At 63.4% G+C, this 57316-nt stretch carries 54 protein-coding genes, 2 tRNA genes and 1 other RNA gene (1 of these 57 cut by a window edge); 32 read left to right on the forward strand and 25 right to left on the reverse strand.

The window, feature by feature from the left end; all coding sequences use genetic code 11:
- The coding region (locus DU490_RS12020) for a pyruvate kinase (RefSeq protein ID WP_147270460.1) at positions 1-149 on the reverse strand (149 nt) is incomplete at its 3' end.
- Positions 150-431: 282 nt separating this feature from the next.
- Between DU490_RS12020 and gap the strand changes: the two genes are divergently transcribed.
- Positions 432-1454: a type I glyceraldehyde-3-phosphate dehydrogenase gene (gap, locus tag DU490_RS12025; RefSeq protein ID WP_114574533.1), complete on the forward strand. Its 1023-nt coding sequence runs from the start codon at positions 432-434 to the stop codon at positions 1452-1454.
- Positions 1455-1574: 120 nt separating this feature from the next.
- On the opposite strand, the gene DU490_RS12030 is transcribed toward gap, so the two are convergent.
- From DU490_RS12030 to smpB, 5 genes are all read right to left on the reverse strand, one after another.
- Positions 1575-2873 (reverse strand): aspartate kinase, encoded by a 1299-nt coding sequence (locus DU490_RS12030; RefSeq protein ID WP_114574534.1) that lies wholly within the window; start codon positions 2871-2873, stop codon positions 1575-1577.
- Between the two features lie 155 nt (positions 2874-3028).
- Positions 3029-4201: a carboxynorspermidine decarboxylase gene (nspC, locus tag DU490_RS12035; RefSeq protein WP_258801650.1), complete on the reverse strand. Its 1173-nt coding sequence runs from the start codon at positions 4199-4201 to the stop codon at positions 3029-3031.
- A 6-nt stretch (positions 4202-4207) separates the two neighbouring features.
- Positions 4208-5407, reverse strand: a complete 1200-nt coding sequence (locus DU490_RS12040) for a saccharopine dehydrogenase family protein (protein ID WP_114574535.1) — start codon at positions 5405-5407, stop codon at positions 4208-4210.
- 479 nt (positions 5408-5886) lie between these two features.
- Positions 5887-6266, reverse strand: a transfer-messenger RNA (tmRNA) gene (gene ssrA / locus DU490_RS12045).
- An 87-nt stretch (positions 6267-6353) separates the two neighbouring features.
- Positions 6354-6845, reverse strand: coding sequence for an SsrA-binding protein SmpB (gene smpB, locus DU490_RS12050; protein WP_114574536.1), 492 nt, complete (start codon positions 6843-6845; stop codon positions 6354-6356).
- Positions 6846-6972: 127 nt separating this feature from the next.
- On the opposite strand from smpB, the gene DU490_RS12055 reads away from it, so the two are divergent.
- Both DU490_RS12055 and DU490_RS12060 read left to right on the forward strand, forming a co-directional pair.
- Positions 6973-7407 (forward strand): type II toxin-antitoxin system RatA family toxin, encoded by a 435-nt coding sequence (locus tag DU490_RS12055; protein ID WP_114574537.1) that lies wholly within the window; start codon positions 6973-6975, stop codon positions 7405-7407.
- On the forward strand, positions 7397-7720 hold the full coding sequence (locus DU490_RS12060; RefSeq protein ID WP_114574538.1) for an RnfH family protein: 324 nt from the start codon (positions 7397-7399) through the stop codon (positions 7718-7720). Before DU490_RS12055 ends, DU490_RS12060 begins: the two co-directional genes overlap by 11 nt.
- 50 nt (positions 7721-7770) lie before the next feature.
- Here the strand turns inward: DU490_RS12060 and DU490_RS12065 are convergent, their stop codons facing one another.
- Positions 7771-8256 carry an outer membrane protein assembly factor BamE gene (locus DU490_RS12065; RefSeq protein ID WP_114574587.1) on the reverse strand — a complete coding sequence of 162 codons (486 nt, stop codon included), beginning with the start codon at positions 8254-8256 and terminating at the stop codon, positions 7771-7773.
- A 72-nt stretch (positions 8257-8328) separates the two neighbouring features.
- Between DU490_RS12065 and fur the strand changes: the two genes are divergently transcribed.
- Positions 8329-8745 carry a ferric iron uptake transcriptional regulator gene (gene fur, locus DU490_RS12070; RefSeq protein ID WP_114574539.1) on the forward strand — a complete coding sequence of 139 codons (417 nt, stop codon included), beginning with the start codon at positions 8329-8331 and terminating at the stop codon, positions 8743-8745.
- Positions 8746-8832: 87 nt separating this feature from the next.
- Here the strand turns inward: fur and recN are convergent, their stop codons facing one another.
- Positions 8833-10509: a DNA repair protein RecN gene (recN, locus tag DU490_RS12075; protein WP_114574540.1), complete on the reverse strand. Its 1677-nt coding sequence runs from the start codon at positions 10507-10509 to the stop codon at positions 8833-8835.
- Between the two features lie 278 nt (positions 10510-10787).
- Between recN and grpE the strand changes: the two genes are divergently transcribed.
- The 11 genes from grpE (at position 10788) to greA (ending at position 23093) form a co-directional block, all read left to right on the forward strand.
- Entirely contained in the window at positions 10788-11417 is a 630-nt protein-coding gene (gene grpE, locus DU490_RS12080; protein ID WP_114574541.1) for a nucleotide exchange factor GrpE, read from the forward strand.
- A 120-nt stretch (positions 11418-11537) separates the two neighbouring features.
- Positions 11538-13469 (forward strand): molecular chaperone DnaK, encoded by a 1932-nt coding sequence (gene dnaK, locus DU490_RS12085; RefSeq protein WP_114574542.1) that lies wholly within the window; start codon positions 11538-11540, stop codon positions 13467-13469.
- A 106-nt stretch (positions 13470-13575) separates the two neighbouring features.
- Positions 13576-14730 carry a molecular chaperone DnaJ gene (gene dnaJ, locus DU490_RS12090; RefSeq protein WP_114574543.1) on the forward strand — a complete coding sequence of 385 codons (1155 nt, stop codon included), beginning with the start codon at positions 13576-13578 and terminating at the stop codon, positions 14728-14730.
- Between the two features lie 132 nt (positions 14731-14862).
- On the forward strand, positions 14863-15144 hold the full coding sequence (locus DU490_RS12095; protein ID WP_114574544.1) for a DUF2218 domain-containing protein: 282 nt from the start codon (positions 14863-14865) through the stop codon (positions 15142-15144).
- Entirely contained in the window at positions 15141-16052 is a 912-nt protein-coding gene (locus DU490_RS12100; RefSeq protein ID WP_258801651.1) for a DMT family transporter, read from the forward strand. The genes DU490_RS12095 and DU490_RS12100 overlap by 4 nt, the downstream gene beginning before the upstream one ends.
- A 105-nt stretch (positions 16053-16157) precedes the next feature.
- Positions 16158-16439, forward strand: a complete 282-nt coding sequence (locus tag DU490_RS12105) for a type II toxin-antitoxin system RelE/ParE family toxin (RefSeq protein ID WP_114574545.1) — start codon at positions 16158-16160, stop codon at positions 16437-16439.
- 25 nt (positions 16440-16464) lie between these two features.
- The gene (locus tag DU490_RS12110) at positions 16465-16767 is read left to right on the forward strand and encodes a HigA family addiction module antitoxin (protein WP_114574546.1); all 303 of its coding nucleotides are present in this window, start codon (positions 16465-16467) and stop codon (positions 16765-16767) included.
- A gap of 55 nt (positions 16768-16822) precedes the next feature.
- Positions 16823-17644 (forward strand): 4-hydroxy-tetrahydrodipicolinate reductase, encoded by an 822-nt coding sequence (gene dapB, locus DU490_RS12115; RefSeq protein ID WP_114574547.1) that lies wholly within the window; start codon positions 16823-16825, stop codon positions 17642-17644.
- Positions 17645-18125: 481 nt separating this feature from the next.
- Entirely contained in the window at positions 18126-19292 is a 1167-nt protein-coding gene (gene carA, locus DU490_RS12120; RefSeq protein WP_181870033.1) for a glutamine-hydrolyzing carbamoyl-phosphate synthase small subunit, read from the forward strand.
- A gap of 97 nt (positions 19293-19389) precedes the next feature.
- Positions 19390-22620 (forward strand): carbamoyl-phosphate synthase large subunit, encoded by a 3231-nt coding sequence (gene carB / locus DU490_RS12125; protein WP_114574549.1) that lies wholly within the window; start codon positions 19390-19392, stop codon positions 22618-22620.
- Positions 22617-23093: a transcription elongation factor GreA gene (greA, locus tag DU490_RS12130; RefSeq protein WP_114574550.1), complete on the forward strand. Its 477-nt coding sequence runs from the start codon at positions 22617-22619 to the stop codon at positions 23091-23093. The genes carB and greA overlap by 4 nt, the downstream gene beginning before the upstream one ends.
- Positions 23094-23239: 146 nt before the next feature.
- Here greA and yhbY read toward each other — a convergent pair whose 3' ends face one another.
- Complete coding sequence (gene yhbY, locus DU490_RS12135; protein ID WP_114574551.1) at positions 23240-23566, reverse strand: ribosome assembly RNA-binding protein YhbY; 327 nt, start codon at positions 23564-23566, stop codon at positions 23240-23242.
- Positions 23567-23742: 176 nt separating this feature from the next.
- Between yhbY and rlmE the strand changes: the two genes are divergently transcribed.
- The 15 genes from rlmE (at position 23743) to pnp (ending at position 39604) form a co-directional block, all read left to right on the forward strand.
- A complete protein-coding gene (rlmE, locus tag DU490_RS12140) occupies positions 23743-24453 on the forward strand; it encodes a 23S rRNA (uridine(2552)-2'-O)-methyltransferase RlmE (protein ID WP_258801652.1) in 711 nt (236 codons plus the stop codon).
- A gap of 158 nt (positions 24454-24611) precedes the next feature.
- Complete coding sequence (ftsH, locus tag DU490_RS12145; protein WP_114574553.1) at positions 24612-26642, forward strand: ATP-dependent zinc metalloprotease FtsH; 2031 nt, start codon at positions 24612-24614, stop codon at positions 26640-26642.
- Positions 26643-26805: 163 nt separating this feature from the next.
- Entirely contained in the window at positions 26806-27600 is a 795-nt protein-coding gene (gene folP, locus DU490_RS12150) for a dihydropteroate synthase (RefSeq protein ID WP_220270491.1), read from the forward strand.
- Entirely contained in the window at positions 27593-28942 is a 1350-nt protein-coding gene (glmM, locus tag DU490_RS12155) for a phosphoglucosamine mutase (RefSeq protein ID WP_114574555.1), read from the forward strand. The genes folP and glmM overlap by 8 nt, the downstream gene beginning before the upstream one ends.
- Positions 28943-29015: 73 nt before the next feature.
- Positions 29016-29765, forward strand: coding sequence for a triose-phosphate isomerase (gene tpiA / locus DU490_RS12160; protein ID WP_114574556.1), 750 nt, complete (start codon positions 29016-29018; stop codon positions 29763-29765).
- A 4-nt stretch (positions 29766-29769) separates the two neighbouring features.
- Positions 29770-30126 carry a preprotein translocase subunit SecG gene (secG, locus tag DU490_RS12165; RefSeq protein WP_114574557.1) on the forward strand — a complete coding sequence of 119 codons (357 nt, stop codon included), beginning with the start codon at positions 29770-29772 and terminating at the stop codon, positions 30124-30126.
- 25 nt (positions 30127-30151) lie between these two features.
- Positions 30152-30238: transfer RNA gene (locus DU490_RS12170), tRNA-Leu, on the forward strand.
- A 150-nt stretch (positions 30239-30388) separates the two neighbouring features.
- Positions 30389-30465, forward strand: a tRNA-Met gene (locus tag DU490_RS12175).
- Positions 30466-30679: 214 nt separating this feature from the next.
- Positions 30680-31141 carry a ribosome maturation factor RimP gene (gene rimP, locus DU490_RS12180; protein WP_114574558.1) on the forward strand — a complete coding sequence of 154 codons (462 nt, stop codon included), beginning with the start codon at positions 30680-30682 and terminating at the stop codon, positions 31139-31141.
- Positions 31142-31207: 66 nt separating this feature from the next.
- The gene (gene nusA, locus DU490_RS12185; RefSeq protein ID WP_114574559.1) at positions 31208-32701 is read left to right on the forward strand and encodes a transcription termination factor NusA; all 1494 of its coding nucleotides are present in this window, start codon (positions 31208-31210) and stop codon (positions 32699-32701) included.
- Positions 32702-32728: 27 nt separating this feature from the next.
- Positions 32729-35263: a translation initiation factor IF-2 gene (infB, locus tag DU490_RS12190; protein ID WP_114574560.1), complete on the forward strand. Its 2535-nt coding sequence runs from the start codon at positions 32729-32731 to the stop codon at positions 35261-35263.
- A gap of 18 nt (positions 35264-35281) precedes the next feature.
- A complete protein-coding gene (rbfA, locus tag DU490_RS12195; RefSeq protein WP_114574561.1) occupies positions 35282-35737 on the forward strand; it encodes a 30S ribosome-binding factor RbfA in 456 nt (151 codons plus the stop codon).
- A complete protein-coding gene (gene truB / locus DU490_RS12200) occupies positions 35737-36663 on the forward strand; it encodes a tRNA pseudouridine(55) synthase TruB (RefSeq protein WP_114574562.1) in 927 nt (308 codons plus the stop codon). Before rbfA ends, truB begins: the two co-directional genes overlap by 1 nt.
- Positions 36664-36754: 91 nt before the next feature.
- On the forward strand, positions 36755-37024 hold the full coding sequence (gene rpsO / locus DU490_RS12205) for a 30S ribosomal protein S15 (RefSeq protein WP_114574563.1): 270 nt from the start codon (positions 36755-36757) through the stop codon (positions 37022-37024).
- Between the two features lie 447 nt (positions 37025-37471).
- The gene (pnp, locus tag DU490_RS12210; RefSeq protein WP_181870032.1) at positions 37472-39604 is read left to right on the forward strand and encodes a polyribonucleotide nucleotidyltransferase; all 2133 of its coding nucleotides are present in this window, start codon (positions 37472-37474) and stop codon (positions 39602-39604) included.
- A 188-nt stretch (positions 39605-39792) separates the two neighbouring features.
- Here the strand turns inward: pnp and DU490_RS12215 are convergent, their stop codons facing one another.
- The 11 genes from DU490_RS12215 to dksA all read right to left on the reverse strand — a co-directional run bounded on the left by DU490_RS12215 (position 39793) and on the right by dksA (position 52183).
- Positions 39793-40968, reverse strand: coding sequence for an acetyl-CoA C-acetyltransferase (locus tag DU490_RS12215; protein WP_114574565.1), 1176 nt, complete (start codon positions 40966-40968; stop codon positions 39793-39795).
- Positions 40969-41105: 137 nt separating this feature from the next.
- Entirely contained in the window at positions 41106-41486 is a 381-nt protein-coding gene (gene panD, locus DU490_RS12220; RefSeq protein WP_114574566.1) for an aspartate 1-decarboxylase, read from the reverse strand.
- Between the two features lie 51 nt (positions 41487-41537).
- Positions 41538-42386: a pantoate--beta-alanine ligase gene (panC, locus tag DU490_RS12225; RefSeq protein WP_114574567.1), complete on the reverse strand. Its 849-nt coding sequence runs from the start codon at positions 42384-42386 to the stop codon at positions 41538-41540.
- A 170-nt stretch (positions 42387-42556) separates the two neighbouring features.
- Entirely contained in the window at positions 42557-43348 is a 792-nt protein-coding gene (gene panB, locus DU490_RS12230) for a 3-methyl-2-oxobutanoate hydroxymethyltransferase (RefSeq protein WP_114574568.1), read from the reverse strand.
- 115 nt (positions 43349-43463) lie between these two features.
- Positions 43464-43955 carry a 2-amino-4-hydroxy-6-hydroxymethyldihydropteridine diphosphokinase gene (folK, locus tag DU490_RS12235; RefSeq protein ID WP_404872847.1) on the reverse strand — a complete coding sequence of 164 codons (492 nt, stop codon included), beginning with the start codon at positions 43953-43955 and terminating at the stop codon, positions 43464-43466.
- Positions 43952-45355, reverse strand: coding sequence for a polynucleotide adenylyltransferase PcnB (pcnB, locus tag DU490_RS12240; RefSeq protein WP_114574569.1), 1404 nt, complete (start codon positions 45353-45355; stop codon positions 43952-43954). The genes folK and pcnB overlap by 4 nt, the downstream gene beginning before the upstream one ends.
- Positions 45356-46245: 890 nt before the next feature.
- The gene (locus tag DU490_RS12245) at positions 46246-47640 is read right to left on the reverse strand and encodes a sigma-54 dependent transcriptional regulator (protein WP_114574570.1); all 1395 of its coding nucleotides are present in this window, start codon (positions 47638-47640) and stop codon (positions 46246-46248) included.
- Positions 47618-50569: an ATP-binding protein gene (locus DU490_RS12250; RefSeq protein ID WP_114574571.1), complete on the reverse strand. Its 2952-nt coding sequence runs from the start codon at positions 50567-50569 to the stop codon at positions 47618-47620. Before DU490_RS12250 ends, DU490_RS12245 begins: the two co-directional genes overlap by 23 nt.
- Positions 50559-50735: a hypothetical protein gene (locus DU490_RS17215; protein ID WP_043517015.1), complete on the reverse strand. Its 177-nt coding sequence runs from the start codon at positions 50733-50735 to the stop codon at positions 50559-50561. Before DU490_RS17215 ends, DU490_RS12250 begins: the two co-directional genes overlap by 11 nt.
- A gap of 14 nt (positions 50736-50749) precedes the next feature.
- Positions 50750-51658 (reverse strand): tRNA glutamyl-Q(34) synthetase GluQRS, encoded by a 909-nt coding sequence (gene gluQRS, locus DU490_RS12255; RefSeq protein WP_114574572.1) that lies wholly within the window; start codon positions 51656-51658, stop codon positions 50750-50752.
- 87 nt (positions 51659-51745) lie between these two features.
- Positions 51746-52183 carry an RNA polymerase-binding protein DksA gene (dksA, locus tag DU490_RS12260; protein WP_114574573.1) on the reverse strand — a complete coding sequence of 146 codons (438 nt, stop codon included), beginning with the start codon at positions 52181-52183 and terminating at the stop codon, positions 51746-51748.
- Positions 52184-52424: 241 nt separating this feature from the next.
- Here dksA and DU490_RS12265 point away from each other — a divergent pair, with 241 nt between their 5' ends.
- Positions 52425-53588 carry a pyridoxal phosphate-dependent aminotransferase gene (locus tag DU490_RS12265; protein WP_114574574.1) on the forward strand — a complete coding sequence of 388 codons (1164 nt, stop codon included), beginning with the start codon at positions 52425-52427 and terminating at the stop codon, positions 53586-53588.
- 30 nt (positions 53589-53618) lie between these two features.
- Positions 53619-54395: a DNA/RNA nuclease SfsA gene (gene sfsA / locus DU490_RS12270; RefSeq protein ID WP_114574575.1), complete on the forward strand. Its 777-nt coding sequence runs from the start codon at positions 53619-53621 to the stop codon at positions 54393-54395.
- On the opposite strand, the gene DU490_RS12275 is transcribed toward sfsA, so the two are convergent.
- The 5 genes in view from DU490_RS12275 to DU490_RS12295 are tightly spaced (at most 56 nt apart) and all read right to left on the reverse strand, a layout consistent with a single transcriptional unit that may run on beyond the window.
- On the reverse strand, positions 54354-54686 hold the full coding sequence (locus tag DU490_RS12275) for a Rieske 2Fe-2S domain-containing protein (protein WP_114574576.1): 333 nt from the start codon (positions 54684-54686) through the stop codon (positions 54354-54356). The two genes, sfsA and DU490_RS12275, sit on opposite strands and share 42 nt — an antisense overlap.
- Positions 54683-55141 (reverse strand): DUF4426 domain-containing protein, encoded by a 459-nt coding sequence (locus tag DU490_RS12280; protein WP_114574577.1) that lies wholly within the window; start codon positions 55139-55141, stop codon positions 54683-54685. Before DU490_RS12280 ends, DU490_RS12275 begins: the two co-directional genes overlap by 4 nt.
- A gap of 56 nt (positions 55142-55197) precedes the next feature.
- Complete coding sequence (gene metW, locus DU490_RS12285) at positions 55198-55827, reverse strand: methionine biosynthesis protein MetW (RefSeq protein ID WP_114574590.1); 630 nt, start codon at positions 55825-55827, stop codon at positions 55198-55200.
- Positions 55827-56984, reverse strand: coding sequence for a homoserine O-acetyltransferase (locus DU490_RS12290; RefSeq protein ID WP_114574578.1), 1158 nt, complete (start codon positions 56982-56984; stop codon positions 55827-55829). The genes metW and DU490_RS12290 overlap by 1 nt, the downstream gene beginning before the upstream one ends.
- A gap of 49 nt (positions 56985-57033) precedes the next feature.
- Positions 57034-57316, reverse strand: the final stretch of a protein-coding gene (locus DU490_RS12295) for a YggT family protein (RefSeq protein ID WP_114574579.1). The gene runs 299 nt beyond the window's last position; only the last 283 of its 582 coding nucleotides appear in the window; the start codon falls outside the window, past its right edge; its stop codon occupies positions 57034-57036.

Below are 57316 nucleotides of genomic sequence, written 5' to 3' on the forward strand. Positions count from 1 at the left end.
TCCGGCGAACCGTGGGAGAAGTTGAGGCGTACCACATCGACACCGGCCTCGATCATGGCCTCAAGAACACCCATGCGGTCGCTGGCCGGCCCCAGGGTGGCGACGATCTTGGTGCGACGAAGGGGAAGGCGAGGTTGGTAGTGAGGCATGGAGAGTCCTCCTATTGGCGGCAGCCGGGTGATTTCTTGGGATGCCACTACCTTAGCGGCGAAGACGTAATATTACTACAGAATTCTTCCTCGGCGGAGATCCCCCGTTTGCGCCGGTCAGAGCCGAGTCTGACTGAGTAATATGCATATGTTGCGGCGCGATGAAGAGGCGGGAGAGGAAGGTTGCGCAAAATTTGTTGTAATATTACCAAAAAAACTTGAGACTCAGCCATAATTGCACCACATTAAAAAAATGCTGCCCACTCCCGGGAGGAAGATGCCATGACACTCAAGATTGCTATCAACGGTTTCGGTCGTATCGGTCGGAACGTGCTTCGCGCGCTCTTTGAAAACGGCTATCGCAACCGCGTTCAGGTGGTCGCCATCAACGACTTGGGGGCGCCCGCCCTCAACGCCCACCTGCTGCGTCACGACACCGTGCATGGTCATTTCCCCTTCTCCGTGGAGCACGACGAGGAGAGCCTGGCCGTGGATGGTGATCGCATTGCCATCCTGTCTGAGCGCGATCCGTCGGCCTTGCCCTGGAAAGCCCTTGGGGTCGACCTGGTGATGGAGTGCACCGGCCTGTTCACCAAGCGTGAGGCGGCGGCGATGCACCTGGCCGCCGGAGCCGGCCGCGTGCTGATCTCGGCGCCGAGTCCCGATGCCGATGCCACCATCGTCTTCGGCGTCAACGAGGACGTGCTCAAGCCCGAGCACAAGGTGGTCTCCAACGCTTCCTGCACCACCAACTGCCTGGCCCCGATCGCCCAGGCGCTCAACGAGTCGGTGGGCATCGAGAACGGACTGATGACCACGGTGCACGCCTACACCAATGACCAGAACCTCTCCGACGTCTATCACAGCGACCCCTACCGGGCTCGCAGCGCCACCCACTCGATGATCCCCACCAAGACCGGTGCCGCCGCCGCCGTGGGCCTGGTGCTGCCCGAGCTTGCTGGCAAGTTCGATGGCCTGGCGGTGCGCGTGCCGGTGATCAACGTCTCGCTGGTGGACCTGGTATTCACCGCCGGCCGTGACACCACCAAGGAAGAGATCAACGCCATCGTCGCCAAGGCGGCGGAGGCCTCACCGGTGCTGGCGGTGAACACACAGCCGCTGGTCTCCATCGACTTCAACCACGACGCCCACTCCTCCACCTTCGACGCCAACCACACCCGGGTGAATGGGCGCCTGGTCAAGGTAATGGCCTGGTACGACAACGAGTGGGGCTTTTCCAACCGCATGCTGGATACCGCCCTGGCGATGCAGGCGGCGAGCGACGCCAAGCGCGAAGCAGCTTGATGCGGTAAGCCAGTCATAGGGCGAATACAATGAACGCCGGGGCGATGAATCGCCCCGGTTTTGATGCCACCGGGGTCGCGGCCTTCCAATGGCAGGCTGGGCAACCATTCCGAGCCTCGCTCAGTCGGGGAGATGCCAGGTCTCGGGGCACTCCTCGGTGCGGAACAGTCGCTGGGTGGTTGTGGCATTACGGCGCTCAGCGAGGGTTTCGCGGCCTTCGCTCAGGGCATCCAGCATGCCTTGGCAAGGGTAGCGCACGGTGAGCAGCGTCAGTTCGTCCTGCCGAGTGACTTCGTAATCGTCTTTCAGAGATTCGATCAGGGACTCCAGCCGCTCGGGCTTGTTGTCGCAGCAGAGCGTGATCTGCATGGCGCCGCCGTCGATCAGGTTGGCATGAACGCCATTCTCTACAAGCCGGCCGAGGATGTCGTGCTGGCGCGGCTCGTCCATGAAGGAGAAGTCCTTCGGCTTCACCTCGAGCAAAACCTGGTCGTCGCGCAGGATGCAGGAGGGGTGCTCGGCATCGAACCGGGTATCCGCGTCGATGACGCTGGGGGGCGCCTCCGGTGTCTCGAAGGAGCGTACCGTCAGCGGAATCGCCTTCTGCTTCAGCGGCCCCAGGGTCTTGGGGTGGATGACCTTGGCCCCGTGCCAGGCGAGTTCGATGGTCTCGGCGTAGGAGAGCCGTTTCAGCTGCACGGCGTTGTCGAAGCGCCGGGGGTCGGCGTTGAACAGCCCCGGCACGTCCTTCCAGATCACCACCTCCGCGGCGTCGAGGCAGTGGGCGAAGATCGCCGCGCTGAAATCCGAGCCTTCCCGGCCGAGGGTGGTGGAGACGCCACCAGGGGTGCCGCCGATGAAGCCCTGGGTCAATAGTACCCGGTCGTCACCCCCCGCTCGTTTGCGGATGGCATCCGTGGTGGCTGACCAGTCCAGGTTGGCGTTCTGGTGCTGGCCGTCGGTGATGATCAGCTCGCGGGCATCGAGCCACTCCGTTTCCACGCCCTGGCGGTTCAGCCACTCGGCAACCAGGGTGGTGGATAGCAGCTCCCCATAGCAGACCGTCTGGTCGTAGTGCTCCGGGTAGGGGCTGTCGCGATGGCGCCGATGCTGTTCGTCCAGCTCGTCGAACAGGGTGTCGAGGCGTGCCTTCAACGAGTCGGCGTCGTCACCGAAGAGCGCGTCTGCCACCTCCCGATGGCTGGCCTTGAGCGACGCGAAGCGCTCACGGTAGTCCTCGCCGCGGCTGTCGTCACGGGCGTCGGCCAGCAGTGCCTCGAGGGCATTGGTCGTCTTGCCCATGGCGGAGATCACTACCACCAGTGGCCGCTCCTTGTGGGCCTCGATGAGAGGCGTCAGGTGGCGTATGGCGTCGGCATCCTTGACCGAGGCGCCGCCGAACTTGAAAACGGTGGTCATCGCTGCTCTCCCTGGCTGGTGATATCGCTGCTCCTACCATGCGCGAAATCAGAGCTGGGTAAAAGAGGGGTGGGGCGAGGAGAAAAACAGCGGTGCAGAAACGCAACAGATACCCGTCAGGTGCCTGTTGCGCAGCGACCGAAGCCGAAAGGCACCTAGCTCAGGCGCTGCTTGTAGTCCTCGTAGCCGAATCTCTTGACCGTGCGCAACTCGCGGCTCGCCTCGTCGATGCGGCAGATCGAGGGCAGCCGCATGCCGTTGAAAGTGGTGGTCTTGACCATGGTGTAGTGGGCCATGTCGGTGAACACCAGGCGGTCGCCGATGGCCAGCGGGGCATCGAAGCTGTAGTCGCCGATGACATCGCCGGCGAGACAGGTCAGGCCACCCAGGCGATATAGGTGGGCCTTCTCATCGGACTCACCGGCACCGATGATCTGCGGCCGGTAGGGCATCTCCAGCACATCGGGCATATGCGCGGTAGCGGAGGTGTCGAGGATGGCGATGGGGCCGTCATTCTCGACGATATCCAGCACCGAGCAGACCAGATAGCCGGTGTTGAGCGCGATGGCTTCGCCGGGCTCCAGGTAGACCGTCAGGTGCGGATGGCGCGCCTTGAAGTCGCGGATCACCTGCACCAGCCGCTCGACGTCGTAGTCCTCGCGGGTGATATGGTGACCACCGCCGAAATTGACCCACGCAAGGCTAGCCAGGTACTGGCCGAACTTGGCCTCGAAGGCGGCCAGGGTCTCCTCCAGGGCGTCGCTGTTCTGCTCGCAAAGGGTGTGGAAGTGCAACCCCTCGAGGCCTTGGAGATCCGCAGGCGACAGGTCCGCGGCCCGGGTGCCGAGCCGTGAGCCCGGCGCGCAGGGGTCGTAGAGCGGTACCGCGCCGGTGGAGTGTTCCGGGTTGACCCGCATGCCGCAGGAGACCCGGCGGGGTGCGGCCGCGACGGTATCGCGGAAGCGCCGCCACTGGCCCGGCGAGTTGAAGCTGAGGTGGTCCGCATAGCGCAGCACCACCTGCATCTCCTCCTCGGTGAAGGCCGGCGAGTAGCAGTGCACTTCGCCGCCGAAGGTCTCGGCGCCGAGGCGAGCCTCGTCCTGGCCGCTGGCGGTGGTGCCCACCAGGTACTCCCGGGCCATGGCGAAGGTATCCCACATGGCGAAGCCCTTCAGGGCCAGCAGGATACGCGCACCGCTCGCCTCCTGGACCTGCTTGAGCAGGACCAGGTTCTTGCGTAGCAGGGCGTCGTCGACCACGTAGGCGGGCGACGGGCAGGCCTGAACATCAAAGGGATAGACCGGCGTTTCCATGTTCTGCGATGCCATGCGCGATCAGGCCAGCGGGTCGGCTTCGGGGTCCAGCTCGACCACCTGCCAGGGCAGGCCCATCTCGCCGATGCGTTCCATGAAGGGGTCCGGGTCCAGCTGCTCGACGTTGAACACGCCGTTACCCTTCCAGAGGCCCTCGAGCATCAGCATGGCGCCGGTGACGGCGGGCACGCCGGTGGTATAGGAGATCGCCTGGGACTGGACTTCCCGGTAGCAGGCTTCGTGGTCGCAGATGTTGTAGATATGTACCTTGCGCCGCTTGCCGTCCTTGATGCCGTCGAGGATCACGCCGATGTTGGTCTTGCCCTTGGTGCGCGGGCCGAGCGACGCCGGGTCGGGCAGTACCGCCTTGAGGAACTGCAGCGGCGTGATCTGCTTGCCCTCGAACTCGATCGGCTCGATGCTGGTCATGCCGACGTTCTCGAGCACATTCAGGTGGGTGATGTATTTCTCTGAGAAGGTCATCCAGAAGCGAATCCGCTCCAGCCCCTTGATGTTCTGGCTGAGCGACTCGAGCTCCTCGTGGTAAAGCAGGTAGATGTCCTTCTCACCGATGCCGTCGAAGTCGAACTTGCGCTTCTCGGCCAGCGGCGGGGTCTCCACCCACTCACCCTTTTCCCAGTAGCGGCCATTCGCGGTGATCTCGCGAATGTTGATCTCCGGATTGAAGTTGGTAGCGAACGGGTAGCCGTGATCGCCGCCGTTAGCGTCCAGGATGTCGATCTGGTGGATCTCGTCGAATAGGTTCTTCTGGGCGTAGGCGCAGTAGATGTTGGTCATGCCCGGGTCGAAGCCGCAGCCCAAGGTGGCCATGACGCCGGCCTTGGCGTAGCGCTCCTGGAAGGCCCACTGCTCCTTGTACTCGAACTTGGCCTCGTCCGGGTGCTCGTAGTTGGCGGTGTCCAGGTAGGGCACGCCGGTGCGCAGGCAAGCCTCCATGATGGTCAGGTCCTGGTAGGGCAGCGCCACGTGAATCAGCAAGTCGGGCTTGAATGACTCGATCAGGGTAACCAGTGCCTCGACGTTGTCGGCGTCCACCTGGGCGGTCTGGATCTGGCGATCCAGCTGGGCCGCTATGGCGCGACACTTGTCTTCATTGCGACTGGCCAGGCAGATCTCCGAGAAGACCTCGGGATGCTGTGCACACTTGTGGGTAACCACGCCACCGACGCCACCGGCGCCGATAATCAGGACTTTGCTCATTGGCTCTCGAATCCAGGTCAGGAAATGTCTTTCAAATATAGGGTCTTATCGGAACGTGGGCCAACCTGATTTGCCCGGACCCGATGCCACCCCGGTCTCGCTCACGCGCTGGGCGCGATGATGGCGCGCCGGGCCCCCGGTATCAAGCAATTTTCATGGCGAATACTCGACCAAAGCAGGGGGCGCAGGACGTGAGTCGACCCTTCCAATACTGGAGCTCACCCTTGGGGGGGGGCACCACTTTCAGACATGGTGCGTATTCCGCGTCATCGTGACCTGCCATTCCGCTTCATCGTGACCGATTTCGGCGTCTTTTCCGGAAGCCGCGTTCACGTTCCCGGGATATCACCTAACTCACTGGAATAATACGAGGGGGCATGTCAAGGAATGTTGTGAAATGTCCAGACACAAGAAAGGGGCCCGGAGGCCCCTGTTCATGCGGTTTCTGAAGTGTTGTGGAACCTCCTGAAACCTTGGTTTGGTGGAGGCGGCGGGGATCGAACCCGCGTCCGCCGGCACTCGCTCTTCGGCTCTACATGCTTAGGTCCGTTTTTTGATTTAACGCGGCTGGCTCCAACGGGCAGGATCCAGCAACGCGATTCCTCAAAGGTTTAGCGATTGACGTGAGGACGCCGTCAACCGCGATCCCATCATTTTTAGCTCATATCCCGTCCGCAATGAATGGGCACATCGCTTCGGGGCCGGGCTAGAAGCTAACAGCTATTAAGCTGCCAGCGCGCCCTGAGCGTAGTTGTCGTCGTTTGCGACTATTTAGTCGTGATGTTGGATTTACGAGATACATCACGCTCTCGGCATGCACCTAGGAGGTTGTCACCAGCGTCGAAGCCATGTCGCCCCCGTAGCAGGCCCATCATATCAGCATGGGCAGTAGTGTGACACCTGTTTGCTGGCTGGGTTCAATCGGTTCACGCAGCCTGCGAACCCGTCAGGCCTTGGTCTGTTCCCGCATGATGCGGCCCTTCTGGCGCTGCCAGTCCCGATCCTTCTCGGTGGCGCGCTTGTCGTGGAGCTTCTTGCCGGTCACCAGGGCCAGCTCGCACTTCACCTTGTTGCCCTTCCAGTAGAGCTTCAGCGGCACGCAGGTGTGCCCCTTCTCCTGGGAGCGCGAGAAGATCTTGGCGATCTCCTTGCGGTGCAGCAGCAGCTTGCGGGTGCGCGTGGGGTCGGCGAGCACATGGGTGCTGGTGGTGTTGAGTGGCATGATGTGACAGCCGAGCAGCCACGCTTCGGCATCCTTGATCAGGATGTAGGTGTCGGTGAGCTGGGCCTTGCCGGCGCGCAGGCTCTTCACTTCCCAGCCGGCCAGCACCAGGCCGGCCTCGAAGGTCTCGTCGATGTGATACTCGAAACGCGCCTTCTTGTTCTGGGCGATGGTGCTGCTGCCTGGGCCCTTGCCCTTGGCTTTCTTGTTGGCCATGGTACCTCGTATCGTGTTCGGCCTTTGGCGAGCTCCCTTCGATATGGGGGGAAGCGTGATACCATTCAAGGCGTGAAATAACCGCTCATGATACGCCTTGGGCACTGTGAAGTCAGCGGAGAGCTCCATGCCATCGGTCAATCGTTCCGCCCTGGTGCGGCACACCCCTCAGGACATGTTCGACCTGGTCAACGATTTCGAGCGCTACCCGGAGTTTCTGCCCGGGTGCCGACGGGCGCGGCTGGTCGAACGAGACGAGTCACACCTGATCGGCGAGATGACTCTGGGGCGGGCCGGCATCGAGCAGAGCATCATGACCCGCAACGACCTGATCGAGCCGGAGCGCATCGAGATGTCGCTGGTGAGCGGCCCCTTCAGGCGCCTGCGCGGCCGCTGGTTGTTCATTCCCGTGGGTGAGGGCACCTGCAAGGTCTGCCTGGAGATGGAGTTCGAATTCGCCAACCGCCTGCTCGGCATGGCGTTCGGCAAGCTGTTCCAGCAGGTGGCCGGGCAGTTGGTGGACTCCTTCACGCACCGGGCCGATGACGTCTATGGCCGCTAGTGATGGGCGTCTCGAAGGGTGTCTCCACGTCGAGGTGGCCTTTGCGCTGCCCGATAGGCAACGCATCGTTGCCTTGACGGTGGCCGAGGGGACCACGGTGCGCCAGGCCGTGGTCCAGGCCGAGCTGGCAAGGCTATTCCCGGAGGTGACGCCCGAAACCTTCGGCCGGGCCGACCTGGGCATCTTCGGCAAGCCGGTACGCGACCCCGACGCTCAGGCGCTGCGGGAAGGCGACCGGGTCGAGGTCTACCGTCCGCTCGTGATCGACCCCAAGGCGGCGCGTGCCGAGCGTGCGGCGCGCACCCGGCAGTAACGCCTTCTGGTTTTTCTCTCAGACCGGTGTCCGTGATTCGCCTAGGGCTCCTAGGGCTCCAGCAGCTCGGTCGAAGCCGGCTCGCCGCCCTGCGGCAGGGTGCCGCCCGCTTCAGGCGCGGAGCGAGGCGTGGTTTGTGGCTGGGTCTCCGGCATCGCGTCCATGGGGTTGGCGCCTTCGACGGCAGGGCCTGCGCCATCCTGGGCACGAAGCTGGATGTCCTCGGAGAAGTCGCCACGCCGTTGGACGTCGACCAGCCGATCCCCGTCGAAGGTCAGCGTCACGCGACGCTGCTGGACGCCGCCATAGGCCTCGTCGAGCCGGAAGATGTAGTCCCACTGGTTGGCGTCGAAGGGCGCTTCCAGCAGCGGGCGGCCCATGACCCCCACGACCTGGTTACGGTTCATGCCGGGCTGCAGCTGTTCGACCATGCCCTCGGTAATGTAATTGCCCTGGGTCAGGTCGCGCTTGTACACACAGCCGCTGACCAGGGTCAGGGCGAGGATAAGGGTAGCGGTATTGATCAGCTTTTGCATTTGGGTCCGTTCTTCACTATCGTGGATTCGGTCGATCATACCCGACCCTACCTGATACTGCGAAGAGCTAACATGGCCGACCAGAACCATGAACTGCGCAAGGCGGGCCTCAAGGTCACCTTGCCCCGCGTGAAGATCCTGCAGATTCTCGAGAATGCCACGGGCCAGCACCACCTGAGCGCCGAGGATGTGTACAAGTCGCTGCTGGATGCCGGAGAAGACGTGGGCCTGGCCACCGTCTATCGCGTGCTGACCCAGTTCGAGACGGCCGGTTTGGTGATTCGCCACAATTTCGATGGTGGCCACGCCGTCTTCGAGATTTCCCAGGAGGAGCACCACGACCACATGGTGTGCCTGGACAGCGGCGAAATCATTGAATTCTTCGACGATACCATCGAGCGTCGTCAGCGAGAGATCGCCGAAGAGCATGGCTTTGAACTCGTCGATCACGCCCTGGTGCTCTACGTGAAACCCCGCGGCTCCGTCTAATCCGTTGGAGTGGTTCGCCGACCCAGACCCGACAGCGACCCCGCTCCGAAAAGTGCGGGGTCGCTGTCGTTTGTGGTGGTGAATGGGCTAGTGGTGTGCACTCTGCTGGCTGGCGTCGAGCATCTCCCGGGCGTGGGCCAGGGTTCGATCGGAGAGGTTGACCCCGCCCAGCATGCGAGCCAGCTCGCTGACCCGCCCGGCCTCGTCGAGTAGTGCCATGCGAGTCTGTGTGGTGTTGCGCCATGCCTGCTTCTCGATATGCAGGTGGTGGTGGGCCTGGGCCGCCACCTGCGGCAGGTGGGTCACGGTCATTACCTGTCCGTCGGTGCCGAGCCGCCGCAGCAACTGGCCGACAATTTCGGCGGTGGCGCCCGACACGCCGACATCCACCTCGTCGAATATCAGGCTGGGAATGGTCGAGTGGCGTGCCGCTACTACCTGGATCGCCAGGCTGATGCGTGACAGCTCGCCGCCGGAGGCCACCTTGGACAACGGCCGGGGTGGCTGACCGGGGTTGGCACTGATCAGGAAGCGGATGCCTTCCAGGCCATCGGCGGCTGGTGCCTCGCGGGCTTGTACCTCGATTTCGAAGCGCGCCTTGCCCATAGCCAGGAAGGCCAGTTGCTCCTGGACAGCCTTGCCGAACCGGGTCGCTGCCCGCTGCCTTGTCTCGCTGACGCTGCGGGCCCGCTGCCGCCAGGCGTCGCGCAGGGCCTCCACATCGGCGCGCAGCGCTTCCAGGTCGTGCTCACCTCCATTCAGGCCTTCCAGCTCCGCCTGTAGTTGGCTGTGCAGGCTGGGCAGCTCTTCCGGCATGACGTGATGCTTGCGAGCGATGCGGTGGACTTCGCTCAGCCGCGACTCGACCCAGGCCAGCTGCTCCGGGTCCAGCTCGGTGGTATCGACGAAGCGGTGCAGCTCCCGTGCCGCCTCCTCGATCTGGATGCGTGCCTCGCCCAGCATGCTCAGCGCCTCGGCCAGCCCGCCCTGGGCGTGGCCAGGCAGCACGCCGAGGCGGCTGCTCGCCTGGTGCAACAGCGATAGCGCACCGCCCTCGTCGCTGTCACAGCAATCGGCGGCGAACTGGGCCTCGTGCAGGGTCTCCTCGGCATGGGCCAACTGCTCCTGCTCGCGCTCCAGGGTCGCCAGCTCGTCGTCTCCCAGCGCCAGGCTATCCAGCTCCTCGACCTGATAGCGCAGTAGCTGCCGACGGGCCTGCAATTCGTCGCCGCTTTCGGCCAGCCGCTTGAGCCGACGCCGGGCGGCCTGCCAGTTGCGAAACGTCTCGGTGAGCTCAGCTACCTCCGTGCGCTGGCCGGCAAAGTCGTCGAGCAGGCGCAGGTGTGTCTCTTCGCGCAGTAGTGCCTGATGGGCGTGCTGGCCGTGGATTTCTACCAGGTGCTCGCCGAGCGCCTTGAGGTCGGCGATGGTCGCCGGCTGGCCGTTGATCCATGCCTTGGAGCGGCCGGCCGCGGGCACCACGCGGCGCAGCAGGCAGTCGTCGGTAGGCAGCTCGCGCTCCTCGAGCCAGGCGCGGGCGGCCGGCAGTGCGGCGATATCGAAGCGGGCACTGAGATCGGCACGCTCGCAGCCATGGCGAATGCTGCCGGCATCGGCGCGCTCGCCCAGGCACAGTCCCAGGGCGCCGAGCAGGATCGACTTGCCGGCCCCGGTCTCGCCAGTGATGGCGGTCATGCCGCCGGCAAGCTCCAGGTCGAGGCGTTCGACGATGGCGTAGTCACGAATGGCAAGCTGAGTCAGCATCTTTCCTCCCGGCGCCTTGGTGTTCGACAGCTCTTTATGACGGCCCTTCATGACGGTTCGTCACGACAACTGACCTGAACAATAGGCTGTATGTCCATACACTATCAAAGAGTTTTTATACAGTAGACCAGCCTCTCTCTCAATGCACATGTCGATTCTTGGCCATTTATTCTTGAGTTTCTGGCCATGGCCCCCATATAGGCGGCAGATTGCGATGCTATCGCCAACCCGAATCCTGTTCGGCCCGTGGGGCCGATTCACCGTTTCAGGAGATGTTCATGGCTAAAGAATCCCAGACCCCGCTGGATGACGAGCTGGCAAGGCGCGAAGAAGAGGCCGAGCCGCAGCCCGTGGAGGGCGAACTCGAAGACGAGGTAATCAAGGCGGCCGACGAGGCCGAGGCGCTGGTCGAGCCGGCCGAAGCGGGCGACAACCCCGAAGCCGAGATGCTGGCCGCCCAGGTCGCGGAACTTGAGGAGAGCCTGGCCGAGGCCAAGGACCAGGTGCTGCGCACGGCAGCTGAGGCGCAGAACGTGCGCCGGCGCGCCGAGCAGGAGGCCGAGAAGGCGCGCAAGTTCGCCCTGGAGCGTTTCGTCAAGGAGCTGCTGCCGGTGGTCGACAGCCTGGAGAAGGCGCTGGAGGCCATGGGCGAGGAGGCCAGCGAGGCCCATTGGGAGGGAGTCTCGATGACCCTGAAGATGCAGCACGACGTGCTGGGCAAGTTCGGCGTCGAGGCGGTCGACCCGCAGGGCGAGCCCTTCGACCCCCAGTACCATGAGGCCATGGCCATGGTGCCCAATCCCGAGCTCGAGGCCAACAGCGTGATGGAAGTCATGCAGAAGGGCTACTTGCTTAACGGACGCCTGGTGCGCCCGGCCATGGTGGTGGTCAGCAAGGCTGCCGGTTGAGTTAGCACATCAGAAATGGGGGCAGGACTTGAAAAAACGGACACTGCCCCCCAGATAGACGACAACCCCGCGGCAAGCGCCGCAGAGACGATTTCAAGCAACGACTTTCGAGGATTTCCTATGGGACGCATCATCGGTATTGACCTGGGGACCACCAACTCCTGTGTGGCCGTGCTCGACGGCGACAGCGCCAAGGTGATCGAGAACGCCGAAGGCACCCGCACCACACCCTCCATCATCGCCTACACCGATGATGGCGAGATTCTGGTGGGACAGTCGGCCAAGCGCCAGGCGGTCACCAACCCCGAGAACACCCTGTACGCGATCAAGCGCCTGATCGGTCGTCGCTTCAAGGACGACGTCGTCCAGAAGGACATCAAGATGGTGCCCTACGGCATCACCGAGGCCGACAACGGCGACGCCTGGGTGGAAGTGAAGGGCAAGAAGCTGGCGCCGCCGCAGGTCAGCGCCGAAGTGCTGAAGAAGATGAAGAAGACCGCGGAAGACTACCTGGGTGAAGAAGTCACCGAGGCGGTCATCACCGTGCCGGCCTACTTCAACGACAGCCAGCGCCAGGCCACCAAGGATGCCGGCCGCATCGCCGGCCTCGAGGTCAAGCGCATCATCAACGAGCCCACGGCGGCGGCGCTGGCCTACGGCATGGACAAGGCCCGCGGCGACAAGACCATCGCGGTTTATGACCTGGGTGGCGGTACCTTCGATATCTCCATCATCGAAGTGGCCGACGTCGACGGCGAGACCCAGTTCGAAGTGCTGGCCACCAACGGCGACACCTTCCTGGGCGGCGAAGACTTCGACATGCACCTGATCAACTATCTGGTCGATCAGTTCAAGTCCGACAGCGGCATCGACCTCTCCGGCGACAACCTGGCCATGCAGCGCCTCAAGGAAGCCGCCGAGAAGGCCAAGATCGAGCTGTCCAGCGCCCAGCAGACCGACGTCAACCTGCCCTACATCACCGCCGACAACACCGGTCCCAAGCACCTCAACGTCAAGGTGACCCGGGCCAAGCTGGAGTCGCTGGTGGAAGACCTCATCCAGCGCTCGTTGGGGCCTTGCAAGACTGCCCTGGCCGACGCCGGCCTGTCGGCCTCCGAGATCGACGACGTGATCCTGGTCGGTGGTCAGACCCGCATGCCGATGGTGCAGAAGAAGGTCGCTGACTTCTTCGGCAAGGAAGCGCGCAAGGACGTCAATCCGGACGAGGCCGTGGCCGTGGGTGCGGCGATCCAGGGCGGCGTGCTGGGCGGCGACGTCAAGGACGTGCTGCTGCTCGACGTCACCCCGCTGACGCTCGGCATCGAGACCCTGGGCGGCGTGATGACCCCGCTGATCGAGAAGAACACCACCATCCCGACCAAGAAGACCCAGACCTTCTCGACCGCGGATGACAACCAGACCGCCGTGACCATCCACGTGCTGCAGGGCGAGCGCAAGCAGGCGGGTGGCAACAAGTCGCTGGGCCGCTTCGACCTGGCCGATATTCCGCCGGCGCCGCGCGGCGTGCCGCAGGTCGAGGTCGCTTTCGACCTCGACGCCAACGGCATCCTCAACGTCTCGGCCAAGGACAAGGCTACCGGCAAGGAGCAGTCGATCGTGATCAAGGCCTCCAGCGGCCTGTCCGACGACGAGATCGAGCAGATGGTCCGTGACGCCGAAGCTCACGCCGACGAGGACAAGAAGTTCGAGGAACTGGTGGCGCTGCGCAACCAGGCCGACGGTATGGTCCACGCCTCGCGCAAGACCCTGGAAGAGGCCGGTGACAAGGTCAGCGATGACGAGAAGCAGGCCATCGAAACCGCCATCACCGACCTTGAAGAGGCGCTTAAGGGCGACGACAAGGATGACATCCAGGCCAAGCTGGACAAGCTGACCGAAGCCTCCGGCAACCTGGCCCAGAAGATGTACGCCGAGCAGGCCGAGGCGGCCCAGCAGGGCGGCGGTGAAGGCGGCGAAGACGCCGGCAAACCGGAAGAGGACGTAGTCGACGCCGAGTACGAAGAAGTCAACGACGACCAGAAGAAGTCGTAAACGTCGAGGGTATGCCACGGCCGACGGCAGCGCGGGGGGATGACTCCCGCGTTGCCGTTTCCGCGGATCAGGCGATAACTGCCTAGACCAGGAGGCGCATGGACCCATGTCCAAACGCGATTATTACGAAGTGCTCGGCGTCGAGCGCGGGGCCGACACGAAAGACATCAAGAAGGCCTACCGACGCCTGGCACAGAAATATCATCCGGACCGCAACCCGGATGACGAGACTTCGGGCGAACAATTTCGGGAAGTCTCCGAAGCCTACGAGATCTTGAGCGACAGCGAGAAGCGTGCCGCCTATGACCAGTTCGGCCATGCCGGCGTCGACGGCCAGGCCGGTGGTTTCGGCGGTGGCGGCTTTGGCGGCGGCGCGGGAGCCGGCGGTTTCAGCGATATCTTCGGCGACGTGTTCGGCGACATCTTCGGCGGTGGCGGTGGCCGGCGCAGCCCCCATGCGCCCCAGCGCGGCAGCGACCTGCGCTACAACCTGGAGCTCGACCTGGAGAGCGCGGTTTCCGGCACCACCGTTGACATCCGCGTACCGCGCCACGTCGAGTGTGAGCGCTGCGACGGCCAGGGGGCCGAGCCGGGCTCCAGCAAGGAGACCTGCCCCACCTGTAACGGTCACGGCCAGGTGCGCATGCAGCAGGGCTTCTTCGCCGTGCAGCAGACCTGCCCCACCTGCCATGGCAACGGCGTGCACATCAAGGTGCCGTGCCACAAGTGCAACGGTGAAGGCCGCGTGCGCGAGACCCGCACCCTGTCGGTGAAGATCCCGGCCGGCGTGGATACCGGCGATCGCATCCGGCTCAACGGCGAGGGCGAATCCGGTATCAACGGTGGGCCCCCGGGGGATCTCTACGTTCAGGTGGCAATCAAGCCGCACCACATCTTCCAGCGCGACGGCAAGCACCTGCACTGCGACGTGCCGATCAACTTCATCGACGCCGCACTTGGCGGCGAGTTGGAAGTGCCGACGCTGGACGGCCGGGTCAAACTCAAGATCCCCGCCGAGACCCAGACCGGCCGGCTGTTTCGCCTGCGCGGCAAAGGCGTCAAGCCGGTGCGCGGCGGCCCTCCCGGCGACCTGCTGTGCAAGGTGGTGGTCGAGACGCCGGTCAACCTCAACGACGAGCAGAAGGACCTGCTGCGCCAACTCCAGGAGAGCCTGGGGGGCACCAACAGCGCCCACCACTCGCCCAAGAAGAGCGGCTTCTTCGACGGCGTGAAGAAGTTCTTCGAGGACATGAAACCGTAAGACTTCCGGCTGTCCGTAAGGCGACAAGGCCCCGGCCTCCACAGGAGGCCGGGGCCTTGCTTTCTTGGGGGCTGGCATTGGCCATCTGCTCGTCTTAGTCTTGAGTTCAATCGAAAACGAAGGGAGATCGTTATGCCGATGTCGCGAACGGAGATCGCTACCGAGTCAGCCGAGAAGCTGATGAACCAGCTGTGCAAGCACTGGGCGCACAAGCTGGAGGTTGAGCAGGGCGATACCGACAGCCGGGTAGTGTTCGAGGAGGGCTCCTGCCTGATGCAGGTTGAGCCGGGCAAGCTGATCGTGGCCCTCGAGGCGCTGGAGGAGGGGAGCCTCGACCGCCTGGAGGGCGTCGTGGACTCCCACCTTCAGCGCATGGCGGGTGATGAGGAACTGGTCATCGTCTGGGAAAATTGAACGTCACGGCGTCGCCCCGCGCCGCCCACCTTGGCATGCTGCTGTGGGCGGTACTGGTAGGGCTATCGTTTCCCGCCGTGGAGCTGATGAGCCAGCTGCCGCCGCTGTCGCTGACCGCGCTGCGCTTCGCCATCGCCTGCGCGGGGCTGTGGTGGCTGGCGCGCCGCTCGGCCGATTTCCTGCCCTCCTGGCGGCTGCTGCCTCTCTATAGCCTGATGGGTCTCTGCCTGGCCGGTTTCTTCGGCGCCATGTTCTGGGCGGCGCATCATGCCACGGCGCTCTCCATGTCGACGCTCTACGTCACCGTGCCGCTGCTGGCCTTCCTGTTGGGGCTTGGCTTTCGCGTCGAACGGCTGACCTGGCAGCTGCCGGCGATCCTCGCGCTCGGCGCCATGGGGGCGCTGGGGCTGGCCATTGCCGAGTCGATGGGCCATGGCGAAGGGCTGCGGTTCGGCATCGGCGAGGCGGTCTTCTTCTTCGGCTGTGTTTCATCGGCGCTCTACCCGGTGCTCAGCAAGTGGGGCCTCGCCCATGGCTGGCTGCCGGAGTCGGCCTCGGTGCGTACCTTCTGGAGCCTGGGCATGGGCGGAGTCTGGATCGGCCTGCTGGGGCTGGCTATCGAGCCCGTCACCCAGCTGGCGTCGATGCGCTGGCAGGACCTGCTGCTGGTGACCTACCTGGGACTGTTCTCCAGCGCCCTGACCTTCTGGCTGATGCAGCGGGCCACCTCGGCGCTGACTCCCGGTGCCGTCACCGCCTACGGCTACCTGGTGCCCTTTGTCTCCATGCTGCTGTTGTTCGTCCAGATGCCAGCGCAGATCGGCTGGCACTGGGCGCCGGGCAGCCTCTTGGTGCTGACGGCCATCGCACTGCTGCTGCGTAACGGCCGCGCTGCCGCGCCGTCATGAGCCACGAGGCCGCGCCGGTTCGGTGCCGTGTGTCGGTGCTAGCAGCAGGTGGTCGGGCGGATAGTTCTGTTTGACGTATAACGCGGTGCGTAATATCATGGTGGCATGATCGAGTTCTTTGCCTGTAAGCGAACGCAGCGGCTTTTCGAGGGGGCAGGGTGCGCCAACGCATTTCGTGCCTTCCGGCGCCAGGCCGAGCGCAAGCTGCAACTGCTGGATTCGGCGACCACGCTGGATTTCTTGCGCTCGCCACCGGGTAACCGTCTCGAGGCGCTACGCGGTGACAGGCAGGGGCAGTACAGCATTCGTATCAACGATCAGTGGAGAATCTGCTTTCGCTTCGAGAGTGGCGCCGCCTTCGATGTCGAAATCGTGGATTATCACTGACCTCTGTCAAGCAGGAGTTGCCATCATGATCAAGAATGGCATGCGACCTATCCATCCAGGCGAGATGCTGCGGGAAGACTATCTGGAGCCGCTGGGGATGAGCGTCAACGCCCTGGCGCGTGAGCTGCGTGTGCCCTCGACCCGGTTGCACGAGATCGTCAAGGAGCGCCGTGCGATTTCGGCGGATACAGCCCTGCGTCTGGCGCGTTATTTCGGTGGTGATGCCCAGTCGTGGCTGAACCTTCAGGCAGCCTATGACCTCAAGAGAGTCGAGCTCGATCATGGCGAGGAGATCGAGCGCAGCGTATTGCCGCGAGATGCAGCCTGAGCCTCTGGTATACTCCACGCCATTCTCAATGCCAAGATAGTGTTCAGGAGTCCGCATGACCCGTATCGCCATCGTCGGCGTCGCCGGCCGCATGGGCCGCACCCTGGTCAACGCCGTTCAGCAGGACGCTGGAGCCACCCTGGCCGGCGGCATCGTCGAGCCGGGCAGTTCGCTGGCCGGAGCTGATATCGGCGAGCTGGCGGGCGTCGGCAAACTGGGGGTGACGGCGGTGGACTCCCTCGCGGCCATCGTCGATGACTTTGACGTACTGATCGACTTCACCAGCCCGCAGGTGACGCTTTCCAACCTGGCGTTCTGCGCGAAGCACGGCAAGCGGATCGTCATCGGTACTACCGGCCTCTCCGACGACGAACTGGCCGAGCTCGACGGCTACCGTGACAGGCTTTCGCTGGTCTTCGCCCCCAACATGAGCGTCGGGGTCAACCTGACGCTGAAGCTGCTCGAGACGGCGGCCCGGGCGCTGGGTGACGAGGGCTACGACATCGAGGTGATCGAGGCGCACCATCGCCACAAGGTGGATGCCCCCTCGGGCACCGCGCTGAAGATGGGCGAGGTGGTGGCCGAGAGTCTCGGCCGCACGCTCAAGGAGCACGGCGTCTTCGCCCGCGAAGGCCAGTGCGGTCCGCGCACGGACAAGGAAATTGGTTTTGCCACGGTGCGTGCCGGGGATATCGTCGGCGAACACACGGTGATGTTCGCCACCGAGGGTGAGCGCATCGAGATCACCCACAAGGCGTCGAGCCGCATGACCTTCGCCAAGGGCGCGGTACGCGCGGCGCGCTGGGTGGCCGACCGGCCAAGCGGTCGGTATGACATGCAGGACGTGCTTGGTCTTGCCGAAACATCGCAGAAATAGCTGCGCGAGCGAATCGCTGCGTTGCGCGGTGCTCGGAATCCTCACATATACCCCATATGCTCCGGTTCCTGTGCTCCGTGCGCCTTGCGCTTCATCTCGCTCGCAGATTTCTGCGGTGTTTCGGTGGCAGGTAGCGCCCAAGGATGGGTTTACAGCGCCTCCTCGTAGGCCTGTGCTCGGATCAGCCCCGGATCGTCAGCGTGGATATGAGGTTCAGGGCGCAAGATGGTAGTCAAATGAGGCCGAATCCTGTAATATCCCCAAAATTTTGGCCGGGCGCCTGAAAACAGCGGTCATCACTGCGTGCTTGTTGCGTTTGCCAGCCCCGAAGAATATGACAACAAGCGGGATGAAACCGGTTCTTCTATCGGTTTCGTCCCGCTTTTTTACGAGCCGAATCTGTCGCAGCGACGATAGCCGCGGAGCCTGCGCGCCTCAGGCTCCCACAGCATGGGAGGACCTTGTCTTGAACAGCCCCGCATTGAACAAACCCGCGATACTGGCCCTGGAAGATGGCAGTCTCTTTCATGGCACGGCCATCGGTGCCGATGGACAGACCAGCGGTGAGGTGGTGTTCAATACGGCCATGACCGGCTATCAGGAAATTCTCACCGATCCCTCCTATACCCGGCAGATCGTCACCCTCACCTATCCCCATATCGGCAATACCGGCGTCAATGCCGAGGATGTGGAGTCCGGCGCCATCGCCGCCGCGGGCCTGGTGATCCGCGACCTGCCGCTGATCGCCAGCAACTTCCGCTCCGAACAGTCGCTCTCCGACTACCTGAAGAGCCAGAACGTGCTGGGCATTGCCGATATCGATACCCGGCGCCTGACCCGCATCCTGCGCGACAAGGGCGCTCAGAACGGGGCGATCCTGGCCGGAGCGGATGCCGAGGGCGAAGACGCCGTCGAGCGCGCCCTGGCGGCGGCCCGGGAGTTTCCGGGGCTCAAGGGCATGGACCTGGCCAAGGTGGTCTCCTGCCAGGTCCCCTACGAGTGGACCGAGGGCGAATGGACCCTGGGTAAGGGCTACGCCGACACCGCCGACCCTGATGCAGCGTCAGAGCGCCCCTTACACGTGGTCGCCTACGACTACGGGGTGAAGCGCAATATCCTGCGCATGTTGGCCAGCCGCGGCTGCCGCCTCACCGTGGTGCCGGCCCAGACCCCGGCCACCGAGGTGCTGGCCATGAACCCGGACGGTGTCTTCCTGGCCAACGGCCCCGGTGACCCCGAGCCCTGCGACTACGCCATCAAGGCGATCGGCGAGATCCTCGAGACCGATATCCCGGTATTCGGCATCTGCCTGGGCCATCAGCTGCTGGCGCTGGCCAGCGGAGCGAAGACGGTGAAGATGGGGCTCGGCCACCACGGCGCCAACCATCCGGTGCAGGACCTAGACAGCGGCCAGGTGATGATCACCAGCCAGAACCACGGCTTCGCCGCCGAAGAGTCGACCCTGCCGGCCAACCTGCGCGCCACCCACCGTTCGCTGTTCGACGGATCGCTGCAGGGCATCGAGCGCACCGACCGGCCGGCCTTCAGCTTCCAGGGGCACCCCGAGGCGAGTCCCGGCCCCAAGGACGTGTCGCCGCTGTTCGACCGCTTCGTCGCCATGATGAAGGGGCGCCTCGCGACGCGCTGAATGAGCATCTGCCCGGCCCGCCGCCGGGCATCGATCGCTTCAGCGACTCTGCGAGAGCCGTCTCACTCGTTAGCCATCCATTTTCGCGGGAACCGTCATGCCCAAACGTACCGACATAAAGAGCATCCTCATCATCGGCGCCGGCCCCATCGTCATCGGCCAGGCGTGCGAGTTCGACTATTCCGGCGCCCAGGCATGCAAGGCGCTGCGCGAGGAGGGCTTCCGGGTCATCCTGGTCAACTCCAACCCGGCCACCATCATGACCGACCCGGCCATGGCCGACGCCACCTATATCGAGCCGATCACCTGGCAGACGGTGGAGAAGATCATCGCCGCCGAGCGCCCGGATGCCATCCTTCCCACCATGGGCGGGCAGACCGCACTCAACTGTGCGCTGGATCTCGAAAAGCACGGCGTGCTGGCCAAGTACGGCGTGGAGATGATCGGTGCCAACGCCGACGCCATCAACATGGCCGAGGACCGCGACCTGTTCGACCAGGCCATGCGTCGCATCGGCCTCGAGTGCCCCAAGGCCAAGGTGGCACACTCCATGGATGAAGCCTGGGAGATCCAGGCTGAGCTGGGCTTTCCCACTATCGTCCGCCCCTCCTACACCATGGGCGGCTCCGGCGGTGGCGTGGCCTACAACAAGGAGGAGTTCGAGGAGATCTGCACCCGCGGCTTCGAACTCTCCAACAACCATGAGCTGTTGATCGACGAGTCGCTGCTGGGTTGGAAGGAGTACGAGATGGAGGTCGTTCGTGACAAGAACGACAACTGCATCATCGTCTGCGCCATCGAGAACTTCGACCCCATGGGCGTGCACACCGGCGATTCCATCACCGTGGCCCCGGCCCAGACGCTGACCGACAAGGAGTACCAGATCATGCGCGACGCATCGCTTGCGGTGCTGCGCGAGATCGGCGTCGAGACCGGCGGCTCCAACGTGCAGTTCGGCGTCGATCCCAAGACCGGTCGCTTGGTGGTGATCGAGATGAACCCGCGGGTGTCGCGCTCCTCGGCGTTGGCCTCCAAGGCCACCGGCTTCCCGATCGCCAAGATCGCCGCCAAGCTGGCCATCGGTTATACCCTGGACGAGTTGCAGAACGACATCACTGGCGGGCGCACCCCGGCCTCCTTCGAGCCGGCCATCGACTATGTCGTCACCAAGATTCCGCGCTTCACCTTCGAGAAGTTCCCCCAGGCCAACGACCGCCTCACCACGCAGATGAAGTCGGTGGGCGAGGTGATGGCCATCGGTCGCACCTTCCAAGAGTCGCTGCAGAAGGCGCTGCGCGGCCTGGAGACCGGCAACGACGGCCTCGACCCCAAGGTGACCGATTTCACCGACGATGCCATGGCGCACATCAAGGGCGAGTTGCAGGCCGCCGGTGCCGAGCGCATCTTCTTCATCGCCGACGCCATGCGCGCCGGCATGAGCGTCGACGAGATCTTCACGCTGACAAACATCGACCCCTGGTTCCTGGTGCAGATCGAGGACCTGGTGCACACCGAGCAGCAGGTGAGCAAGCGTTCGCTTTCCGACTTCAGTCCTCGCGAGCTGTTCGGCCTCAAGCGCAAGGGCTTTTCCGATGCGCGCCTGGCGAGCCTGTTGGGGGTCGCCGAGAAGGAGTTCCGCAAGACCCGCCAGAAGGCTGGTATCCGCCCGGTCTACAAGCGGGTGGACACCTGCTCGGCGGAGTTCGTCTCGGATACTGCCTACATGTACTCAACCTACGAGGAGGAGTGCGAAGCCGAGGTCTCGGATCGCCAGAAGATCATGGTGCTGGGCGGCGGACCCAACCGCATCGGCCAGGGCATCGAGTTCGACTACTGCTGCGTGCATGCCGCCTTCGCCATGCACGACGATGGCTATGAGACCATCATGGTCAACTGCAACCCTGAGACCGTCTCCACCGACTACGATACCTCCGACCGCCTCTACTTCGAGCCGGTGACCCTGGAGGACGTGCTGGAGATCGCCGACAAGGAGAAGCCGGTCGGAGTGATCGTGCAGTTCGGCGGCCAGACGCCGCTCAAGCTGGCCCGCGAGCTCGAGGCCGCCGGCGTGCCGATCATCGGCACCACGCCGGACGCCATTGATCGTGCCGAGGACCGCGAGCGCTTCCAGCAGATGATCGAGAAGCTGGGTCTCAAGCAGCCGCCCAACGCCACCGCACGCAGTTTCGAGGAAGCCTTCGCCAAGGCCGAGGCGATCGGCTACCCGCTGGTGGTGCGCCCCAGTTACGTGCTCGGCGGTCGGGCCATGGAGATCGTCTATGACGCCTCCGAGCTCGAGAACTACATGACCCATGCGGTGAAGGTCTCCAACGACTCGCCGGTGCTGCTTGACCACTTTCTCAACGCCGCCGTCGAAATCGATATCGATGCCGTCTCCGATGGCCACCAGGTGGTGATCGGCGGCATCATGCAGCACATTGAGCAGGCCGGCGTGCACTCCGGCGACTCCGCCTGTGCGCTGCCGCCCTACTCGCTGCCCGCCGAGGTGCAGGACGAGATGCGCGACCAGGTCAAGCGCATGGCCGTGGAGCTGGGCGTGGTGGGCTTGATGAACGTGCAGCTGGCCTGGCAGGAAGGTGAGATCTACGTCATCGAGGTAAACCCTCGCGCGTCACGCACCGTGCCCTTCGTCTCCAAGTGCATCGGCATCTCCCTGGCCCAGATCGCCGCCCGCTGCATGGCCGGCAAGACCCTGGCCGAGCAGGGCTTCGAGCATGAGATCGTGCCGCACTTCTACAGCGTCAAGGAGGCGGTCTTCCCGTTCAACAAGTTCCCCGGGGTCGACCCCATCCTGTCGCCGGAGATGAAGTCCACCGGCGAGGTGATGGGCAGTGGCGACACCTTCGCGGAGGCCTTCTACAAGGCGCAGCTGGGTGCTGGCGAGGCGATCCCGGCGCTAACCGGGGAACGCAAGGCGTTCCTCTCGGTGCGCGATCCGGATAAACCGGGTGTTATCGAGGTGGCGCGTTCTCTGCTAGCATTAGGGTTCGGCCTGGTCGCCACTCGTGGCACCGCTGCGGCACTCGACGCGGCAGGTCTCCCGTTCGACATCGTCAACAAGGTCTTTGAGGGCCGGCCGCATATCGTCGATCTGCTCAAGAACGACGACATCGCCTATATCGTCAATACCACCGAGGGTCGTCAGGCGATCAATGACTCCTCGGTGATCCGTCGTACCGCGCTCGCCCGCAAGGTGCCCTATGCCACGACCCTGGCAGGGGCCAGTGCCGTTTGCATGGCGCTCGAATATGGCGATGGCATCACGGTACGTCGGCTACAGGAACTGCATGCAGGAGCAACGCAATGAACAAGGTCCCCATGACCGTTGCCGGCGAGGCGCGCCTGCGCAAGGAGCTGGAGTATCTCAAGGGCGAGGCGCGCCCCAAGGTGATCGCCGATATCGCCGATGCCCGTGAGCACGGCGATCTCAAGGAGAACGCCGAGTACCATGCCGCCCGCGAGCAGCAGGGCTTCATCGAGGGGCGTATCAAGGAGATCGAGAGCAAGCTTTCGGCGGCCCAGGTGATCGATGTGATGAAACTGCCGCAGACCGGCAAGGTGATCTTCGGTGTCACCGTCGAACTGATCAACCTCAACAATGACGAGACGGTCACCTACCAGATCGTTGGCGAGGACGAGGCCGAAATCAAGGCCGGAAAGATATCGGTGACGTCACCCATCGCCCGTGCCCTGATCGGCAAGGAGGAGGGTGACGTAGTGGTGGTGAACACCCCGGGGGGCGAGGTGGAATTCGAGATCGGCGGCGTCGAGCACCGCTGAGTCCGTGCCATGTGAACAATCCCCGGCGACTCAGCTCGGCGGGGATTGTCTCTATTGCGCAAGGCTCTTGCACAGGGCTCTTGCACAGGGCTCTGTTGAAGGAACGCTGGAGGGGCCCGGTACGTGGCTTCAGTGGCGGCCCTGCTTCAGTGGCGGCCGTGGTGGCCCTCGAAACGCTTGACGTTGGAGAGTTTGGGGTTGCCCTTGGGGTTTGCTCGATAGAGCAGCGCCATCTTGCCGATGGTCTGCACCCGCTCGGCACGGCTAGCCGCAAGCAGTGTCTCCAGTGCGGCAGCGCGATCGTCGCGTTCGCCCAGGGCCAGCTTGACCTTGATCAGCTCATGGTCGCTGAGGGCGCGATCGAGTTCGGCCAGCAGCCCCTCTGATACGCCATTCTCGGATACCGTTACCACCGGGGTGAGGTGGTGGCCGATACTGCGAAATGCTTTCTTTTGTGCCTGTGACAAGCTCATGGTATGTTGCGTCTTCCCGGTTGCGCTCAGCGCACCATGGTACGGTGAAATCCGCTTCGACGAAAGCAATCAAGTGCTTCCCGGCGGCCACCGTCTCGCTTCGCTCCTTGCCGATTCAGGCATCGGCCTGCTGGCTTTACAGATATCTATTTCAAACGATGTTTCAAGGTGATGCCGTGGCTCGTTCCACTTCCTCCTCGCGTGGCAATGCGTCCAGCCCCAATGTCGGCGACAAGCGTGCGGCCGGCGGTACCAGCAAGACCAGTAAGGGCTGGCTGAAGGAGCACTTCGACGATCGTTTCGTGCAGCAGAGCTGGCAGGATGGTTACCGCAGCCGAGCCAGCTACAAGCTGTTGGCGCTTGACGAGAAGGACCGGCTGTTCAAACCGGGTATGGCGGTGATCGACCTGGGAGCGGCGCCGGGTGGCTGGAGTCAGGTGGCCGCCGACAAGGTGGGTCCCGAAGGTTTGGTGATCGCCTCGGACATCCTGGAAATGGATGGGCTTGCCGGCGTCGACTTCGTTCAGGGTGATTTCACCGAGGAATCGGTGCTCGAAGAGATACTTGCTGCCCTGGGGGATCGACCGGTGGACCTTGTGATGTCCGACATGGCCCCCAATATGAGTGGTATGGCGGCCATCGACCAGCCACAGGCCATGTATCTGGTCGAGCTGGCGCTCGATCTGGCACGCCAGACGCTGAAACCCCAGGGACGTTTTCTGGCCAAGGTATTCCAGGGTGAAGGCTTCGACGCCTATCTCAAGGATCTGCGCAGCAGCTTCCACCGGGTGGTGACCCGCAAGCCGGAAGCCTCGCGCGCTCGTTCGCGTGAAGTGTACTTGCTGGCGGAAGGATTTCACGGTTGTGCCCCGGCTCGGCCGCAATGATAGTCAGAGACTAATGGCTCAATGGCCGGACAGGGCTGCTCAACTATGTCACAGTATGGACAGACATGGCCCCCATCGCTGGGCGGAACACGCTCGGCAGTGCGTGGTCTTACAAATAGGCGTTTCGGCCGACAGATGCTTGCAACGAGGGTAGGCCCTTGAATGATATGGCAAAGAACTTGGTTCTGTGGTTGGTTATCGCCGCAGTATTGCTGACGGTATTCAACAACTTTACCGTCGATACCGCACCACAGACGATGAACTACTCTCAGTTCGTCCAGCAGGTGCAGAACCAGCAGATTCGCAGCGTAACCATAGATGGTTACACGATCACCGGTGAGCGGCAGGATGGTTCTGAATTCCAGACCATTCGGCCCTCGGCGGAAGATCCGCGGTTGATGGACGACCTGTTGTCCAACAATGTCACTGTGGTAGGCACGGAGCCTCAGCAGCAGAGCCTGTGGACGCGGCTGCTGATAGCCAGCTTCCCGATTCTGCTGATCCTGGCCATCTTCATGTTCTTCATGCGCCAGATGCAGGGCGGCGCTGGCGGCAAGGGCGGGCCGATGAGCTTCGGCAAGTCCAAGGCCAAGCTGCTCTCTCAGGATCAGATCAAGACCACCTTCGCCGACGTGGCCGGCTGCGACGAGGCCAAGGAGGAGGTCGAGGAACTGGTCGACTTCCTGCGCGATCCCTCCAAGTTTCAGCGCCTGGGCGGCACCATTCCCCGTGGCGTGTTGATGGTCGGCCCGCCAGGTACCGGTAAGACGCTGCTCGCTAAGTCCATCGCCGGCGAGGCCAAGGTACCCTTCTTCTCCATCTCCGGCTCCGACTTCGTCGAGATGTTCGTCGGTGTCGGGGCATCCCGCGTGCGCGACATGTTCGAGCAGGCCAAGAAGCAGGCGCCGTGCATCATCTTCATCGACGAAATCGATGCCGTGGGGCGTTCCCGCGGTGCCGGCATGGGCGGTGGCAACGACGAGCGCGAGCAAACCCTGAACCAGCTGCTGGTGGAGATGGATGGCTTCGAGGCCAATGAGGGCGTCATCGTCATCGCCGCCACCAACCGTCCCGACGTACTCGACCCGGCGTTGCTGCGTCCGGGGCGCTTCGACCGCCAGGTGGTGGTCGGGCTGCCGGACATTCGCGGCCGCGAGCATATCCTCAACGTGCACCTGCGCAAGGTGCCGCTGGGTGACGACGTCAAGCCGTCGCTGATCGCTCGTGGCACGCCCGGCTTCTCTGGCGCCGACCTGGCCAACCTAGTCAATGAGGCGGCACTGTTCGCCGCACGCCGCAACAAGCGCCTGGTGAGCATGGAGGAGCTGGAACTGGCCAAGGACAAGATCATGATGGGCGCCGAGCGCAAGTCCATGGTCATGAGCGACAAGGAGAAGCTCAACACCGCCTATCACGAGTCGGGCCACGCCATCATCGGCCTGGTGATGCCCGAGCACGACCCGGTCTACAAGGTCACCATTATTCCGCGTGGTCGCGCCCTGGGTGTGACCATGTTCCTGCCCGAGGCAGATCGCTACAGCCTGTCGCGTCGCCAGATCATCGGCCAGATCTGTTCGCTGTTCGGCGGCCGTATCGCCGAGGAGATGACCCTGGGCCCGGATGGCGTGACCACCGGCGCCTCGAACGATATCAAGCGTGCTACCGAGCTGGCCCACAACATGGTGGCCAAGTGGGGGCTCTCCGACGAGATGGGCCCGATCATGTACGACGAGGACGAGTCTCATCAGTTCCTCGGTGGCCCCGGCCAGGGCGGCAAGCTCAAGTCCGGCGAGACCACCACTAGGCTCGACAAGGAAGTACGCAAGATCATCGATGACTGCTACGCCAAGGCGCGCCAGATCCTCGAGGAGAACCGCGACAAGCTCGACGCCATGGCCGATGCGCTGATGCTCTATGAGACCATCGATGCCGACCAACTGCGCGATATCATGGAAGGGCGTTCGCCACGGCCGCCCAAGGATTGGGAGGACGGTGACTCCAGCAGTGGTGCACCGGTAACCGGCGGCGAGGAGTCACCGCATAGCGAAGAGCCCGATGTCACCGAGCCCACCGATAGCGGCAGTAGCGACGACGGCAGTGGCGAGGGTGGTGACAGTGATGACGAGGATGAGGACGACGAGTCGCGTCGCCGTCCCTCCGACCCGCTGGGTGGCCCGGCCGGGTCCTGATATCGCCCCCATTGTAGGTAGGCGCCCCATCGGGGCGCCTTTGCCGTGCAGAGCAACCGTTTTGTCAGCATGCCGCCACAGGATCGACTGCATGATGGATATCGCTTCACCGACCTGGCTGCCGTGTGGGCGTCATCGTCTCGACCTTTCCTACCCCCGCATCATGGGGATCCTCAATGTCACACCCGATTCCTTCTCCGATGGTGGCCGGCATATCGTCATCGACGATGCCGTGCGGCATGCCGAGCGCATGCTTGCCGAAGGGGCAGCAATCGTCGATGTGGGCGGCGAATCCACCCGGCCGGGCTCCCAGGCAGTCTCCACCCAGCAGGAGCTGGACCGGGTAATGCCGGTGATCGAGCGGCTGATCTGCGAGCTCGACGCCCTGGTGTCGGTGGATACCAGCAGCCCCACGGTGATGCGTGAGGCCGCCGCGATGGGCGTGGGGATGATCAACGACGTGCGCGCCCTGCAGCGTGATGGCGCCCTTGAGGCGGCCCTGGTTACCGGCCTGCCGGTTTGTCTGATGCATATGCAGGGTGAGCCGCAGGACATGCAGCACTGCCCTCGCTATGATGAGGCGGTGGAGGACTCGGTGAGTGACTTCCTTGCGTCGCGCATTGCCGCCTGTGAGACGATAGGGCTGCGTAGCGAGCGCCTGCTGGTCGACCCGGGCTTTGGCTTCGGCAAGAGCGTCGAGCACAATCTGCGCCTGCTCAACCGCATGGAGGGACTGGCGAAACTGGGTCTGCCGCTGATGGTTGGGCTGTCTCGTAAGAGCATGATCGGCAAGGTGCTAGGCCGGCCAGTCGAGGAGCGCCTGCCGGGCGGCCTGGCTTTGGCATCGCTGGCCGTCGAGCGCGGTGCAAGGATTCTGCGTGTCCATGATGTTGGCCCAGTCCTGGATGCGGTGAACATGACATGGGCCGTGCTTAGTGAAGGCTGCGAGAATGACTAGACGCTATTTCGGTACCGATGGGATTCGGGGCACAGTAGGGAAACCTCCAATAACCGCCGACTTCATGTTGAAGTTGGGCTGGGCCATGGGGCGGGTGCTGGCCCGGGACAAGGAACACGTGCGCGTGCTGATCGGCAAGGATACCCGTATCTCGGGCTACATGTTCGAATCAGCGCTGGAGGCCGGGCTCTCGGCGGCGGGTGTCGATGTGGCGCTGCTAGGCCCGATGCCCACGCCGGGGATAGCCTACCTGACGCGGACTTTCCGGGCCGATGCCGGTATCGTTATCTCGGCATCGCACAACCCCTTTGCGGACAACGGCATCAAGTTCTTCTCCACCGAAGGCACCAAGCTGGCCGACGAGATCGAGGAGCGCATCGAGGCGATGCTTGACGAGCCGCTGACCACCGTGGCGGCCGATCGACTGGGCAAGGCCGTGCGCATCGACGATGCCGCCGGCCGCTACATCGAGTTTTGCAAGTCGACGATTCCCAACCGGGTCAACCTGCAGGGGCTGAAGATCGTGCTGGACTGCGCCCACGGGGCGACCTATCACATCGCTCCCAGCGTGTTCCGTGAGCTGGGGGCCGAAATCAGCCTGGTGGGGGCGAGCCCCGATGGGTTCAACATCAACCGCGAGGTGGGTTCCACTTTTCCGGCCACGCTTCGCGCGGCGGTGATCCAGCAGGGTGCCGACCTGGGCGTCGCCTTCGATGGCGATGGTGACCGGGTATTGATGGTCGATGCCGACGGTCGCGAGATCGATGGCGACGACATTCTCTACCTGATCGCTCGGGATCGGCACGAGCGGGGGCAGCTCAGCGGCGGTGTGGTGGGTACCCTGATGACCAACTTCGGCCTGGCTATGGCGCTGGAAGCGATGGGTGTCCCCTTCGAACGCGCCAAGGTGGGCGATCGCTACGTGGTAGAGCGCCTGGTTGCCAATGGCTGGAAGCTGGGCGGTGAGTCCTCGGGGCATATCGTCTGTGCCGATGTGCAGACTACCGGTGACGGAATTGTCTCGGCGTTGCAGGTACTGGCGATCATGGTCTGCGAGGGCAAGTCGCTGCAGGCACTTCTCGCCGGGCTGGAGAAGGTGCCCCAGGTGCTTGTCAATGTGCGCTTGCCGCCCGGTAGCGATAGCAAGGCGCTGATGGCGAGTTCGGCGGTCAATGATGCGGTGGCCGCCCTGGAGTCGGAGCTGGGTGACGAGGGGCGTGTACTGCTGCGACCATCGGGTACCGAGCCGCTGATTCGCGTGATGGTCGAGGGGCGGGCGCATCTCGATGTGGAGGGCATGGCCCGTCGCCTGGCCGCCGAAGTGGAGCAGCAGTTGGGTTGACGACCACGCCGAATGGTTGTCTTGGCTCGGCACCTCCTATACCATTTCGCACCACTTTGAAAGAGGACGCAGCATGCGAACGCCGCTGATTGCCGGGAACTGGAAGATGAACGGCTCGGCTACTCTGGTCGAGGATTTCGGACGTGCGTTTCTGCGTGCTGTGCTACCGGCGTCGCTGGATGTGGTTGTACTGCCGCCCTTCCCCTATCTGGACATGGCGCAGCGGGCCTTCGACAATACTTCGCTCACGCTGGGTGCCCAGACGTTGAATCCATTGCATTCCGGTGCCCTCACCGGTGAGGTGAGCGGTCAGATGCTTCGGGAGTTCGGCGTCAAGTGTGCGCTGGTGGGGCACTCCGAGCGTCGCCAGCTCTATCGCGAGAACGACGAGGCCGTGCATGATCGGCTGCTGGCAGCGCTGGGCGTCGACATCACTCCGATTCTCTGCGTGGGCGAGAGCCTCGAAGAGCGAGATGCGGGACGTACCATGGAAATGGTGCTGGGACAGGTGGGCTACGTGATGGCGCGCCTGGAGCCCGAGCAGCGCCGGCGAGTCGTCATCGCTTACGAGCCGGTGTGGGCGATCGGCACCGGACGTACGGCGACCCCCGAGCAGGCCCAGGAAGTCATGGCCGGGATTCGCAAGTACCAGGCCGGTTTCGATCGCGACCTGGCGGCAGGGATGCGATTGCTTTACGGCGGCAGCATGAACGCGAACAACGCGGCTGAGCTGCTGTCCCAGCCGGACATCGACGGCGGCCTAGTGGGCGGTGCTTCGCTCAAGGTCGACGATTTTCTAGCCATTTGTCAGTCAGCAGGTTGAATCCATGCAAGTTGCCATTCTCATGATCCATGTGGTGATCGCCATCGCCCTGGTCGTCCTCATCCTGCTGCAGCAGGGCAAGGGCGCCGAAGCCGGTGCCGCCTTCGGTGGCGGGGCCTCCCAGACCGTATTCGGCTCTCGGGGCAGTGGCGGCTTCCTGTCCCGTGCCACGGCAGTGCTGGCGTTCACCTTCTTCGCCACGTCGCTGGCCCTGGCCTGGTACGCCACTCAAGCTCAGGCGCCGGAAGTCGGTATCCCCGATGCTCGTCTGATCGATCAGCGGAACGGCGTGCCGACCCTTGACGACGGCGCCCGTGACGTGGATAATGCCGCGCCAGTACTGGAAGAAAGCAACAACTAAGGTTGTTGCTCCAGTCATCAAGAAAGCCGAAGTGGTGGAATTGGTAGACACGCTATCTTGAGGGGGTAGTGACCGTAAGGTCGTGCGGGTTCAAGTCCCGCCTTCGGCACCATCTGAAACGCCGTGATCCGAGTGAGCAGCAAGGGATTGCGAGACGACAGAAGTAGGATTGGCACCAGGAAGGTTGTAAGAGAACGGGAGTAGGCACCATCGCTGCTTGACTCAAGCGCATCAGGCACCTACAATCGCCGACCTGGAATGTTGCGGGGTGGAGCAGTCTGGTAGCTCGTCGGGCTCATAACCCGAAGGTCATCGGTTCAAATCCGGTCCCCGCTACCATCTTCCGATCAGCTGTCTTGCGAGACAGTGATGAGCAAGGAAGTGGTACTACAGGTTTTTTGTGAAAGGCCCCTTCCTGTGAAGGGGCTTTTTGTTAGCAGCTAACTGTCGGCTCGGGCCGGCAGCGCTTATCCGGGCAACGCCAATCAGCCACCTAGCTTTCCTGCTTACTCCCGGCCAGGTGCCTGATGCAACGGCTCTAGGAGCTTTCTCTGTGGCACTCAAGGACGCTGCGCTGTATGCGCTGATCGAGCCGGTGGTCACCGCCATGGGATTCGAGCTCTGGGGTATCGACTATCGCCCCCAGGGCAAGCATTCCCGTCTCGTGATCTACATTGATCATGCCGAGGGTGTGAGCGTGGACCACTGCGCTGATATCAGTCGCCAGATCAGTGCCGTACTCGACGTGGAAGACCCTATACCGGGTGAATATCGCCTGGAGGTCTCGTCGCCGGGCATGGACCGTCCGCTCTTCACCCTGGATCACTTCGCTCGCTATGCGGGTCATGATGTGGCGTTGAAGCTGCGGGTACCCTTCGATGGGCGACGCAAGTTCCAGGGGCTGCTGGCCGGCATCGAGGAGGATGAGGTGCTGTTGCAGCAGGACGGTGAAGAGTATTGCTTTCCCATCGAAAGCATTGACCAGGCACGTGTTGTGCCCCGGTTTGAAGGCTGAGCTCAAGAGCTTAGGTCGAGGACAGAGGTCGATGCATATGGACAGGTTTTCTGGCGAGGCAAAGGCATGAGTAAAGAAATACTGACGGTCGTCGATGCGATTTCCAATGAAAAAGGCGTGCCCCGCGACGTGATCTTCGAGGCCGTCGAGGCGGCCCTGGCCAGCGCGTCACGCAAGCGCTTCGAGGGTCGGGAAGTCAGCGTGCGCGTCCATATCGATCGCTACACTGGCGAGTACGAGACATTCCGCCGCTGGCAAGTGGTGGAGGACGACGAGTTCGAGAATCCCGACGCTGAGATCAAGGAGTCCTTCGCCGAGCGCCGCGACCCGCCGCTTACGCGGGGCGATGTGGTCGAGGAGCAGATCGAGAATGCTGCTTTCGGTCGTATCGCCGCCCAGACCGCAAAGCAGGTCATCGTGCAGAAGGTGCGCGAGGCCGAGCGTGCCGAGGTGGTTCGCCAGTACGCCGAGCGCGAGGGGGAACTGGTTGCCGGTATCGTCAAGAAGACCACGCGCGATGGCCTGATCATCGACCTGGGCGATAACGCCGAGGCGTTCCTGCCCCGCAGCGAAATGATTCCGGGCGAGCGCTATCGCATGAATGATCGGGTGCGGGCACTGCTGACCAAGGTCGATGCCGACGCACGTGGGGCTCAGCTGATTCTGTCGCGCACCTGCCCCGAACTGATCATCGAATTGTTCCAGATCGAGGTGCCGGAAATCGCCGAGCAGCTCATCGAAATCAAGGGAGCAGCCCGCGACCCCGGTTCCCGGGCCAAGATCGCGGTCAAGACCAACGACCGGCGCATCGACCCCGTGGGCGCATGTGTCGGTATGCGTGGCTCCCGGGTGCAGGCGGTATCCAGTGAGCTGCAGAACGAGCGGGTCGATATCATTCTATGGGACGACAACCCCGCCCAGTTGGTGATCAACGCCATGGCGCCGGCGGATGTCGGCTCGATCCTCGTCGATGAGGACGCCCACGCCATGGACGTGGCTGTTGCCGAGGACAATCTGGCCCAGGCCATCGGTCGCAGCGGCCAGAACGTGCGGTTGGCCTCGGAGCTCACCGGATGGCGGATCAATGTCATGACCGAGGGCGAGGCCGAAGACAAGCGAGAGCAGGAGATCGACAGCCTGGTCGAGCATTTCATCCAGCATCTGGAGATTGAGGATGATCTCGCCAGGCTGCTGGTGGAGGAGGGTTTCACCACGCTGGAAGAGATCGCCTACGTGCCCCTCGAGGAAATTCTTGAAATCGAGGAGCTCGATGAGGAACTGGTGGAAGAGCTGCGTGCGCGTGCCAAGGATGAACTGCTGAACCTGGCCATCGCCTCCGAAGAGGAGCTGGACGGTGCTCAGCCGGCCGAGGACCTGCTGGAAATGGAGGGCATGGAGCGTCATCTAGCCTTCATCCTGGCTAGTCGCGGCATTGTCACCATGGAGGACCTCGCCGAGCAGTCCGTCGACGATCTGATGGACATCGAGGGCATGGACGAGGAGCGCGCTGCATCACTGATCATGACTGCCCGTGCGCCCTGGTTCGAGAACGAACAGTAAACGGGTCACGGGCTGAGGAGGGTCAACATGTCAGAAATGACCGTTAAAGATTTTGCAGCGAAGGTGGGGCGCGACGTCCCCCGCCTGCTGGAACAGATGAAAGAAGCCGGGCTCGAGCACAAGGTCGAGACGGATGCGGTGTCAGAGGAGGACAAGCGTCAGCTGCTCGACTATCTCACCAAGAGCCATGGTGGCAGCGGCGGTGCAGGGGCCAAGAATCGCATTACCCTGACCCGCAAGACCAGGAGCCGCATCAAGACCGGTGAGCGGGGCAAGACCATTGAGGTGCAGGTGCGCAAGAAGCGTACCTACGTCAAGCGCGCCGAGGATGAGGCGCCGCCACCCGAGTCGGCGGAAGATGCCGGTCCGCGCCAGCTGGTGGGCGACATGGCGGATTCGCGGGCAAAGCGCGAAGCGCAAGATGCCGAGGATGCCAAGGAGCGTGCTGCCGAGCGGCAGGCCCGCGAGGAGGCCGCCAAGGCTGAGATCGCAGCACCCGTACCCGTCGAGCAGCCTGCCAAGCTCGCCGAGGTGCCGCCGGTACCGGTCCCCGAACTGGATCAGTCGGAGCCTTCGGCTGAGCCTCCGGCTCCGCCCAAGGAGGGGCGCAGCGACCGACGCACGGCGCCGCCTAAGAAGACGACTGCCAAGAAGGGGCGTGGTCGAGACGATGAGGATCGCGGCGACCGCGAGGAGCGTCGTCGTGGTGGCGTCGCCAAGAAGGCCAAGCGCTCTGAGCGTCGTGGCAGCCGTCGCGGTGGCACCCAGGGCGGTGGTCAGCACGGTTTCCAGAAGCCGACGCAGCCGATCGTTCGTGAAGTCTCCATCCCCGAGTCGATCAGCGTTGCTGAGCTTGCCGACAAGATGTCGATCAAGGCGAACGAGGTCATCAAGGCGATGTTCACCATGGGGGCGGCGGTGACCATCAACCAGACCATCGATCAGGACACCGCGGCCATCGTGGTCGAGGAGATGGGCCACAAGCCCAAGCTGGTCAAGGACGATGCGCTGGAAACCGAAGTGCTGTCCGGCATCTCCTACGAGGGCGAGGAGATCACCCGTTCGCCGGTGGTCACGGTCATGGGTCACGTCGACCACGGCAAGACCTCGCTGCTTGACTATATTCGCAAGGCCAAGGTGGCGACCGGCGAGGCTGGTGGCATTACCCAGCATATCGGCGCCTATCATGTGGAAGACAACCATGGCGGTGTGACCTTCCTCGATACCCCGGGTCACGCGGCGTTCACCGCAATGCGTGCGCGTGGTGCCAAGGCCACCGACGTGGTCATCCTGGTGGTCGCGGCCGATGATGGCGTCATGCCCCAGACGGTCGAGGCGATCGAGCACTCCAAGGCAGCAGAAGTGCCGATGGTGGTGGCGGTCAACAAGATCGACAAGGAAGGTGCGGACTTCGACCGTATTCGCAACGAGCTCTCCCAGCACGGGGTCATTTCCGAGGAGTGGGGTGGCGATACCCAGTTCGTTCACGTCTCGGCCAAGACCGGTGACGGCATCGAGGAGCTGCTGGAAGCGATCCAGCTGGTTTCCGAAGTGCTCGAGCTCAAGGCGGTGCCCGAGGCACCCGGCAAGGGTGTTGTGGTCGAGTCGCGTCTGGACAAGGGTCGCGGCCCGGTGGCCACGGTGCTGGTCCAGAACGGCACCCTGCGCAAGGGCGACATCGTCCTGGCAGGCCTGCATTATGGCCGCGTGCGTGCCCTGACCAACGAGCTTGGCCATCAGGTCGACGCAGTGGGTCCGGCGATGCCGGTGGAGATCCAAGGCCTCGACGGTACCCCGGATGCCGGTGACGACTTCATGGTTGTGGCCGACGAGAAGAAGGCTCGCGAGGTCGCCAACTTCCGTCAGGGCAAGTATCGCGAAGTGCGTCTGGCGCGTCAGCAGAAGGCCAAGCTGGAGAACATGTTCAGCCAGATGGGTCAGGACGAGGTGGCCAAGGTCAACATCGTGCTGAAGGCCGATGTGCAGGGCTCGCTGGAAGCGATCAAGGGCGCTCTGGAAGAGCTCTCCACCGGCGAAGTCGAAGTGGCTGTGGTCTCCTCCGGCGTGGGCGGCATCACCGGTACCGATGCCAATCTGGCGCTAGCTTCCGAGGCCATCGTGGTCGGCTTCAATGTTCGTGCCGACGCCGCCGCCCGTGAAATCATCGAGCGTGAAGGCCTGGATCTGCGCTATTACAGCGTGATCTATCAGCTGATCGACGAGGTCAAGCAGGCCATGAGCGGCATGCTGGCACCGGAGTGGAAGGAGGAGATCGTCGGCGTGGCCGAGGTTCGTGATGTCTTCCGCGCACCGAAGATCGGCGCCGTGGCGGGCTGCATGGTGGTCGAGGGCAGCGTGCATCGCAACAAGAAGATCCGCGTGCTACGCGACAACGTGGTCATCTACGAAGGCGAGCTCGAGTCGCTGCGTCGCTTCAAGGACGACGTCAACGAAGTGCGTAACGGCATGGAGTGTGGCATCGGCGTGAAGAACTACAACGACGTTCAGGTTGGCGACAAGATCGAGGTCTTCGATCAGGTCAAGGTCGAGCGGACGCTTTAACCGGCCGAGGAGTCGAGCATGCGCGAATTCAAGCGTACCGACCGTGTCGGCGATCAGCTACAGAAAGAACTGGCGGTACTGATCCAGCGCGAGGTCAAGGACCCGCGCCTGGGGATGGTCACCGTCAGCGGGGTCACGGTCAGCCGTGACCTCGGCTATGCTGACGTCCACGTGACCCTGCTGGGCGAGGAGGACCCCGAGCGCATCCGGGAAAACCTCAAGGTGCTCAAGCAGGCCGCTGGTTTCCTGCGCAGCCAGGTCGCCCGGCGCATCAAACTGCGCCACGTTCCGGAGCTGCGCTTTCATTACGATGAAAGTGTGGTGCGTGGCCAGCGGCTGTCGTCGCTGATCGACGAGGCGGTCTCCCGCGATCGTGCCCGTAACGCGGCGGAGGACGGCGAGGCTGCTGGCAATCAAGACGGCGACGTCGCTGACGGCCAGGCGCATGGCGGCAACGAGGACGAGAGGGACTGATGGCGCGTCGCCGCCGCGGTCTGCCGGTGAACGGGGTGCTGCTGCTCGACAAGCCCCAGGGTGCGTCGAGCAACCATGCCCTGCAGCGTGCCCGGCGCTTGTTTCAGGCGCAGAAGGCGGGCCATACCGGTACGCTCGACCCCATGGCGACCGGGCTGTTGCCGGTCTGCTTCGGCGAGGCGACCAAATTCTCATCGTTCCTGCTGGAGGCCGACAAGGTTTATCGTACCCGCATCCAGTTGGGTGTGGTGACCGATACCGGTGACGCAGAGGGCGAGGTGGTCGAACGCCATTTAGTACCGGTGCTGAGCGAGAGGGACCTGGAGAGGGTGCTTGAGCGGTTTCGTGGCGATATCGAGCAGGTTCCGCCGATGTACTCGGCGCTCAAGCATCAGGGCCGCAAGCTCTACGAATTGGCCCGCGAGGGCAAGACGGTGGAGCGTGCAGCCCGTCGCGTGACGGTGTATGATGCGCGCCTTCTGGCTCATGATGGCGATGGATTTGCGCTGGAAGTGCGCTGTAGCAAGGGTACCTACATTCGTACCCTGGCCGAGGACATCGGTCGGGCGCTCGGATGCGGCGCCCATATCACGGCGCTGCGGCGGCTCAAGACCGGGCCCTTCGACGCCAGCGACATGGTTGCCTTCGAGGGGCTGGAGGCCCAGCCAGGCCAGGCCGACCTCGAGGCAAGGCTGCTGCCGGTCGATGTGCTGGTCGAGCATCTGCCGTCGCTCGACCTCGATGCCGAGGCTGCGGGGCGTCTGCAACACGGGCAGTCGGCCATTGTCGTGCCCAACGCCATGGTGCCGGGTGCGACGACAAGACTCTATCACGACGGGATCTTCATCGGTCTCGGCGTGGTCAGGGTGGCAGGGGAAATCGTCCCACGCCGCCTGCTGAGTACCGCCACGGTGGACTCGGTGTGAGACCAGCGCCTTCGGGCGCAGGCGTGGAGACTGCAAATATGCGTGGTCTCCGACATTCATTACTCAGGCATATTGCTTACTGGAGAGAAAGATGGCACTTACCGCCGAAAAGAAAGCTGAGATCGTCAATGAATACGGTCGTGGTGATAACGACACCGGTTCCCCCGAAGTGCAGGTAGCCCTGCTCAGCGCCAACATCGACGGGCTGCAGGATCACTTCAAGACCAATAAGCAGGATCACCACTCACGTCGTGGCCTGATCCGCATGGTCAACCAGCGCCGCAAGCTGCTTGACTACCTTAAGCGTAAGGACTTCGAGCGCTATCAGGCACTGATCCAGCGTCTGGGCCTGCGTCGCTAAGAAAAGGGTATTTCGCTACTGCGCTCGATATCCTGGTCGCCGGCGGTGCTCGGAATCCTCATGTAGCGGGCTACACTCCGGTTCCTGCGCTCCGGCGGCAACCAGCCTCTCGTCGCTCGTAACGCGAAATCACCCTTTTCTTCAGATCATTCGAAACGGGTAGCCCCTCCGGGGCTGCCCGTTTTGCTTTCTGCATCCATGACCTAAGGGGCGCTGGGGGCAGGCCGGAGAGGAGGTCTTTTGCCAGGGAAGGCAAAAGTAGCGCCCAGGGATGGGTTCGCAGCGCCTCCTCGCAGGTCTGTCGCCGGATTAGCCCCGAGAGGCGGCGATACGCGATTGCCTTGTGGAAATGTCGCTAACCGGTGGCCCTGGCGCGCGTCAACCCCTAAAATGGTCGCCGAGTCAAAACGACCTAAACACAGAAAAGTAACGTTGAAGGAAGTCGCCGTGAATCCGGTCAAGAAAACATTTCAGTACGGTCGCAGTACCGTCATCATGGAAACCGGGCGTATCGCCCGCCAGGCCACCGGGGCCGTGATGGTCACCATGGACGACACCGTTGTGCTCTGCACCGTGGTCGCCAAGAAAGAAGCCAGGCCCGATCAACCCTTTTTTCCCCTGGCCGTGTTCTATCAGGAGAAGACCTACGCCGTGGGTAAGATCCCCGGCGGCTTCTTCAAGCGCGAGGGACGTCCCACCGAGAAAGAGACCCTTACCTCTCGCTTGATCGATCGCCCGATCCGTCCGCTGTTCCCGAAGGGGTTCATGAACGAGGTGCAGGTGATCTGTACCGTGCTCTCCACCGACCGTAACCATGATCCGGATATCGCCGCCCTGCTGGGTACCTCCGCGGCGCTGTCCATCGCCGGTGTACCCTTCAATGGTCCCATCGGCGCGGCCCGCGTCGGCTTCGACGAGGAGAAGGGCTACTTCCTCAACCCCACGGTGGAGGAGCTTGCCAACTCCGAGCTGAACATGGTCGTCGCCGGTACCGAAAAAGCGGTGCTGATGGTGGAGTCCGAAGCCAAGGAGCTGCTCGAGGACGAAATGCTCGGCGCCGTGCTCTATGGCCACCAGGAAATGCAGGTTGCCATCCAGGCCATCAACGAACTGACCGCCGAGGCCGGTAAGCCGAAGTGGGACTGGCAGCCCCCGGCCGAGAATACCGCACTGAAGTCTGCTGTGATCGAGGCCTTCGAGGCAAAGGTGGGTGAGGCCTACCGTATCACCGACAAGATGATTCGTCAGGATGCGCTTTCCGCTCTGAAATCTGAGGCCGTCGAGCAATTGGCCGGTGAAGACGAAGGCAAGTTCGACGCCGATGAGGTCAAGGGTGCCTTCGCCGGCCTGGAGAAGCGCGTGGTGCGCTCCCGGGTGGTTAAGGGGGAACCGCGTATCGACGGTCGCGATCAGAAGACCGTGCGTCCTTTGAATATCGAAGTGGGCAGCCTGCCCAAGACCCATGGTTCATCGACCTTCACCCGCGGCGAGACCCAGGCAATCGTCATTGCCACCCTGGGCACCCTACGCGATGCTCAACTGATCGAGTCGCTGGAAGGGGAGCGCAAGGATCGCTTCATGCTGCACTACAACTTCCCTCCCTATTGTGTCGGTGAAGCCGGCTTCATGGGCGGGCCCAAGCGTCGCGAGATCGGCCACGGCCGCCTGGCACGTCGCAGCATCGAGGCCATGTTGCCGTCGTCCGAGGATTTCCCCTATACCATCCGTGTTGTCTCCGAGATTACCGAATCCAACGGTTCGAGCTCAATGGCGTCGGTGTGTGGTTCCTCGCTGGCGCTGATGGACGCCGGCGTGCCGATGAAGGCTCCGGTGGCAGGTATCGCCATGGGTCTGGTCAAGGATGCCGATGGCTTCGCCGTGCTAACCGATATCCTGGGCGACGAGGATCACCTCGGCGACATGGACTTCAAGGTGGCCGGTAGCGCAGAAGGTGTCACCGCCCTTCAGATGGACATCAAGATCGAAGGCATCAACGAGGAGATCATGGAGGTGGCCCTGCAGCAGGCCAATCAGGCTCGCTTGAACATACTCCAGCAGATGAATGACGTGATCGCCCAGAGCCGGGCCGAGGTGTCCGAGAACGCCCCCTCCATGGCGACCATCAAGATCGATCCGGACAAGATCCGCGACGTCATCGGCAAGGGCGGTGCCACCATTCGCAAGATCTGCGAAGACACCGGTGCTTCCATCGATCTCGACGACGACGGTACCGTACGCATCTACGCCGAGGACAAGGCTGCGGCCAAGAAGGCCATCGATACCGTGCTGGCGATCACTGCCGAGGCGGAAATTGGCAAGCTCTACCGCGGTAAGGTAGTACGTATCGCCGACTTCGGTGCCTTCATCAACATCATGCCAGGGACCGACGGGCTGGTGCACATCTCGCAGATCGTGCCCGAGCGGGTCAACGACGTGCGTGATTTCCTCAACGAGGGCGACGAGGCCATCGTCAAGGTGCTCGACATCGACAACCGCAACCGCGTGAAGCTCTCCATCAAGGAGATCACCCCGGAAGAGAAGGCCGCCTTCGAAGCGGCGGAAGCCGAACCTGTCGCCTGAGACAGCCAGGGTTCCAACGAAAACCGCCCCCATGGCCTGGCCATGGGGGCGGTTTTTTGTCGCCGCGGCTCTCCGGCAACAGATCAACGCGGAGGCGCTGTAAACCCCTCCCTGGGCGCTACTTTTGCCTTCCCTGGCAAAAGACCTCCGCTCAGATCTGTTCCCGGCGCCTGGCGGAGTGTGTGACCTTACCTCTCGATGGCGAGGGCAACCCCCTGCCCCCCACCGATGCATAGGGTCGCCAGGCCCTTCTTGGCGTCGCGCGCGATCATCTCGTGCAGCAGGGTCACAAACACGCGGCAGCCGGAGGCGCCGATCGGGTGGCCAAGGGCAATGGCGCCACCGTTGACGTTGACCTTGGAGACATCCCAGCCCAACTCCTTGTTGACCGACAGGGCCTGGGCGGCGAAGGCTTCGTTTGCCTCGACCAGGTCGAGGTCCTCCAGCGACCAGCCGGCCTTCTCCAGGCAGCGGCGGGTGGCCGGCGCAGGGCCGATGCCCATGATGGCCGGGTCGACGCCCGCGTTGGCGTAGGCAGCGATGCGGGCGAGCGGCTCAAGGCCCAGCTGCTTGGCTTTCTCGGCGGAGCAGATCATCACCACAGCGGCGCCGTCGTTGAGTGAGGAGGCGTTGCCGGCGGTGATGGTGCCATCCTTCTTGAACGCTGGCCTCATGCCGCCGAGCTTGTCGGCGCTCACTTCGCGCGGGTTTTCGTCGGTGTCGAAGACCACCGGGTCCCCCTTGCGCTGGGGAATTTCCACCGGCACGATCTGGCTCTTGAACTTGCCATCACGAATAGCGGCAGCAGCCTTCTGCTGGGAAGCCGCGGCGAACTCGTCCATCTGCTCGCGGGTGATATCGTACTTCTCCGCCAGGTTTTCGGCGGTGATGCCCATGTGGTAGTTGTTGAAGGCATCCCACAGGCCGTCGTGGACCATGGTGTCGACGGCCTTCCAGTCACCCATGCGCTGGCCGTTGCGCGAATTGGGTAGTACGTGCGGGGATGCCGACATGTTTTCCTGGCCGCCGGCGAGAATCAGCTCCGCGTCACCGCAGCGGATTGCCTGGGTGGCCAGGTGCAGCGCCTTGAGGCCGGAGCCGCAGACCTTGTTGATGGTCATGGCGGGCACGGTGTCGGGCAGGCCGGCCTTGATGGCGGCCTGGCGAGCGGGGTTCTGGCCCACGCCGGCGGTCAGGACCTGGCCCAGGAGGACCTCATCGACCTGGTCGCCGGAAACGCCGGTGCTGGCGAGGATATCCTTGATTACCAGAGCGCCCAGGTCGCTGGCGGGAATACCGGCCAGTGAGCCACCGAAGGCCCCTACGGCGGTACGGCGGGCGGCAACGATTACCACATCTTGCATAGGAAACTCTCCTTAAGTCTGTCGCGGACTATAACGCTCTCAGCATAGGCGAGGCTTGTGCGCTGCGGCAATGCCCCATGGGGTGAAATTCGTCAGTGAATGGGGTCGATGGGTTGTCCGGCGATGACGGCTTTCCGTTAGACGAGCTGAACGGGTATGGCATTGCTGGTGTGGCTGACGTCGTTGCCTTCCTTCAAATAGACCAGGGCTGGCTGGTGATTTTCCACTTCTGCATCGCTGTAGTGGGCATAGCTGCAGATGATTACCCGGTCGCCGGGGCCGGCCAGGTGGGCGGCGGCACCGTTGATGGAGATCACCTGTGAGCCTTCCTCGGCGCGGATGGCGTAGGTGGTGAAGCGCTGGCCGTTCTCCACGTTATAGATCTGAATCTGCTCATTCTCGCGTAACCCCGACAGGTCCAGCAGGTCTCCGTCGATGGCACAGGAGCCTTCATAGTTGAGTACGGCATGAGTGACGCGGGCCATGTGGAGCTTGGCCTTGAGCATGATGGTGTACATGGAAGCGCTTCCTCCGGAATACGGTGCAAGGGGTGCACGTCGAACGCCGCATCAACGCGGCAATGTCAGGGTCAGGTTGTCGATCAAGCGGGTCGGTCCCAGCCGGGTGGCGACGAGCAGCACGGCATCCCGGGTAGCCGCGGTGACCGGCGCCAGGTCGGTGGCGCGAAGCTCCAGGTAGTCCGGCTCGAAGCCATACTGCCGCAGTCGGGCCAGGCCTGCTTCAAGGCTGGTGGCGACCGGCTCGCCGGCCTCCAGGCCGTCGCGCAGCTCGCAGAGCGTCTGGTAGAGCCGGGGTGCGGTGGCGCGTTGGTCAGGGTCAAGGTAACCATTGCGCGAGGAGAGCGCCAGGCCATCCTCGTCGCGCACGATGGGCACCCCGACGATCTTGATGGGGAAGTGCAGGTCTTCCACCAGCTTGCGAATCACTGCCAGCTGTTGATAGTCCTTTTCACCGAAGCAGGCCGTGTCGGGCTGTACCAGGTTGAACAGGATGCTCACCACGGTGGATACGCCGTCGAAGTGGCCGGGCCTTGCGCCGCCACACAGCCCCTCGCTGACGTCAGGCACGCATACCCGGGTCTGGTCGTCCAGGCCGCGTGGGTAGAGCATTGTCGTATCGGGAGTAAACAGCAGGTCGCAGCCCGCTTCTGCGAGTTTGGCCTGATCGTCGGCCAGCGTGCGAGGGTAGGAATCCAGGTCCTCGCTGGGGCCGAACTGAAGCGGATTGACGAAGATCGTCGCCACCAATACGTCAGCGTGGCGGCGTGCGGTCTCCACCAGGGCAATGTGCCCGGCGTGCAGGTTGCCCATCGTCGGTACCAGGGCGATACGCTGGCCACGTTGGCGATGCACATCGAGGGTCTCACGCAGCGCAGGGATATCTCTCAGGGTACGCATCTAGAACTCCAGGGTGTCACGAGGGAACCCGGCTTTGTACGAAAACTGCCTGGGCTCGGCCATGCGGCGTTAAAAATTGGCTCAAAATGCTCATTTACACCCCGTAAACTCCACTTTTTCGCCGATTTTTGCCTTGCCTGACCTTCGCTCGCCGACTTTTCGAACATAGCCTAGAAACCATGTTCCTCGGCCGGGAAGCGTCGCGCCTTGACGTCCTCGTGATAGCGACGGAAGGCGCCCGGGATGTCGTCGGCCTCCGCCATGAAGTTCTTGACGAAGCGTGGCACGCGGCCGTGGGTCACACCCAGCACGTCATGCATCACCAGTATCTGGCCGTCGGTGTCGGGGCCGGCACCGATGCCGATCACCGGCACGTCGAGTGCCTCGGTGATGGCTCGGCCGAGGCTGGCCGGTACGCACTCAAGCAGTATCACCGAGGCACCTGCCGCCACCAGGGTGCGGGCATCTTCGAGGATCTGCGTGGCGCGTTCGGCGTCGCGTCCCTGCACCTTGTAACCGCCGAGCTGATAGACGGTTTGTGGCGTCAGCCCCAGGTGAGCGCAGACGGGCACCCCCCGTTGTGTCAGCTCACGTATGCCGTCGGCCATCCAGGCTTCGCCTTCCACTTTGACAAGTTCGGCACCGGCACGCATCAGCGCACCGGCATCCTGTAGCAGGCGCTCCTGGCTGGAGTTGCTCATGAAAGGCAGGTCGACCATCAGCAGGCTTTGCCCCTTGCCACGCGCCACGCAGCGGGTGTGGTAGCAGATATCGTCAAGGGTGACCGGAAGGGTGCTGGCATGGCCCTGCAGCACCATGCCCAGGGAGTCGCCGACCAGCAGCACATCGATGCCGGCCTCGGACGCGCTCCTGGCAAAGGAGGCATCATAGGCTGTCAGGCAACTGAAGGTTTCGCCTGCGCGCTTGTGGGCCTGCAGCGTGCTCAGGGTGACGGTTTTCATGGCGTGCTCTCGTGTTGTCTTCGGGTCGGCCGAGGTTTGCCGCGCTGCCTTGCGGTGGACGTGATTGTTACCAGAATGCGGTCGTGGTGTCGATGGGTAACACCTACCTCGAAAGTTAAGGTAACACTTTGATCAGGTCCGGTGACGCCAGCGACTCGGCCAGCGCCTTGACGCCTCGGCCATCGGGCAAGATCAGCGCCGGGGACAGCTCGGCGAGGGGGACCATGACAAAGACACGCGCGCTCATCTCGGGATGGGGCACGCGTAACCGAGGCATCTCGATGACCTGCTTCCCGAACAATAGCAGGTCCAGGTCTAGGGTGCGGGGACCCCAGTGACGTCGGCGAACGCGGCGATGGCGCTGTTCCAGCGCCTGCAACTGATCGAGCAGCGCCAGCGGTGAGAGCCGGGTCGCCAGGTGGGCCACGGCATTGACGAAATCGGGTTGGTCCTGGGGGCCGAGGGGGCGGCTGGCGTACAGGCTCGATGCATCGAGCCGATGGGTCAACGGTAGTTCGCCGAGCGCCTCAAGGGCCTGGGCGACCTGCGCTTCGGGCTCGTCGAGGTTGCTGCCGAGCCCCACGTAGGCGTCGACCAGCGGTGTCACGGTGACTCGGGAGGCGAGCTGCGCCGGCGGCGTTTGCGGGGTCGGCGGCGTTTGGGGCGATCACCGGGCGTGGCGTTGCCGCCGGCTTTCTCCAACAGACGCTGCTGCTCGTGCTCGTCGCCCTCCTGATAGGCGGTCCACCAGGCCCCGAGCCCGGGCTCGACCTCGCTGGCCTCTTCCCGCAGCAGCAGGAGGTCATAGGCAGCGCGGAAGCGCGGGTGTTCACGGGTCTGCACTGCGCGCTTGCCGCGGCGCTGGGGTAGGCGTTGCTGCAGGTCCCAGATGTCACGCATCGGCATGCTGAAGCGCTTGGGGATCGAGATATGCTTCAGTTGGCGCGACAGCACCTGCTGAGAGCCTAGATGCAGGGCGGGAATGGGTGGCATGCCCTCTGCTTCCAGCGCTGCCTGGCGCAGTTGGACGGGCCCCCACAGCAGTGCCGCAAACAGGAAGGCAGGCGTTACTGGGCGTTCTTCGCGAATCCGCTTGTCGGTGCTGGCCAGGGCCGCCTCGATCAGGCCTTCTGCCCAGGGGAGCTGAACCATGGCTTCGTCCGTCTCGGGGAACAGCATGGTAAACAGGCCGTAGTAGCGCAGCATGCGGAAGGTTTCGACGCCGTGGCCGGCCATGAGCAGCTTGAGTATCTCGTCGAACAGCCGAGCGGGGGGGATCTGCAGCAGCAGATGGGCCTGCTCCCGGATCGGTGCTTCGGAGTCTGGCGCGATATGGAACTCGAGCTTGGCGGCGAAGCGAATCGCACGCAGCATGCGCACCGGGTCCTCGCGGTAACGTGTCGTCGGGTCGCCGATCATGCGCAGGGTACGAGACTCGATGTCACGAGCTCCGTTGGCGAAGTCATGAATCGAGAAGTCGGCGATGCTGTAGTAGAGCGCATTGACGGTAAAGTCGCGGCGCACGGCATCTTCCTGGATGTTACCCCAGACGTTGTCGCGCAGCAGCAGGCCGTGCTCGGACTGCTGGGCGAGGTGGTCGCCATGGTCGTCGTTGGGCCTGCCCCGGAAGGTAGTGACCTCGATCACTTCGCGGCCGAAGCGCACATGCACGATGCGGAAGCGACGGCCGATGATCCGCGAGTTGCGAAACAGCTCACGTACCTGCTCCGGCGTGGCATCGGTGGCAACATCGAAGTCCTTGGGCATCCTGCCAAGAAGCGAATCACGAATGCAGCCGCCGACCAGGTAGGCCTCATAGCCGGCATTGTGCAGGCGATAGAGCACCTTGAGCGCCGACTCGCTGAAGTGCTGGCGCGATACGGGGTGCTCACTACGCGGAATGATCCGCGGGCCGGCTTGTTCGCCGGTGGCAGCATCCTCGGGGCCGAAGAGTGACCTGAGATGCTCGCCAGGGCTCTGCAGAAAGCGGGTAAATCCTTTGAACATGCGGCGATATCGACTCGCAGTTTGCGAAAGTTGTTGAGTGTAGTCGACCAGCGACACCTTGCAAAGCGGTGAGCCGAATCGCTAGGTAGCCCAACAGCAAAAGAGGAGGCCGATTGGCCTCCTCTGACAAGCTAAAAATGCTGCATCCATGCGGCTGTTTCTTCTTCGTGATGGCACATCGCCTTGAATACGCACCACAGTCACCAAGAGTTCACAGGCAAGCAATGTTGTTGTGATTGTTGATGTTCCTGGTTGCGACCGCCTCGTATTCAAAACAATAATCCAACCACGACGGCATTAGGAATATGCCTCCCCTCGGCTTGTTGATGTTGTTGCCGAAGGTGCGCTTCTCAGGCCGTTGTTCTTGTTGGTAGGCGTGTGAGCGCGTCGCGTCCTGGGATCCGGTGCTTCGAGCGAATATTGTTGCTTTTGTTGAAGGCATCGAAGGGCAGAGCCTATCGGGATGAGCTTGTTCTTATTGCTCCCGCCTCCGCATCCTTTCACAGCCCGCCTTGTTATTGTTGGCGCGGGCTCTGTCTCTCCTGGCCGCCTTGTTATTGTTGTTGGCGCGGGTGACAGCCGGATGTTGTTTTTCTTATCGATGAATACTGCACGCCACATGCCATGACGCTTATTGGCATTGAAAAACAGCGGTCTATGACAGGCCGTGAGGTGGGACGGTCCAACTCGCTTCGTAGGTGTTACCCGGTCTTGACCATATCGGGGCAATTTCTGGGTGGGAAGGTAACAACTGGTGCAAAAATCCCGGAGAATCATCAAAAAAGCGCCGGTGGCATGTGCCAACGGCGCTTGGACAATAGTCATAGACGACCCTTGTGGGCCCATCAAGGTGCCGGGCAGCGTGAACCAGGATTGCTGCCCCAGGCGGGTCAGGCGCTGTTGCGCCTGGCCTGCTTCTTGCGAGGAATGCCTAGTCGCTGGCGGCGCTCCCACAGGCATTTCCGGCTGATTCCCAGTTTCTGGGCGAGTTCTGTCTCGCTCATTTGATCCTGGTGCTCGAGTACGAAGTGCTGGAAGTAGTCCTCGAGGGAGAGGTCGTCGCCGCTCTCGTCCTGTTCGCTATCGACCGGTTCGACCGCTCGCGGCATCGGTTCGGGCGGGTGGCGGGGCGAGGCCGGGAGTCCGGGCTTGAGGCCGAGGTCATCGGGATGGATCAGATGGCCCTCGGCCAGAATCACGCCGCGCTCCAGGGCGTTCTCGAGTTCGCGTACGTTACCCGGCCAGGGGTAGTCATAGATTTCCCGCCGTGCCGCTCGGGAAAGACGTAGGCCACCCCGCTCATGCCGGCGACACGCCTTCTCCAGCAGAACATCGGCGATGGTCAGGACGTCCTCGTCTCGATCGCGCAGCGGCGGTAGGTCGATCTGCATCACGTTGAGGCGATAGTAGAGATCGAGCCGGAACTCGCCGGTCTTTGACAGGGCCCGCAGGTCGCGGTGGGTGGCGGCGATCAGGCGCACATCGACATGCCGGGTCTCCACCGAGCCGATACGGCGGATCTCGCCTTCCTGCAGCACCCTCAGCAGGCGTGCCTGGGCATCCAGGGGCAGTTCACCGATCTCATCGAGAAACAGGGTGCCGCCGTCGGCGGCCTCCACCAGTCCCGTGCGGGCGGCACTGGCACCGGTGAAGGCGCCCTTTTCATGGCCGAACAGCTCCGATTCGATCAGCGTTTCGGGAATGGCAGCGCAGTTGACACAGATCAGCGCTGCCGCGGCGCGCTTGCTCTGCTGATGAATGGCCCGGGCCACCAGTTCCTTGCCGGTGCCCGACTCGCCCTGAATCAACACCGTGACATCCGCGGGAGCCGTCTTGCGGATGCGGGTGTAGACGGCCTGCATGGCCTGGCATTCGCCGATCATCTGCTGGCGCGAGCCGCCAGCATCGGTGATGTCCGGTGGAGGAGAGCGGTGAGAGGATTGCTGATGCAGCACCCGCGACACGGTCTCGAGTAGTTCGTCATGGTCGAAGGGCTTGGCCACGTAATCGACGGCGCCTTGCTTGAGGGCCTCGACCGCCGAGCGCATGCTGGCATAGCTGGTCATGATCAGCACGGGAACTGGTGCGGCGCTGGCAATAAGAGTGGTTCCGGGCTCGCCGGGCAGCCGCAGGTCGCTGATCACCAGGTCGAAGTGCCGGGGCTCCAGGGCGAGTGCCTCATCGACCGAACCGGCTTCACTGACACGATAGTCATGGCGCTCCAGCAGCCGACGAAGCGCGGTGCGAATGATGGCCTCGTCTTCAACGATCAGAATCCTGCTCATTGGTTTCTTCACCATCCTGTCGTTCGGTGGGCAGCCACAGGCAGATGCGGGTGCCGCGTTCATGCCCGGGGGGCGGTGACTCGATTTCGATTCTGCCATGGTGCTCGGCGATGATGCTGTAGACCAACGGCAGGCCCAGGCCAGTTCCTTCGCCGGGCGGCTTGGTGGTCGTGAAGGGCTCGAACAGGTGGTCTCGGACTCTGGCATCGAGCCCTTCGCCCTCGTCGGTGACGGTCACCTTCAGCAGGCTGCCTTCCGGCTCCGCTGCAATGACGATGTTGCCACCCGCCTCGCTGGCGTCGCGGGCATTGCTCAGCAGGTTGATCATCACCTGCTGTAGGCGCTGGGCATCGCCGATCGTCTCCAGCTCTACGGGGCAGAAGTTATGATACCTGACATCCTCGCCCGAGCGTGCCAGCTGTAGCAAGTGCAACGCTTCATCGGTGACTGCAGCGATGGAGACCGGGGCGAAGCCGGTGCCGCTGATATGTCGGCCACCGTGGGCAAAGCCCACCAGCGAGCCGACGATACGCGAGACACGATCGGTCAGCTGCTGTATCTGGGCGGCGGTTTCCAGTACGTCGGGGTCGCTGGTGTCATAGCGCAGGTTCTGGGCCAGCGACGAGATGCCGGTGATGGGGTTGCCGATCTCATGGGCCACTCCGGCGGCAAGCTGTCCGATGGAGGCGAGTCGCGCCGCATGGACCAACTCGTCCTCCAGCCACTTCATCTCGCTGTGGTCCTCGATCAGGATCACGGTGCCGCCGCGAACGTCGTCGTCCGCCTTGAGTTCGGCGCGGTGCAGGGTCAGGTAACGGGTACCGTCCTCCAAGTCCACCGCCTGTTTATAGAGATGATCGTCCTGCTCGGCTCGGCTCAAGAGCTCTCCCCAGGGCGTGGGGAGGCTATCGCGGCGGGCGCCTACCACACTATTTCCGTCGATGCCGGAGAGCTCTGCCAGGGCGTCGTTCCACATTAGCAGTTCGTCGTCGACGCCGAAGGCGCACAATCCCACCGGCAGCCGGGTAAGGATGCGACGATGGTAGCGGCGCAGCCCATCCAGTTCCCGAGCCAGGCCGGTAAGGCGAGAACGATAGGCCTCCAGGCGGCTCTCGACGAAGTGAATGTCGTCGGTTGGCTCCTGGCTGCCACGCCGGTAGGGCAGGTAGCGATCGACGATGTCCTGAGCTACCGACGGGCCCATGAGGCCGGAGAGGTTGGCCTGAATCCGGTCGCGTAGCCGGCGTAGTGCATAGGGCCGACCGTCCAGCGGGGAGAGCCCCAGGTCGGTAAGGGCTCGTTCGACTTCCCGTTCGGCGACTTCGTCACCGAGTGCCCGGGCGAGGGGCAACTTGAACTCCTCGCCGGTGGCGGCGAGTAGGGGTAGGCGCTTGGGGCGGATCACAGCGTCCACCGAGCAGGCCTCGGCAGCGGCACGCTCGCCGGGAGAAGTGTGGGTGGCCAGCGAGACGATGATAAAGGTCAGGATGTTGGCAGCCAGCGAGACCAGGGTCACGACGTACCAGTCAGGCTCGCCAGCGAGCATCTCAAGCCCTGGCGGTATCAGCACTAGAGCAGGCAGATCGGTAAGCAGTGGCAGCCATAGCCCGACGAGCCAGATCAGCGTGCCGACAGCCAGCCCCGATACCATGCCTTTGCGGTTGGCCCCCGGCCAGTAGAGCAAGGCGAGCAGTCCTGGCAGGCACTGCGCCATGCCGACAAAGGCGGCGAGTCCCAGGGTGGTGAGGTCATGATTGACGCCGACGGTTTGGTAGAAGAGCCAACCGCTGAGGATCACCATGGCGATCAGCCCGCGGCGCAGCCAGCGTAGCCAGCGATAGAGGTTGGGCTGGGCCTCTGGGGGGTGGGCGACCAGCAGGACATGGTTGAGGATCATTCCCGATAGCGCCAGGGCGATGATCACCATGGTCGCGCTGGTAGCGGCCAGACCGGCGATGAAGGCCAGTGCCTGTACCCAGAACGCATCCGATAGCCCGAAGGCCAGATAGGCGGAGCCGATCAATTGGTCGCTCCCCAGTCGCTGGCCGGCCCACAGGATCAACGGCACCGGTAGCGCCATCAGCAGCAGAAACAGCGGCAGAGACCAGCTGGCTTGGAGCAGGGTGTGTCGTGAGAGTGTTTCGGCAAAGGTGATATGGAAGATATGTGGCATCAGCAGTGCCGCGGCGAAGAACAGCAGCAGCAGCGTGCGCCAGTGGGCCGGGTCGGGCTGCGCAACACCCGCCTGATAGGCCTGGCCGGGGCCATCCAGCCAGAGCTGAAGGTCGGCGGGGCCATCGAAGACGACGAATAGGGCGATGCCGCCCAGGGCCAGCATGGCGCCGAGCTTGATGATCGAGGTAAAGGCGATGACGGCCAGCAGTGTGTCGTGTCGTGCGTGCTGGTGCCTGTGGCGTGTGCCGAAGAGCATGGCGAACAGGGCGATCAGGGCACTGAAGGCCAGTGCCAGCAAGGCGGGCGAGGCGGCGCCGGTCATCAGGTAGATGGCATCGCCCAGGGTCTGTACCTGGAGCGCCAGCAAGGGCAGCACCGCCAGCAGGCTGATGATCGTTACCAGAGTGCCCACCCAGCGCGAGCGGAAGCGGAAGGCAAAGAGGTCAGCCAGGGAGGAGAGCTGGTAGGTATGGGTCATGCGCTGGATGGGAACCAGCAGGACCGGTGCCAGCAGGAAGGCACCGGCTACGCCCAGGTAATAGGCGAGATAACCGTAGCCTTCGCTGGCGGCAAGCTCCAGGCTGCCATAGATCGCCCAGGCGCTGGCATAGACTCCCAGCGCCAGGGTATAGACGGCGGGGTGGCGGGTAATCCGTCGCCCGATCCAGCCGCGCTCCACGGCCAGGGCACACAGGAACATCAGCAGCAGGTAGCTGGTGCCCAGGGCGAAGACGCTGGCCAGGCTACTGTTCATCCAGCTTCCTCTTCTGCTCCAGCCAGAGGGTCAGCGCGATCAGTATCCCCCAGATGACAAAAGGGCGATACCAGGCCACACCTGGGCTGGACCAGCCGCTCATCAACAGCGGCGACAGCAGGTAGCCCCCGAACACCAGCAGCAGCATGATGCGATAGACGTACACGGCGTGCTCCTTGCTCAGGGTGTGTGGGCGGCCATGTCGGCATCGGTGGCCGGCCGGGCGGCCTCGGGTCGGATGCGATCCACGTCCCAGTGGGCAATGGCCCAGTCGAGCTGTTCGGCGGCCGGCGCCAGGGCGAGTGTCTCGGGCGGGGCCTGATCCAGCGTTGCCAGGGCACGATGCAGCAGCGGACGAATCGCTCTCTCGTCTTCGGGAAGCGCCGGGGCCAGGTTCTGCTTGGAGAGCTTCTGGCCGTCGCGGTTCATCACCAGTGGCAGATGTAGGTAGCGTGGCTCTGCCAGACCCAGGGCGTGCTGCAGCTGGCGCTGCCATGGCGTATTGTCGAGTAGGTCGAAGCCACGGACCACATCGGTGATGCCCTGGTCATCGTCATCGACCACTACGGCGAGCTGGTAGGCCCAAAGGCCATCTTTGCGCTTGAGTACCACATCACCCAGTGCGGCAGGGTCGAAGCGCTGGGTGTTGAACAGCCTATCCTGCCACGTGACAGGACGCAGCCCCTTGTCGCTGCGCAGCCGCCAAGCTAACGGCTTGTCAGGTTCCTGCACGCCATGGCGACACCAGCCGGGGTAGGTCGGAAAGTCGCGCCACTGCTTGCGGGAACAGCTGCAGGGGTAGGCGAGGTCTTGCGACCTCAGGCGTTCGAGGGCGGCCGCGTAGGCCTCATCACGGTCGTGCTGCCAGCGAGTCGGGCCGTCCCAGTGCAGGCCGAAAGCCTCGAGCTGGCGCAGAATGGTATCGGCGGCACCCGGGGGGCAGCGTGGCGGATCGATGTCTTCGATGCGCAGCAGCCAATGACCGCCCACCCGGCGAGCATCGAGAAAACTGGCCAGGGCGGCGATCAGCGAGCCGAAGTGCAGCGCGCCGGACGGGGTGGGTGCGAAGCGGCCGCGGTAGCCGGTCATGGCTGGCTCCTGGCAGCGGTGGCCGACATGCAAACGGGCACCCAGCGGTGCCCGTCGCGAAGCGAAATGACGCTCACTGAAGGGGCATCATCCGCCGAGCTGTTTTTCCTTGAGCTCGGCTAGGGTCTTGCAGTCCACGCACAGTGTCGCGGTGGGGCGAGCTTCAAGGCGGCGGATACCGATCTCGACGCCGCAGGCCTCACAGAAGCCGTAGTCGTCCTCGTCGATCTTATCGAGGGTCTCGTGGATCTTCTTGAGCAGCTTGCGCTCACGGTCCCGTGTGCGCAGTTCGAGACTGAAGCCCTCTTCCTGCGTGGCGCGATCGGCCGGGTCGGCGTAGTTGTTCGCCTCTTCCTGCAAATGACGCACGGTGCGATCCACCTCTTCCATGAGCTCCTGTTTCCAGCCCAGCAGGATCTGTCGGAAGTGCTCCAGCTGCTGCTCGTTCATGTACTCTTCACCCGAGACCGGCTCATACGGGGTGAATTTCTTGGGCGCTTCCGTTCTCTTGTCTGCTACTGGCATGGGACTGCCTCTTTAACTTTAGTGACTGCTGATCAATACCCGCTCCGATGGATTGCAAGGTATCTCACGCCAAAGGCATGCTTGTTTAGCGGAAAATCGCTGCCTTTGCAATAGCGATCTTCGTAATGTTGGCGCGAAGAGCGGCCTGCGCGACGGTCCTGAAAAAAGATAGAATCTACCTTGGAAAGCCTGGCGGTGAAAGGTTCCCGTTAGGTCCGGTCATTTCGTTCGGGAGTCTGACATGTTGTGGAATGCGCGAGTCGATCGTGTAGCCCCTTTCCGGGTGATGAGCCTACTGGAAATCGCGCAGGCCCGCGAGGCGGCCGGCCACGATGTCATTCACCTGGAGGTGGGCGAGCCCGACTTTGCCACGCCGGAGCCGGTGCTCGTCGCCGGGCAGCAGGCGCTGACGGCGGGGCATACCCGCTATACCCCGGCAGCGGGCCTACCAGCGCTGCGCGAAGCGATCGCCGGGCACTATGCCGAGCATTTCGGGGCTGCAGTCGACCCGTCGCGTGTTCTTGTCACGCCGGGGGCCTCGGGAGCACTCCTGCTGGCCAGCCAGTTGCTGGCAGGGCCCGGCGACCGGGTGCTGATGGCCGACCCCAACTATCCCTGCAATCGCCACTTCATGGCCCTGGCCGGTGCCGAGGTGGATGCCGTGCCGGTCGGCCCGGAAAGCGGCTGGCAGTTGGATGCGTCGCTGATTGAGCAGCATTGGCGCGATGACACCCGCCTGGCGATGCTGGCTACCCCTTCCAACCCGACCGGCCATATGCTCGATAGTGCACAGCTTTCCGCGGTTGCCGACAGCGTGGCGGCCCGCGGTGGTGAATTGCTGGTGGATGAAATCTATCAGGGGCTCTGCTACGACATCGCGCCGCTATCGGTGGCTGCGATCACTGGCGATGCTTACGTGGTCAACAGCTTCTCCAAGTACTTCGGCATGACCGGCTGGCGCCTGGGCTGGCTGCTGGCACCCGAGGCGGCTGTGGAGCCGCTCACCCGGCTGGCCCAGAACGTTTTCCTGGCGGCCTCGACCCCGGCCCAGCACGCGGCGCTGGCTGCTTTTACCCCCGAGTGTCGCGATATCCTCGAGACGCGCCGCGCCGAGATGGGTCACCGCCGTGATGCGCTGCTGGCAGGGCTCGCCCGGCTGGGGCTGGCCCCCTCGCTGCCGCCCCAGGGCGCCTTCTACCTGTGGCTGGATATCTCCCGCTATAGCCGCGACAGCCAGGCCTTCTGCCGTCAGCTGCTTGAGGAGGAGAACGTGGCGATCACGCCGGGTATCGATTTCGCGCTGACGGGGGGCGAGCATCACGTGCGCATCGCCTTCACCACCGGAATCGCACGCCTCGAAGAGGCAGTGGCTCGGCTCGAGCGTTTCCTGGCGCGCCAAGCGTAGAGAGCGCAGCCACGAACCGGAGGTTTTGCCATGGAGTATCCACAACTAGTGCCCGGCACCCTGCTGCGCCGCTACAAACGCTTCCTGGCCGATGTGCGCCTCGTCGACGGTCGCGAAGTGGTCGCCCACTGCCCCAATACCGGCTCCATGCGCACGGTGAATGTGCCGGGCTGCCGCGTATGGCTGGCACCCAGCGACAATCCGGTGCGCAAGCTGGCCTGGACCTGGGAACTGATCGAGCTGCCCCAGGCCGACGGTAGCCTGGCGCTCGCTTCGGTGCATACCGGGCGGGCCAATCGCATCGTCGAAGAGGCGCTGCGTGGGGGGCAGGTGGCCGCCCTGGCGGGCTATGCCTCGCTGAAACGCGAGGCGAAGGTGATGGCGGAACCGGGACAAAGCGCGAGCCGGCTCGACTTCCGCCTGGACGACCCGCTGCGGGGAACGGTCTTCATCGAGGTCAAGCAGGTCACCCTCAAGGAGAGCGATGGCCATGGCTATTTTCCCGATGCGGTGAGCGAGCGGGGACGGCGCCATCTGGGGGTGCTGGGCGATCTTGCAGCCCAGGGCCATCGGGCGGTGCTGCTGTTCTGCGTGGCCCATACCGGCATCGGCGACGTGGCCGCGGCCGCACACCTCGACCCCGCCTATGCGCTGGCACTGGGCGAGGCAGCACAACGCGGCGTCGAGATACTGGCCTACGGCTGCCGGGTCGACAGCCTCGATGGGGTGCCGCGGGTGATACGGCTGGCCGAGGTGCTGCCCGTTTCACTTACCCGCCAGTTGGATGTTGCCTTCGGCGTCGACTGACACCACCACCGGCTCCAGGTGGCGCCCCTGGCAGGGGCCGAAGATGCATTCACCGGTTTCGGGCAGGAACAGGGCGCCGTGCATGGTGCACTGGATTAGCTCCCCGCTCGCTTCGAGAAAGACGTTTGGCTCCGCCTGCAGCATTACCCCCTGATGGGGGCAGCGATTGACGAAGGCGCTGATTCGCTCATGGACCTTCACCAGCAGCACGTTGCGTCCATCGGGCAGTCGTATGCCCAGGGCCGAGGTGGCGTCGAGCTCGGTCCGGTGGGCCAGCCGGAGACGGCTCATCGGTCTATGGTAAAGCGCTGAATGAAGCCGACGTTGGTTGGCGCTTCGTTGCGGTCGTGGCGGATCTCAAGGTCGAAGTGCATGGGCTCACCTTCGATGATTCGAAAGACCGCAATTTGCGACACGCTGTCACCGGTGCGCAGAGAACGGAAGGAGAGCGAAGCGGGCGAAGTGTCGCCAACCGTGCCGACCGTCCCGCTTACGGGGGCGTTCACGGTCCTGGTGGTGCCATCCCCACGCTGCTCGAGCACACTGATATTGACCAGCGCCATGGCTGGGCTGCGCTGGACACCATGAGTAGATGCCACCTCCGGGCTAAGGAAGCTGGTGCTGACGGCGCTGTAGTGGATCTGATAGTCGCCGACCCGCTCGAACTGCTGTGCCTGAAGCGGCAGGGTCAGGCAGAACAGCAGCAGCGTGGTGAACAGGCGGTACAAGTTGGCACGATGCATCATCGGTAGCTCCCTCGACTTGTCGTTGCATCTCGTCTCTCGGCTATTATGTCTCGTTGCTACGTCTTGCTCGTTGACTTGGTCGTGGCCTCGGCCTGCTGTCGGCTGATGCGGAAGATGGCGATTTCACCGAACAGGTTGGGCCAAAGCCGCGAGGTCCAGTGTCCTTCATGGTCGCGTATCCCCACCGCCCGGTCGGTGATCGCCAAGCCCTTTTCGCGACACAGGTGTTCAAAGTCGTTGAAGGTCGAAAGATGGATATTGGGGGTATCGTACCAGGCGTGGGGCAGCGACTTGGAAACCGGCATGTAGCCGCGTATGCCGAGATGCACCCGGTGCCGCCAGTAGGCGAAGTTGGGAAAGGTGATGATGCACTCGTCGGCGACTCGCAGCATCTCGTCGAGCATGCGGTCGGGGCGGCGCAGCGCCTGCAATGCCTGGGTCATGACCACCAGATCGTAGGTGTCATCCTCGAAGTTTACCAGACCCTCGTCGAGGTTCTGCTCGATGACGCTGACGCCCTTGTCGATGCAAGCGGTAATGCCCGTCGGGTCGATCTCGAGGCCATAGCCGGTGACGTCCTTGTCACGGGCCAGAGCCTCGAGCAGGATGCCGTCGCCGCAGGCCAGGTCGAGGATATGCGCCCCTCGGGGAATCCAGCGGTGAATAAGCTCCAGGTCGGCTCGCATCATGAGCGCTCCTCCAGGCCCATCTCCCGGGCCGTACGGGACATGAAGGCGGCAAAGACGGCCTGATAGCGTGGCTCCGGCAGAAGGAAAGCATCATGGCCGTGGGGAGAATCGATATTCACGTAGCTTACCGACTTGCCGGCCCGGATCAGGGCGTTGACCAGCTCTCGGGAGCGAGAGGGGGTGAATCGCCAATCGCTGGTGAAGCTGACCACCAGGAAAGGGCACTGTGCCGGCTTCACCGCCTTGGCGAGGACGCCGCCGTGAACCGCGGCAGGGTCGAAATAGTCCAGGGCCTTGGTCATCAGCAGATAGGTGTTGGCATCGAAGGAGCTCGAGAAGGTATCGCCTTGGTGTCGCAGGTAGGACTCCACCTGGAACTCCACGCCGTAGCCGAAGTTGAGATCCTCGCTGCGCAGGTCGCGGCCGAATTTGCTGCCCATGGCATCTTCCGACAAGTAGGTGATATGTCCCACCATGCGGGCCAGCTTGAGGCCGCGACGCGGGACCTTGCCGTGCTCGTTGTACCAGCCGTCGTGGAAGTCGGGGTCGGAGCGAATGGCCTGTCGGGCCACTTCATTGAAGGCGATGTTCTGGGCCGATAGCTTGGGGGTGGCGGCAATGACCGCGGCATTGGCGATACGCTCCGGGTAGGTAAGGGCCCATTGCAGCACCTGCATGCCACCCAGACTGCCGCCGATCACGGCGGCGAAGCATTCGATGCCCAGACGGTCTGCCAGGCGTGCCTGGCTGTGGACCCAATCACCCACCGTCATCATCGGGAAGTCCGGCCCCCATTGGCGGCCGGTGGCGGGATTGACGCTGACCGGTCCGGTACTGCCATGGCAGCCCCCGAGGTTATTCAGCGAGACCACAAAGAAGCGGTCGGTGTCGATGGACTTGCCCGGGCCGATATGGGCGTCCCACCAGCCGGGCTTGCGATCATTGGCGTCGTGAAACCCCGCAGCATGATGATGCCCCGATAGCGCATGGCAGATCAGTACCGCATTGGTCCGCGTGGCATTGAGTGTGCCGTAGGTTTCATAGACGAGGTCGTAGGCCGGCAGCGTCTTGCCGCAGGCCAGGTCCAAGGGGTCGTCGAAGTGCGCCGTCTGTGGCGTCACCAGGCCGACCGAGTCGGCGGGAAACTCGGGCATCTGTTGTTCTGTGTCCAGTCGTTGGGATCCAGTATGGGTCGACATGGTCTTACAGGCCGACCAGCGCTCCGGCGATACCGGCGGCACGAGTCAGAGCGCCCACCACGATACCATCGATGAGGCTGATGGCGATGAAGACCACGATCGGCGACAGGTCGATCATGCCCAGCGGTGGGATGACCTTGCGCACCGGCGCCATGATCGGCTCCACCAACTGCATGATCAGTAGTGCGCCGGGGTGGCTGGCGTTGGGGGCTACCCAGCTCAGGATGATCATCACGATCAGGGCGAAGAAATAGATCTTGAGGATCGCATTGGCAATCGCGGCAACC

It is taken from the genome of Halomonas sp. DQ26W (genome assembly GCF_003339685.1).
Lineage (GTDB): Bacteria > Pseudomonadota > Gammaproteobacteria > Pseudomonadales > Halomonadaceae > Halomonas.

Coding starts and splice junctions, on each gene's coding strand:
- gluQRS (WP_114574572.1), bottom strand. CDS start 51,658: ATGACCGGCTACCGCGGCCGCTTCGCACCCACCCCGTCCGGCGCGCTG.
- DU490_RS12030 (WP_114574534.1), bottom strand. CDS start 2,873: ATGACCACCGTTTTCAAGTTCGGCGGCGCCTCGGTCAAGGATGCCGAC.
- dapB (WP_114574547.1), top strand. CDS start 16,823: ATGACCCGTATCGCCATCGTCGGCGTCGCCGGCCGCATGGGCCGCACC.
- smpB (WP_114574536.1), bottom strand. CDS start 6,845: ATGGCCAACAAGAAAGCCAAGGGCAAGGGCCCAGGCAGCAGCACCATC.
- secG (WP_114574557.1), top strand. CDS start 29,770: ATGCAAGTTGCCATTCTCATGATCCATGTGGTGATCGCCATCGCCCTG.
- tpiA (WP_114574556.1), top strand. CDS start 29,016: ATGCGAACGCCGCTGATTGCCGGGAACTGGAAGATGAACGGCTCGGCT.
- DU490_RS12095 (WP_114574544.1), top strand. CDS start 14,863: ATGCCGATGTCGCGAACGGAGATCGCTACCGAGTCAGCCGAGAAGCTG.
- panB (WP_114574568.1), bottom strand. CDS start 43,348: ATGAAAACCGTCACCCTGAGCACGCTGCAGGCCCACAAGCGCGCAGGC.
- grpE (WP_114574541.1), top strand. CDS start 10,788: ATGGCTAAAGAATCCCAGACCCCGCTGGATGACGAGCTGGCAAGGCGC.
- dnaJ (WP_114574543.1), top strand. CDS start 13,576: ATGTCCAAACGCGATTATTACGAAGTGCTCGGCGTCGAGCGCGGGGCC.
- DU490_RS12105 (WP_114574545.1), top strand. CDS start 16,158: ATGATCGAGTTCTTTGCCTGTAAGCGAACGCAGCGGCTTTTCGAGGGG.
- DU490_RS12245 (WP_114574570.1), bottom strand. CDS start 47,640: ATGAGCAGGATTCTGATCGTTGAAGACGAGGCCATCATTCGCACCGCG.
- DU490_RS12055 (WP_114574537.1), top strand. CDS start 6,973: ATGCCATCGGTCAATCGTTCCGCCCTGGTGCGGCACACCCCTCAGGAC.
- metW (WP_114574590.1), bottom strand. CDS start 55,827: ATGCGAGCCGACCTGGAGCTTATTCACCGCTGGATTCCCCGAGGGGCG.
- DU490_RS12280 (WP_114574577.1), bottom strand. CDS start 55,141: ATGATGCATCGTGCCAACTTGTACCGCCTGTTCACCACGCTGCTGCTG.
- panD (WP_114574566.1), bottom strand. CDS start 41,486: ATGTACACCATCATGCTCAAGGCCAAGCTCCACATGGCCCGCGTCACT.
- rpsO (WP_114574563.1), top strand. CDS start 36,755: ATGGCACTTACCGCCGAAAAGAAAGCTGAGATCGTCAATGAATACGGT.
- carB (WP_114574549.1), top strand. CDS start 19,390: ATGCCCAAACGTACCGACATAAAGAGCATCCTCATCATCGGCGCCGGC.
- dnaK (WP_114574542.1), top strand. CDS start 11,538: ATGGGACGCATCATCGGTATTGACCTGGGGACCACCAACTCCTGTGTG.
- yhbY (WP_114574551.1), bottom strand. CDS start 23,566: ATGAGCTTGTCACAGGCACAAAAGAAAGCATTTCGCAGTATCGGCCAC.
- recN (WP_114574540.1), bottom strand. CDS start 10,509: ATGCTGACTCAGCTTGCCATTCGTGACTACGCCATCGTCGAACGCCTC.
- pcnB (WP_114574569.1), bottom strand. CDS start 45,355: ATGTTCAAAGGATTTACCCGCTTTCTGCAGAGCCCTGGCGAGCATCTC.
- truB (WP_114574562.1), top strand. CDS start 35,737: ATGGCGCGTCGCCGCCGCGGTCTGCCGGTGAACGGGGTGCTGCTGCTC.
- sfsA (WP_114574575.1), top strand. CDS start 53,619: ATGGAGTATCCACAACTAGTGCCCGGCACCCTGCTGCGCCGCTACAAA.
- glmM (WP_114574555.1), top strand. CDS start 27,593: ATGACTAGACGCTATTTCGGTACCGATGGGATTCGGGGCACAGTAGGG.
- DU490_RS12040 (WP_114574535.1), bottom strand. CDS start 5,407: ATGAGCAAAGTCCTGATTATCGGCGCCGGTGGCGTCGGTGGCGTGGTT.
- panC (WP_114574567.1), bottom strand. CDS start 42,386: ATGCGTACCCTGAGAGATATCCCTGCGCTGCGTGAGACCCTCGATGTG.
- greA (WP_114574550.1), top strand. CDS start 22,617: ATGAACAAGGTCCCCATGACCGTTGCCGGCGAGGCGCGCCTGCGCAAG.
- dksA (WP_114574573.1), bottom strand. CDS start 52,183: ATGCCAGTAGCAGACAAGAGAACGGAAGCGCCCAAGAAATTCACCCCG.
- fur (WP_114574539.1), top strand. CDS start 8,329: ATGGCCGACCAGAACCATGAACTGCGCAAGGCGGGCCTCAAGGTCACC.
- DU490_RS12060 (WP_114574538.1), top strand. CDS start 7,397: ATGGCCGCTAGTGATGGGCGTCTCGAAGGGTGTCTCCACGTCGAGGTG.
- nusA (WP_114574559.1), top strand. CDS start 31,208: ATGAGTAAAGAAATACTGACGGTCGTCGATGCGATTTCCAATGAAAAA.
- infB (WP_114574560.1), top strand. CDS start 32,729: ATGTCAGAAATGACCGTTAAAGATTTTGCAGCGAAGGTGGGGCGCGAC.
- rbfA (WP_114574561.1), top strand. CDS start 35,282: ATGCGCGAATTCAAGCGTACCGACCGTGTCGGCGATCAGCTACAGAAA.
- gap (WP_114574533.1), top strand. CDS start 432: ATGACACTCAAGATTGCTATCAACGGTTTCGGTCGTATCGGTCGGAAC.
- DU490_RS12290 (WP_114574578.1), bottom strand. CDS start 56,984: ATGCCCGAGTTTCCCGCCGACTCGGTCGGCCTGGTGACGCCACAGACG.
- DU490_RS12265 (WP_114574574.1), top strand. CDS start 52,425: ATGTTGTGGAATGCGCGAGTCGATCGTGTAGCCCCTTTCCGGGTGATG.
- DU490_RS12065 (WP_114574587.1), bottom strand. CDS start 8,256: ATGCAAAAGCTGATCAATACCGCTACCCTTATCCTCGCCCTGACCCTG.
- nspC (WP_258801650.1), bottom strand. CDS start 4,201: ATGGCATCGCAGAACATGGAAACGCCGGTCTATCCCTTTGATGTTCAG.
- DU490_RS12275 (WP_114574576.1), bottom strand. CDS start 54,686: ATGAGCCGTCTCCGGCTGGCCCACCGGACCGAGCTCGACGCCACCTCG.
- folP (WP_220270491.1), top strand. CDS start 26,806: ATGGGGATCCTCAATGTCACACCCGATTCCTTCTCCGATGGTGGCCGG.
- DU490_RS12215 (WP_114574565.1), bottom strand. CDS start 40,968: ATGCAAGATGTGGTAATCGTTGCCGCCCGCCGTACCGCCGTAGGGGCC.
- DU490_RS12110 (WP_114574546.1), top strand. CDS start 16,465: ATGATCAAGAATGGCATGCGACCTATCCATCCAGGCGAGATGCTGCGG.
- DU490_RS12250 (WP_114574571.1), bottom strand. CDS start 50,569: ATGAACAGTAGCCTGGCCAGCGTCTTCGCCCTGGGCACCAGCTACCTG.